Origin of the sequence: Chryseobacterium panacisoli, from assembly GCF_008274625.1 — a bacterium.
GTDB lineage: Bacteria > Bacteroidota > Bacteroidia > Flavobacteriales > Weeksellaceae > Chryseobacterium > Chryseobacterium panacisoli.
The window spans coordinates 1-57,671 of record NZ_VTRU01000002.1; the positions used below are offsets into that span (position 1 = coordinate 1).

The 57,671-nt window shown below is 37.7% G+C and carries 52 protein-coding genes and 1 tRNA gene; 29 read left to right on the top strand and 24 right to left on the bottom strand.

Going from position 1 to position 57,671, the window contains the following annotated elements:
* The 3 genes from FW781_RS10520 to FW781_RS10530 all read left to right on the top strand — a co-directional run.
* On the top strand, positions 1–12,753 hold a 12,753-nt coding region (locus tag FW781_RS10520), incomplete at its 5' end, for a non-ribosomal peptide synthetase (protein ID WP_149387403.1).
* Between the two features lie 19 nt (positions 12,754–12,772).
* The gene (locus FW781_RS10525; protein ID WP_149387404.1) at positions 12,773–13,495 is read left to right on the top strand and encodes a thioesterase II family protein; all 723 of its coding nucleotides are present in this window, start codon (positions 12,773–12,775) and stop codon (positions 13,493–13,495) included.
* Between the two features lie 38 nt (positions 13,496–13,533).
* Positions 13,534–14,748 (top strand): TCR/Tet family MFS transporter, encoded by a 1,215-nt coding sequence (locus FW781_RS10530; RefSeq protein WP_149387405.1) that lies wholly within the window; start codon positions 13,534–13,536, stop codon positions 14,746–14,748.
* Between the two features lie 195 nt (positions 14,749–14,943).
* On the opposite strand, the gene FW781_RS10535 is transcribed toward FW781_RS10530, so the two are convergent.
* Positions 14,944–15,159 (bottom strand): hypothetical protein, encoded by a 216-nt coding sequence (locus FW781_RS10535; RefSeq protein ID WP_149387406.1) that lies wholly within the window; start codon positions 15,157–15,159, stop codon positions 14,944–14,946.
* A 35-nt stretch (positions 15,160–15,194) separates the two neighbouring features.
* Here FW781_RS10535 and FW781_RS10540 point away from each other — a divergent pair, with 35 nt between their 5' ends.
* The 8 genes from FW781_RS10540 (at position 15,195) to FW781_RS10575 (ending at position 22,067) form a co-directional block, all read left to right on the top strand.
* The gene (locus FW781_RS10540) at positions 15,195–17,441 is read left to right on the top strand and encodes a TonB-dependent receptor (RefSeq protein WP_149387407.1); all 2,247 of its coding nucleotides are present in this window, start codon (positions 15,195–15,197) and stop codon (positions 17,439–17,441) included.
* 50 nt (positions 17,442–17,491) lie between these two features.
* Positions 17,492–18,151: a hypothetical protein gene (locus tag FW781_RS10545; RefSeq protein ID WP_149387408.1), complete on the top strand. Its 660-nt coding sequence runs from the start codon at positions 17,492–17,494 to the stop codon at positions 18,149–18,151.
* A 141-nt stretch (positions 18,152–18,292) separates the two neighbouring features.
* The gene (locus FW781_RS10550) at positions 18,293–19,606 is read left to right on the top strand and encodes a 2TM domain-containing protein (RefSeq protein ID WP_149387409.1); all 1,314 of its coding nucleotides are present in this window, start codon (positions 18,293–18,295) and stop codon (positions 19,604–19,606) included.
* A 4-nt stretch (positions 19,607–19,610) separates the two neighbouring features.
* Complete coding sequence (locus FW781_RS10555) at positions 19,611–19,916, top strand: 2TM domain-containing protein (protein ID WP_149387410.1); 306 nt, start codon at positions 19,611–19,613, stop codon at positions 19,914–19,916.
* Positions 19,917–19,966: 50 nt separating this feature from the next.
* On the top strand, positions 19,967–20,536 hold the full coding sequence (locus tag FW781_RS10560) for a methyltransferase family protein (protein ID WP_149387411.1): 570 nt from the start codon (positions 19,967–19,969) through the stop codon (positions 20,534–20,536).
* A gap of 123 nt (positions 20,537–20,659) precedes the next feature.
* The gene (locus FW781_RS10565; RefSeq protein WP_149387412.1) at positions 20,660–20,956 is read left to right on the top strand and encodes a 2TM domain-containing protein; all 297 of its coding nucleotides are present in this window, start codon (positions 20,660–20,662) and stop codon (positions 20,954–20,956) included.
* A gap of 31 nt (positions 20,957–20,987) precedes the next feature.
* The gene (locus FW781_RS10570; RefSeq protein WP_149387413.1) at positions 20,988–21,263 is read left to right on the top strand and encodes a 2TM domain-containing protein; all 276 of its coding nucleotides are present in this window, start codon (positions 20,988–20,990) and stop codon (positions 21,261–21,263) included.
* 60 nt (positions 21,264–21,323) lie between these two features.
* A complete protein-coding gene (locus FW781_RS10575) occupies positions 21,324–22,067 on the top strand; it encodes a LytR/AlgR family response regulator transcription factor (RefSeq protein WP_149387414.1) in 744 nt (247 codons plus the stop codon).
* Positions 22,068–22,180: 113 nt separating this feature from the next.
* Here the strand turns inward: FW781_RS10575 and FW781_RS10580 are convergent, their stop codons facing one another.
* The 3 genes from FW781_RS10580 to FW781_RS10590 all read right to left on the bottom strand — a co-directional run bounded on the left by FW781_RS10580 (position 22,181) and on the right by FW781_RS10590 (position 24,752).
* Positions 22,181–23,407 carry a DUF6051 family protein gene (locus tag FW781_RS10580; RefSeq protein ID WP_149387415.1) on the bottom strand — a complete coding sequence of 409 codons (1,227 nt, stop codon included), beginning with the start codon at positions 23,405–23,407 and terminating at the stop codon, positions 22,181–22,183.
* A gap of 160 nt (positions 23,408–23,567) precedes the next feature.
* A complete protein-coding gene (locus FW781_RS10585; protein WP_149387416.1) occupies positions 23,568–23,765 on the bottom strand; it encodes a hypothetical protein in 198 nt (65 codons plus the stop codon).
* 90 nt (positions 23,766–23,855) lie between these two features.
* A complete protein-coding gene (locus tag FW781_RS10590; RefSeq protein ID WP_149387417.1) occupies positions 23,856–24,752 on the bottom strand; it encodes a hypothetical protein in 897 nt (298 codons plus the stop codon).
* A gap of 139 nt (positions 24,753–24,891) precedes the next feature.
* On the opposite strand from FW781_RS10590, the gene FW781_RS10595 reads away from it, so the two are divergent.
* Together FW781_RS10595 and FW781_RS10600 are read left to right on the top strand one after the other, a co-directional pair.
* Complete coding sequence (locus FW781_RS10595; RefSeq protein ID WP_149387418.1) at positions 24,892–25,629, top strand: glycine-rich domain-containing protein; 738 nt, start codon at positions 24,892–24,894, stop codon at positions 25,627–25,629.
* A 13-nt stretch (positions 25,630–25,642) separates the two neighbouring features.
* Positions 25,643–25,993, top strand: a complete 351-nt coding sequence (locus tag FW781_RS10600; protein ID WP_149387419.1) for a hypothetical protein — start codon at positions 25,643–25,645, stop codon at positions 25,991–25,993.
* Positions 25,994–26,055: 62 nt separating this feature from the next.
* On the opposite strand, the gene FW781_RS10605 is transcribed toward FW781_RS10600, so the two are convergent.
* A complete protein-coding gene (locus FW781_RS10605; protein ID WP_149387420.1) occupies positions 26,056–26,265 on the bottom strand; it encodes a hypothetical protein in 210 nt (69 codons plus the stop codon).
* Positions 26,266–26,412: 147 nt separating this feature from the next.
* On the bottom strand, positions 26,413–27,600 hold the full coding sequence (gene mnmA, locus FW781_RS10610) for a tRNA 2-thiouridine(34) synthase MnmA (protein ID WP_149387421.1): 1,188 nt from the start codon (positions 27,598–27,600) through the stop codon (positions 26,413–26,415).
* Between the two features lie 191 nt (positions 27,601–27,791).
* Between mnmA and FW781_RS10615 the strand changes: the two genes are divergently transcribed.
* Positions 27,792–28,319 carry a hypothetical protein gene (locus tag FW781_RS10615; protein WP_149387422.1) on the top strand — a complete coding sequence of 176 codons (528 nt, stop codon included), beginning with the start codon at positions 27,792–27,794 and terminating at the stop codon, positions 28,317–28,319.
* A 169-nt stretch (positions 28,320–28,488) separates the two neighbouring features.
* Here FW781_RS10615 and FW781_RS10620 read toward each other — a convergent pair whose 3' ends face one another.
* Complete coding sequence (locus FW781_RS10620; protein ID WP_149387423.1) at positions 28,489–31,026, bottom strand: ATP-dependent Clp protease ATP-binding subunit; 2,538 nt, start codon at positions 31,024–31,026, stop codon at positions 28,489–28,491.
* Positions 31,027–31,178: 152 nt separating this feature from the next.
* On the opposite strand from FW781_RS10620, the gene FW781_RS22650 reads away from it, so the two are divergent.
* The 4 genes from FW781_RS22650 to FW781_RS10640 are packed head-to-tail and all read left to right on the top strand — an operon-like array spanning position 31,179 to position 33,938.
* Positions 31,179–31,406 carry a uroporphyrinogen decarboxylase gene (locus tag FW781_RS22650; RefSeq protein ID WP_081996710.1) on the top strand — a complete coding sequence of 76 codons (228 nt, stop codon included), beginning with the start codon at positions 31,179–31,181 and terminating at the stop codon, positions 31,404–31,406.
* On the top strand, positions 31,403–32,500 hold the full coding sequence (locus FW781_RS10630; protein ID WP_149387424.1) for a glycosyltransferase: 1,098 nt from the start codon (positions 31,403–31,405) through the stop codon (positions 32,498–32,500). Before FW781_RS22650 ends, FW781_RS10630 begins: the two co-directional genes overlap by 4 nt.
* Before the next feature lie 44 nt (positions 32,501–32,544).
* Positions 32,545–32,964, top strand: a complete 420-nt coding sequence (locus FW781_RS10635) for a SufE family protein (RefSeq protein ID WP_047380093.1) — start codon at positions 32,545–32,547, stop codon at positions 32,962–32,964.
* Positions 32,965–33,014: 50 nt separating this feature from the next.
* Positions 33,015–33,938, top strand: a complete 924-nt coding sequence (locus FW781_RS10640) for a glycosyltransferase family 9 protein (protein ID WP_149387813.1) — start codon at positions 33,015–33,017, stop codon at positions 33,936–33,938.
* Here FW781_RS10640 and FW781_RS10645 read toward each other — a convergent pair.
* The 3 genes from FW781_RS10645 to FW781_RS10655 form a co-directional block, all read right to left on the bottom strand.
* The gene (locus FW781_RS10645; protein ID WP_149387425.1) at positions 33,928–35,049 is read right to left on the bottom strand and encodes a glycosyltransferase; all 1,122 of its coding nucleotides are present in this window, start codon (positions 35,047–35,049) and stop codon (positions 33,928–33,930) included. The two genes, FW781_RS10640 and FW781_RS10645, sit on opposite strands and share 11 nt — an antisense overlap.
* A gap of 117 nt (positions 35,050–35,166) precedes the next feature.
* Positions 35,167–35,241 (bottom strand) — tRNA-Val (locus FW781_RS10650).
* 42 nt (positions 35,242–35,283) lie between these two features.
* On the bottom strand, positions 35,284–36,528 hold the full coding sequence (locus FW781_RS10655; protein ID WP_149387426.1) for a bifunctional folylpolyglutamate synthase/dihydrofolate synthase: 1,245 nt from the start codon (positions 36,526–36,528) through the stop codon (positions 35,284–35,286).
* 184 nt (positions 36,529–36,712) lie between these two features.
* On the opposite strand from FW781_RS10655, the gene FW781_RS10660 reads away from it, so the two are divergent.
* The 5 genes from FW781_RS10660 to FW781_RS10680 are packed head-to-tail and all read left to right on the top strand — an operon-like array spanning position 36,713 to position 40,911.
* Complete coding sequence (locus FW781_RS10660) at positions 36,713–38,035, top strand: TolC family protein (RefSeq protein ID WP_149387427.1); 1,323 nt, start codon at positions 36,713–36,715, stop codon at positions 38,033–38,035.
* 1 nt (position 38,036) lies between these two features.
* On the top strand, positions 38,037–38,627 hold the full coding sequence (locus FW781_RS10665; protein WP_149387428.1) for a SprT-like domain-containing protein: 591 nt from the start codon (positions 38,037–38,039) through the stop codon (positions 38,625–38,627).
* A gap of 2 nt (positions 38,628–38,629) precedes the next feature.
* Entirely contained in the window at positions 38,630–39,712 is a 1,083-nt protein-coding gene (locus FW781_RS10670; RefSeq protein WP_228720182.1) for a mannose-1-phosphate guanylyltransferase, read from the top strand.
* A 34-nt stretch (positions 39,713–39,746) separates the two neighbouring features.
* Complete coding sequence (locus FW781_RS10675) at positions 39,747–40,409, top strand: hypothetical protein (protein ID WP_149387429.1); 663 nt, start codon at positions 39,747–39,749, stop codon at positions 40,407–40,409.
* Entirely contained in the window at positions 40,378–40,911 is a 534-nt protein-coding gene (locus tag FW781_RS10680) for a GNAT family N-acetyltransferase (RefSeq protein WP_149387430.1), read from the top strand. Before FW781_RS10675 ends, FW781_RS10680 begins: the two co-directional genes overlap by 32 nt.
* A gap of 90 nt (positions 40,912–41,001) precedes the next feature.
* Here the strand turns inward: FW781_RS10680 and bcp are convergent, their stop codons facing one another.
* Positions 41,002–41,451, bottom strand: a complete 450-nt coding sequence (bcp, locus tag FW781_RS10685) for a thioredoxin-dependent thiol peroxidase (RefSeq protein WP_047422077.1) — start codon at positions 41,449–41,451, stop codon at positions 41,002–41,004.
* Between the two features lie 33 nt (positions 41,452–41,484).
* Between bcp and FW781_RS10690 the strand changes: the two genes are divergently transcribed.
* The gene (locus FW781_RS10690) at positions 41,485–42,105 is read left to right on the top strand and encodes an endonuclease III domain-containing protein (protein ID WP_149387431.1); all 621 of its coding nucleotides are present in this window, start codon (positions 41,485–41,487) and stop codon (positions 42,103–42,105) included.
* 182 nt (positions 42,106–42,287) lie between these two features.
* Here FW781_RS10690 and FW781_RS10695 read toward each other — a convergent pair whose 3' ends face one another.
* The gene (locus FW781_RS10695; RefSeq protein WP_149387432.1) at positions 42,288–42,734 is read right to left on the bottom strand and encodes a DinB family protein; all 447 of its coding nucleotides are present in this window, start codon (positions 42,732–42,734) and stop codon (positions 42,288–42,290) included.
* A gap of 572 nt (positions 42,735–43,306) precedes the next feature.
* Positions 43,307–45,103, bottom strand: coding sequence for a DUF885 domain-containing protein (locus FW781_RS10700; RefSeq protein WP_149387433.1), 1,797 nt, complete (start codon positions 45,101–45,103; stop codon positions 43,307–43,309).
* Between the two features lie 169 nt (positions 45,104–45,272).
* Between FW781_RS10700 and FW781_RS10705 the strand changes: the two genes are divergently transcribed.
* The 4 genes from FW781_RS10705 (at position 45,273) to FW781_RS10720 (ending at position 47,943) form a co-directional block, all read left to right on the top strand.
* The gene (locus tag FW781_RS10705; protein WP_142717430.1) at positions 45,273–45,734 is read left to right on the top strand and encodes a hypothetical protein; all 462 of its coding nucleotides are present in this window, start codon (positions 45,273–45,275) and stop codon (positions 45,732–45,734) included.
* Positions 45,735–45,907: 173 nt separating this feature from the next.
* Positions 45,908–46,612, top strand: a complete 705-nt coding sequence (locus FW781_RS10710; protein WP_077413278.1) for a MotA/TolQ/ExbB proton channel family protein — start codon at positions 45,908–45,910, stop codon at positions 46,610–46,612.
* 12 nt (positions 46,613–46,624) lie between these two features.
* Entirely contained in the window at positions 46,625–47,023 is a 399-nt protein-coding gene (locus FW781_RS10715; RefSeq protein ID WP_149387434.1) for an ExbD/TolR family protein, read from the top strand.
* A gap of 35 nt (positions 47,024–47,058) precedes the next feature.
* Positions 47,059–47,943, top strand: a complete 885-nt coding sequence (locus FW781_RS10720; protein ID WP_149387435.1) for an energy transducer TonB — start codon at positions 47,059–47,061, stop codon at positions 47,941–47,943.
* Between the two features lie 14 nt (positions 47,944–47,957).
* On the opposite strand, the gene FW781_RS10725 is transcribed toward FW781_RS10720, so the two are convergent.
* The 10 genes from FW781_RS10725 to FW781_RS10770 form a co-directional block, all read right to left on the bottom strand.
* Entirely contained in the window at positions 47,958–48,350 is a 393-nt protein-coding gene (locus tag FW781_RS10725; RefSeq protein ID WP_106917843.1) for a hypothetical protein, read from the bottom strand.
* Positions 48,351–48,476: 126 nt separating this feature from the next.
* Entirely contained in the window at positions 48,477–48,842 is a 366-nt protein-coding gene (locus tag FW781_RS10730) for a four helix bundle protein (RefSeq protein ID WP_047380109.1), read from the bottom strand.
* A 55-nt stretch (positions 48,843–48,897) separates the two neighbouring features.
* A complete protein-coding gene (locus FW781_RS10735; RefSeq protein ID WP_149387436.1) occupies positions 48,898–50,301 on the bottom strand; it encodes a nucleoside recognition domain-containing protein in 1,404 nt (467 codons plus the stop codon).
* A gap of 286 nt (positions 50,302–50,587) precedes the next feature.
* Positions 50,588–51,097, bottom strand: coding sequence for a DUF6973 domain-containing protein (locus FW781_RS10740; RefSeq protein ID WP_149387437.1), 510 nt, complete (start codon positions 51,095–51,097; stop codon positions 50,588–50,590).
* Between the two features lie 53 nt (positions 51,098–51,150).
* A complete protein-coding gene (accD, locus tag FW781_RS10745; RefSeq protein WP_149387438.1) occupies positions 51,151–52,005 on the bottom strand; it encodes an acetyl-CoA carboxylase, carboxyltransferase subunit beta in 855 nt (284 codons plus the stop codon).
* A gap of 90 nt (positions 52,006–52,095) precedes the next feature.
* Entirely contained in the window at positions 52,096–53,166 is a 1,071-nt protein-coding gene (gene fbaA, locus FW781_RS10750; protein ID WP_149387439.1) for a class II fructose-bisphosphate aldolase, read from the bottom strand.
* 70 nt (positions 53,167–53,236) lie between these two features.
* On the bottom strand, positions 53,237–54,103 hold the full coding sequence (locus FW781_RS10755) for an NAD kinase (protein WP_149387440.1): 867 nt from the start codon (positions 54,101–54,103) through the stop codon (positions 53,237–53,239).
* 1 nt (position 54,104) lies between these two features.
* Positions 54,105–54,758 carry a CBS domain-containing protein gene (locus tag FW781_RS10760; RefSeq protein WP_149387441.1) on the bottom strand — a complete coding sequence of 218 codons (654 nt, stop codon included), beginning with the start codon at positions 54,756–54,758 and terminating at the stop codon, positions 54,105–54,107.
* 187 nt (positions 54,759–54,945) lie between these two features.
* The gene (locus FW781_RS10765; protein WP_149387442.1) at positions 54,946–55,476 is read right to left on the bottom strand and encodes an RNA methyltransferase; all 531 of its coding nucleotides are present in this window, start codon (positions 55,474–55,476) and stop codon (positions 54,946–54,948) included.
* Between the two features lie 5 nt (positions 55,477–55,481).
* On the bottom strand, positions 55,482–56,093 hold the full coding sequence (locus tag FW781_RS10770) for a toxin-antitoxin system YwqK family antitoxin (protein ID WP_228720183.1): 612 nt from the start codon (positions 56,091–56,093) through the stop codon (positions 55,482–55,484).
* Positions 56,094–56,157: 64 nt separating this feature from the next.
* Between FW781_RS10770 and FW781_RS10775 the strand changes: the two genes are divergently transcribed.
* Positions 56,158–56,757: a hypothetical protein gene (locus FW781_RS10775; protein WP_228720184.1), complete on the top strand. Its 600-nt coding sequence runs from the start codon at positions 56,158–56,160 to the stop codon at positions 56,755–56,757.
* A gap of 12 nt (positions 56,758–56,769) precedes the next feature.
* Here the strand turns inward: FW781_RS10775 and FW781_RS10780 are convergent, their stop codons facing one another.
* Positions 56,770–57,648 (bottom strand): bestrophin family protein, encoded by an 879-nt coding sequence (locus tag FW781_RS10780; protein ID WP_149387815.1) that lies wholly within the window; start codon positions 57,646–57,648, stop codon positions 56,770–56,772.
* Between the last annotated feature and the right edge of the window lie 23 nt (positions 57,649–57,671).

Genomic DNA, 57,671 nt, shown 5'->3' on the forward strand with positions numbered 1-57,671 from the left:
TGGGAATTATATCCATCCATTACCCATGGACATGCTATCTATATCTTAGAAAAAGAACTTCAGACTGATCTGTTTTCTTTAAAAGATTACATAGAAGAGAATAGGATCAGCATTGCAACAATTCCGCCGGTATTGTTAATAAAAGAATATATCCTGCCATTAGAAAAACTTGTAGTAGCAGGAGACGTTACCAATCCGCAGGTAATGGCAGCATATAAAGAATATGGAGTAGATCTGATCAACGCTTATGGGCCGACAGAAACTACGGTATGTGCCACATTGCATCATTATAACGAAGATGAAAATCCCGTAAATATCGGAGGTCCGATTGGAAATATGACGGCTTACGTATTGGATAAATATCAACGTATTGTTCCTGTAGGAGCCATAGGAGAATTATACATAGGCGGAGCAGGAGTTGCCAGAGGATACCTGAACAGACCCGGTCTTACCGAAGAACGCTTTATCATCAATCCTTTCCAGAGGGAAGAACAGAAAGGAAAAGGAGAGAACGGACGTTTGTACAGAACCGGAGATTTAGTTCGCTGGTTGTCCAATGGCGGACTGGAGTACATCGGAAGAAATGACTTCCAGGTGAAAATCCGTGGATATAGAATAGAGCTGGGTGAGATTGAAAATAAATTGCTGGGCTACTCCGGAGTTAGTCAGGCAGCTGTTTTAGGCAAAAAAAATAAAGCCGGGTTACAATATCTTGTAGGGTACTATGTTTCTGAAACTGAAATAGATTCTTCTTTACTGTCAGAATACCTTTCAGAATCGTTACCTGAATATATGGTTCCGGGGGTATTCGTTCACTTAACCTCTTTACCGTTAACTATCAATGGTAAACTGGATAAAAAAGCTTTACCAGAAGCAGAGTTCACCGGAAGTAAAAATTATACAATACCTGAAACAGAACTTGAAAGACAGCTGGTTATAATCTACAGTGAAGTGCTGGGCATCAGCCCTGAAACCATCAGTATTCATGATGATTTCTTCAGATTAGGAGGAAACAGCATCATGGCTGTTAAACTAATCGGTAAAATCAGACAGAATCTGGATGTGCAGGTCAATGTAGGAATGGTGTTTAATCATAAAACCGTGGCCTCGCTCTCCAATGCTTTATCTCTTGAAAATCATAACGAAAATCAGATAAATATTGTTCCGGGCAAAGTTAATTCCCCTGAAGAACAACGGCTATCCTTTGCTCAGGAAAGACTTTGGTTTATAGAATCCTATGAAGGCGGAAGCAGTGCTTATAACATTCCGATCATTACAAGAATAGATGATAGTGTCCAGCTGAACCTTCTTGAGGAATCATTGAGAAGGGTGATAATGCGGCACGATGTACTTCGTTCAAAGATCTATACCACTGAGAATGGAGTAGGATATCAGTTGGTTACCGACCTTGTTCCTAACATTAAAACTTCGAAAATAAGCAATGAGAGACAACTGGAAAAGGCAATCAACAGATGTGTGAATAAAGTTTTCAGTCTGGATAAGGAGATTCCTGTAGAAATCAATATTTTCAAACTTGCAGGACACGCTTATCTGTCTATTGTTGTTCACCATATTGCCTTTGACGGATGGTCTGTAGATGTTTTCTTAAAAGAAACGGCCTCTGTTTATTATGCTCTTGCTGAAGGAAAAGAACCAGAACTTTCCCCTGTAAAAGTTCAGTATAAAGACTTTGCACTGTGGCAGCGTGAGTATCTTTCAGGAGAAAGGCTTGAAAATCAGATTACTTATTGGAAAAATAAACTGGAAGACTTCCATAATCTTGAATTACCTTCAGATTTCAAAAGACCAAATCAGATATCCTATGAAGGAGAAAACCTGTATTTCAACCTGAGTGCAGAGCAGGGACAAAAGCTCAGAGCCCTTTCCCAAAAGTTAGGAGTAAGTCTGTACAGTGTAATGCTTGGAGGCTATTATCTGATGCTGTCTGCCTATTCCGGTCAGGATGATATTGTGGTAGGAAGCCCCATTGCTAACCGGCACCATGCAGGCCTTGAGGAAATCATTGGATTCTTTGTCAATACATTAGCTTTAAGAGAAAAAGTAGATCCAGCACAGAATATCAGCGATTTTATTCTTCAGGTATCAAAATCAATAAATGAGGCTCAGTCTCATCAGGATCTTCCGTTTGAAAAACTGGTGGATGAATTGGGAGTAGAGCAGGATACTTCCAGACACCCGGTTTTCCAGGTGATGTTTGGGATTCAAAGTGTGGATGGAGACGTTAAAGCAGCTAAAAATAAGGCCCTATTTCATCCTTTTGCAGGAGAAGTAGACTATAAAGCAGCGAAATTTGATCTCACCACAATGATTGATGATGACGGAGAACACATCCGAATCATGTTCAATTATGCAAAAGCTTTGTTTAAAGAAGAAACCATTATGCGAATGGCTGGTTCTTATCAGCTTCTTTTGGATCAGATCATAGAAACCAATCCGGATAATACGCCAATCCGTAATCTTTCACTGATTTCGGAAGAGGAAACTCAGCAGATTATATTAGATTGGAATGCCACTCAGGAAGATTATCAGTCAGAAATAACCATTCACAAGCTATTTGAAAATCAGGCTGAAAAAAATCCTGATACCATTGCTTTGGTATACAATGATGTCAGACTTTCATATCGTGAGCTTAATGAGAGATCGAACCGCTTAGCGAATTATCTGATCCGTCAGTATCAGCTTCAGCCAGATGATCTGGTACCATTATGCCTTGAAAGATCTGAGAATATGATGATTGCGATCCTTGCCGTATTAAAGGCCGGTGCTGCTTACGTACCAATGGATCCGTCATATCCTGCAGACAGAATAGGACATATTCTGGAAGATACCCACGCAAAGCTGGTTATTGCTGAGGAAAATACCATAGAGAAGCTACAGAATATAGACGTCATTTCACTGGATGAAGCTATCTTTAAAGAAACCCTTGAAACGGAATTAACTGATAACCCTGTTACCAAAGTTCACTCAGGGAAGCTTGCTTACGTCATTTACACCAGCGGAACGACAGGACTTCCTAAAGGAGTAATGATTGAACACAAAGGAGTAATCAACCTCATCAGATCAATGATAAAGGCACACCGGCTTGAAGAGTATCAGGAAGTAGGCTGCTATTCCAATTATGTATTTGATGCTTTTGTTTATGAAGCGTTCCCGTCTTTATGTAACGGAAATACCCTATGGTTATACAGCAATGAACTTAGAACTTCAGTGAGTGAGCTTAATGATTATATTAAAACCAATGCCATAGAAGTTTCCTTTATTCCACCTGTCTTATTGAGAGAAATTGTGGAAAATGGAACCTGCTTGCAACTCATCTTCGCAGGAGGAGAAAGTTTCCCTGCTTTGGATAAAAATATTGAAAACATTACCCTTATCAATGAATATGGCCCCACAGAAGGAACTGTTTGTGTCACGCTTCATGAGTACAAAGAAGATAGAAATCCATTGAATATTGGCGGAGCTATTGCCAATACAACCTTATATGTTCTTGATGCTCAATATCGTCCGGTTCCCGCAGGAGCTGTAGGAGAGTTGTTTATAGGTGGAGCAGGTATTGCCAGAGGATATCTGAACAGACCTGAGCTTACAGAGGAACGTTTTATGGTAAACCCATTCCAGACCTCAGAACAGCAGGAAAAAAATGAAAACAGCCGTTTATACAGAACCGGCGACCTAGTTCGCTGGCTGCCTAACGGAGAATTGGAATACAGAGGAAGAAATGACTTCCAGGTGAAGATCCGTGGTCATAGAATTGAGCTGGGTGAGATTGAGAATACTTTACTTCAAATTGAAGGGATACGGCAGACAGCCGTTTTAGCAAGAGAAAATAAATCGGGCTTAAAATACCTGGCCGCTTACTACGTTTCCGATTCGCCGATTGAAGCCAGCATGCTTTCTGAATTTGTATCAGAATCTCTGCCGGAATATATGGTGCCAGGCGCTTTTGTTTACCTGACTGAGCTTCCGCTTACTATTAATGGGAAATTAGACAGAAGAGCATTGCCGGAACCTGATTTTACAGGAGGTAAAGACTATGTGGCTGCTGAAACAGAACTTCAGGCCACACTTTGTCAGATCTATGGAGATATACTTGGACTTGATCCTGATACGATCAGTATTCATGATGATTTCTTCAGGTTGGGGGGTGATAGTATTATCAGTATTCAGCTGGTAGGAAAGATCCGTCAGCAATTAGAAGTAAGAGTAAGCGTAAAAGAAGTCTTTACTGCCCGGACAGTGGCTTCATTATCCCAACTTATAAAAGATAAAAAAGATGGTAGTGAAGCTCATATTCTTACCGAGCAGGGAATCATTACCGGAGAAGTTCCGCTTCTTCCGGTACAGGAATGGTTCTTTGAACAAAAAGAATCCGGCTATCTCGCAGAATTCAATCACTGGAATCAGGCATTTATAATCAATGTTCCGGAGCTTGATAAGGTTCTTTTTGAACAGGCTTTAGAAATGTTACTGACGAAGCATGATGCCTTCAGACTGGGGTATACCGGACAGACTCAGGAATATAAACCAGGGAAAAATTCCCCTGACATCAATTATCTTGACGCTTCTGACCTGAAACCGGAAGAACTTGCCAATATATTCACAGGCTGGCAAACCCGTTTTGATATTGAAAACGGATCTCTGTATCAGATTGGATATATCAATGGCTATCAGGATGGAAGTGCAAGAATATTCTTTGCATTCCACCACCTTATTATTGATGCAGTAAGCTGGAGAATTCTTACCGAAGACCTGAAAAATATCTATCAGACCCTTGAAAAAGGAGAAAATTATCAGATTCAGAAAGGAAGCAGCTATCGTCAATGGGTACAAGCCATCAGAAATTATAAAAAAGAGAATCCGGAATCCAGAGAGCAGGAAACCTTATATTGGAATCATATTGCTGACACTGTTGAGGAAAGTAATTCTACATTATCTAAACTTATTACCAGAGAATATCATCATGGTCATCTTCAGCTGGATAAAGAATCCACGGGAACCCTGATTCGTGGTGTACATCATGTATATCACACTCAGATCAACGATTTGCTTTTATCCGCTTTATCACAGGCCCTTACGGAAATTACCGGAGATGAACGCCATGCTATTCTATTGGAAGGTCACGGGCGTGAAGAAGTATTCAGCCAGCTGGACATCACTGAAACGATGGGTTGGTTTACCACCATGTATCCGGTACAGCTGCAAACAGGAAAATCATCAAAAGACACGGTTGTCCTTACCAAAGAATCTCTTAGAAGCATTCCGAATAATGGAATCGGCTATGGCAGCCTGGTAGGATATACAATTCGGGAATTACCGAAGATCAGCTTCAACTACCTGGGGCAGCTTGACAAAGAGGATGTATCCGGTGAAAAAACATGGTTTATCGCAGCAGAAGATACCGGAGCGGGAGTGGGAGCTTCCAACCGTGACAGTCATTTTGTAAGCATTAACGGGGCCGTGGTTGACGGGCAGCTTAGATTCGGAATCTCAGGATATCTTTCTGATGAAAAGATTACCCTTTTAGCCCAAAGTTTTAAACTGAATCTGGAAGCTGTTGTTAAGGCGCTTTCAGAGGAAAATAGAAGCTATCTTACTGTATCTGATGTAGAATATGTAGTGGAAAATACCCAGCTTTCGGCCATTCAGGATAAAGGAGAGATAGAAGGAGTATACCTTGCGAACAGCTTACAGGAAGGATTCGTATATCATGCCCTTAATCAGGGAGAAACGGATGATGCCTACAGAGTACAGCTGATGTGGGAATATCGTGCTAAAATAAATACAGACAAACTTAGAAACTCGTGGAGTTTGATTCAGACTCAATATCCAGCCTTGAGAGTCAGGTTCGATTGGAATGGAGAGATTTTACAGATCATAGACAAAGAAGGAAAATTAGACTGGAGATATCAGGATATCAGCGCCCTGTCTGAAGAAGCACAGGAAAAACTGATTAAAGAAATTTCTCATAATGATCGTTTTGAAGGATATGACCTTACCAAAGGAAATTTATTCAGAGTTTACCTTTTCAAACGAAATGAGGAATATTATAGCTGTCTGTTCAGTAATCACCATGCAATACTGGATGGCTGGAGTATGCCTGTTATGATGAATGCTGTTCATGAAGCTTATCTGAGCCAGCTTAATAATGAAGAATATGTACTGTCAATAGATTATGCATATGCAGCCAGCCAGAAATATTTACAGGCCAACAAAAAAGCAGGGCGCAGCTTCTGGGATAAGTATATGACGCTGCTTGAAGATCAGGAAGATCTGAAAAGTCTTGTAAAAGAAGAACAAAGACACATTGACTTAGGAACTTACCGTCAGATAAGAGACCAGCAAAAAGTAACTCTATTAATAAAAGATGAGAGATACCATCATCTGAAACATTTTACAAAAGCTCATGGATTAACGGTGAATGCAGTATTGCAGTACTTATGGCACAGCCAGTTAAAACTGTACAGCGGATTGCAGACAACAGTAGTAGGAACCACTGTTTCAGGAAGAAGCTTACCTGTTGATGGGATAGAAACATCAGCCGGGTTGTATATCAATACCCTGCCGTTAATTGTTAATCATACAGAGGGTCGTATCATAGATCGTATCATGGAAATTCAGAACAGGATCAGTGATCTGAATACCCACAGTGATATCAATCTTGCGGAACTTCATCATGACGGACGCCGTATTTTCAGTAGTCTATTTGTGTATGAAAACTATCCGGTTCCCAAAGGAGAAGGAAGCAATGAACTTGGCTTTGTATTCAGGGATTCAGTAGAAAAACTGGATTATCCGTTAAGTATAATGGCTTCAGAACAGGGAGAAAGTGTACTGCTGAAACTGAATTATGAAGGAGTTCTTTTTGAAAACAAAACCATGAGACAGCTTATGGAAGGGATGGAAATTATCCTGAATCAGATTCTTGATAACCCGGAAATGAATTCTGATGCACTTTCCTACATCTCAGAAAGCCAATGGCAGCAGATATCTGAGTGGAATGATACCCAACTGGACTATCCGTCAGCGAAAACAATCCACAGTATATTTGAAGATCAGGTGCTGAAAACTCCTGATAATATTGCCTTAGTATATGAAGACATAAAACTTTCATATCGTGAATTGAATGAACGTGCCAACCAATTGTCAAATTACCTTATCAGAGTCTATGGCATTCAGCCGGATGATTTGGTGCCTTTATGTCTGGAACGTTCAGAAAATATGCTGACCGGAATTCTTGCCGTATTGAAGGCCGGAGCAGCTTATGTTCCAATGGATACTTCTTATCCGGCAGAGAGAATAGAATACATCCTGTCAGATACCAAAGCTAAAATTGTATTGGCTCAGGAAAGTACAGCTGTGAAATTACAGAATATGAATGTAGATGTTATTTCTTTAAATAATACTTCATTCAGGCAAGCCATTGAAAAAGAAAATACAGCTGATCCGGTTACAGAAGTTGCTCCTGATAACCTTGCCTATGTCATCTATACCAGTGGAACCACAGGACTTCCAAAAGGAGTAATGGTAGAACATACAAGTGTGGTAAACCGTATCGCCTGGATGAATGATACTTATCCTTTAGTGCCGGCAGATAACATCTTGCAGAAAACCCCTTACACATTTGATGTGTCCGTCTGGGAGTTATTCTGGGCTCATTTCTATGGTGCATGTATCGTATTTGCACGTCCGGAAGGACATAAAGATCCGGAATATTTAGCCGATATCATTCAAAAAGCTAATGTCAGCATTTTACACTTTGTACCTTCCATGTTGAGTGCTTTCGAAGAAGCATTAGACTCCAAAGAAGGCCTGCAGCACATGGTAAAAAGCCTGAGGTATATATTCTGCAGTGGAGAAGCTTTAACATTAAAACAGGTTCAGGATGCCCGAAGATTAATGAACCATGCAGAAATTCACAACCTTTACGGGCCGACTGAGGCTACCGTGGATGTTTTGTACTATGACTGTAATGCTCCGGATATTCAGAATGTATTGATTGGGCGGCCAATTGCCAATACAACAGTTTATGTACTGGATAAATCCTTACATCCGGTTCCTATTGGCGGTGTAGGAGAACTATATATCGGCGGTGTTGGAGTTGCAAGAGGATATTTAAACAGACCGGACTTGACGGAAGAACGCTTCATTGCGAATCCATTCCAGACAGATCAGGAGAAAAACCAAGATTATAACGGAACCCTATATAAAACAGGAGATGTAGTAAGATGCGTATCCGGTGGAAATATAGAATATCTGGGCAGAAATGACTTTCAGGTAAAAGTTCGTGGGTTCCGTATCGAGCTTGGAGAAATTGAAAATGCTCTGGTAAAACATGCTGAGATCCGCCAGGTAGCAGTATTGGCCAAAGAAAATAAGGCTGGAATAAAATATCTTGTAGCGTATTATGTTGCTGACAAAGAATTGGATGAAGGGATACTTTCAGAATTTCTGTCCGAAACATTACCTGAATATATGGTGCCGAATATTTTTGTTCACCTGCAAGTATTACCCGTTACCCTTAATGGAAAGCTGGACAGAAAACAGCTGCCGGAACCGGAAGTAAAAACAAATCGTGAATATATAGCATCAACAAATGTACTGCAGGAAAAGCTCTGTTTAATTTATGGTGAAGTACTGGGGATTAACCCTGAAAGCATCAGTATTCATGATGACTTCTTCAGACTGGGCGGAAACAGTATCATGGCTATAAAGCTTATCAGTAACATCAGGCTGACATTGAATATGCAGGCTACCGTTGCTATGATATTCAATCATAAAACCGTTGCATCTTTATCTGGAGCTTTGTCAGGAAATACCTTAGAGGATCAGATAACCATACCTCCTTCAAAAGCAGATAACCCGGAAGAGCAGAGACTGTCATTTGCTCAGGAAAGGCTTTGGTTTATAGAATCCTATGAAGGCGGAAGCAGTGCTTATAATATTCCAATGACGGTTACTCTGAGTATAAAAACTGATATTCCGGCCTTATGCAAAGCTTTGGAAACAGTAATACAGCGCCACGAAATACTTCGTACATTCATTCTGACCACAGAAAACGGGGTGGGTTATCAGGTAGTTACCGATCTTCTTCCGGAAATCAGAACTATAGAAGCGGGAAGCAGAGAAGAACTGGAGGAGCTGGTAAACAAAAGCGCTCATAAAATATTCCAGCTGGAAGAAGAGATTCCTGTTGCAATCAATATTTTCACCTTAGAAAAAATCAGTTATCTGTCAGTAGTTATTCATCACATTGCTTTTGATGGCTGGTCTACAGATATATTCCTGAAAGAAGTGGCAGACACCTATCATGCTATTGCCGCAGGTCAGCAGCCGGAGCTTCCTGAATTAAAAATCCAGTACAAGGATTTTGCATTATGGCAGCGAAACTACCTTACAGGAGAACGTCTTGATAATCAGATCGGTTATTGGAAAACAAAGCTTGATGACTATCAGAGCTTAAATCTTCCTGTAGATTTCCATAGGCCGGCTGAAATTTCCTATGAAGGAGATACCATCAGATTTAATATCCCTGAAGAAACAGCATCAGGACTTAAAGCAATTTCTAAAAATCTTGGAGTAAGCTTGTACAATGTAATGCTGAGTGGCTATTATCTCACCCTTTCTATCTACTCAGGCCAGGAAGATATTATAGTAGGAAGCCCTATTGCCAATCGTCATTATGCAGGCCTTGAAAACCTTATCGGATTCTTTGTGAATACATTGGCACTAAGAGAAAAAATTGATCCTAAACAAGAGATCAGAGACTTTATTCTGCAGGTGTCAAAATCAGTCACAGATGCCCAGGCACATCAGGATCTTCCGTTTGAAAAACTGGTAGAGGAACTAGGGGTAGAGCAGGACACTTCAAGGCATCCAGTGTTTCAGGTAATGTTTGGCCTTCAAACCAGCAATGGTGGAGATCCTGCAAATCAGGAAGAAGAGACTATTTTCCATCCTTTTGATGGTGATGTAGACTATCAGGCAGCGAAATTCGATCTTACAACCATGATTAATGAAAATCCTGAGGAAATTCACATGACCTTCAACTATGCAACGTCTTTATTTAAAAAAGAGACCATAAACCGTATAGCAGACACCTATCAATATCTGCTGGGTCAGATTGTGCAGGTTGGAAAAACCAATAATGAGTTGAAAATAGGAGAGATATCCCTTCTGTCTGAAACAGAAAACAAACAGATAACAGAAATATGGAATGATACCCGGAAAGCTTATCAGGATAAAAAGACTATTCATCAGCAATTTGAATCTCAGGTTGCCATAACACCTGATGCCATAGCTCTGGTATATCAGAATGTGAAATTATCCTATAGAGAATTGAATGAAAGAGCCAATCAGCTGTCAAATTACCTGATCAAAGAATATCAGCTTCAGCCTGATGATTTGGTGCCGTTATGCCTTGAACGTTCTGAAGAGATATTGGTGGCAATCCTTGCCGTATTAAAGGCCGGAGCAGCGTATGTTCCAATGGATCCCTCATATCCTGCGGAAAGAATCAACCATATTATAAAAGATACGGGGGCTCAGGTTATCATTATTCAGGAAGAAGTAAGAGACAAATTCAGCGGAATTTCTTTGGGACTGAACCTGGTTTCATTGAATGATAGAGGATTAATAAAGGAGCTGGCAACAGCAGAGACTCATAACCCCGCTACCCGGGTATCTTCAGACCATTTAGCCTATGTGATCTATACCAGCGGAACAACAGGGCTTCCAAAAGGTGTAATGATTGAGCATAAAGGAGTGATAAATCTTATTGATGCAATGACAGATGCTCACCAGCTTAGAAAATATCAGAATGTAGGAGTATACTCCAATTATGTATTTGATGCCTTTGTATATGAGACATTCCCGTCTTTATGCAATGGAAACACCCTTTGGCTATACAGCAATGAGCTTAGAACCTCAGTAAATGAGCTTAATGAATATATTAAAAACCATACTATAGAAGTTTCTTTTATTCCGCCAGTGTTGTTGAAGGAAGTTATAGATAATGGAACAGGTTTAAAACTGATCCATGCCGGAGGAGAAAGCTTCCCGGCCTTGGATAAAAATATTGAGAATGTTACCCTTATCAATGAATATGGGCCGACAGAAGGAACTGTATGCAGTACGCTTCATCATTACAAAGAAGATAAAAACCCATTGAATATTGGTAGAGCAATAGCTAATACAACATTATATGTGCTTGATAACCAACATCGTCCTGTTCCGGCAGGTGCCGTAGGAGAGCTGTATGTTGGGGGCGCAGGAATTGCCAGAGGTTATCTGAACAGACCTGAGCTTACTGATGAACGTTTTATGGTAAACCAATTTCAGACAGCAGACCAAAAGGAAAGAGGAGAAAACAGCCGTTTATACAGAACAGGAGACCTGGTTCGCAGATTAGCCAGCGGAGACCTGGAATATATGGGAAGAAATGACTTCCAGGTGAAGATCCGAGGCCATAGAATTGAGCTGGGCGAGATTGAAAATACCCTGCTTCAGTATGAAGACATTCGCCAGACTGCCGTTTTGGTGAAAGAAGGTAAAGGAAATATAAAATACCTCGTGGGATACTATGTTTCCGACCCCGTAATTGATCCGCACCAATTGTCAGAATTCTTGCTGAAATCATTGCCGGAATATATGGTGCCGAATGTTTTCGTTCATTTAGCAGCCTTACCGTTAACGATTAATGGCAAACTGGATAGAAAACAACTTCCAGAACCTGAATTTACAGGAATATCAGAATATGCTGCTCCGGAAAATGAATTTCAGAGACAGCTGGCAGCGATCTATGGTGAAGTTTTAGGTCTTGATCCGGAATCTATCGGTATCCATGATGATTTCTTCAGATTAGGAGGAAACAGTATTATGGCTATAAAGCTGATCAGCAAAATACAGATGGTATTGGACGTTAAAGTGAAGATTGTAGATATTTTCAAAGAAAAAACCATCAGTAAACTAACTGCCCTTATTGGGAAATATGGCAAAGAATACAGAGCAGTATCCATTCTGAATGCAGTCAATAACAATCCGAATATATTCCTTATTCACCCGGGGAATGGAGGAAGTGAAGTCTATCAACCCCTGGCGGAACAGCTGAAAACCAACTATAACTGCTATGGTGTAGATTCTTACAACCTGTATCATGAAGAAAAAATTGATAATTTGAATCAGCTTGCAGGGTATTATCTGAGCCATATTGAGCAAATACAGGAACAAACTCAGCAGGAAGAGTATATTTTACTGGGATGGTCTCTGGGAGGAAACATCGCTTTAGAAATGGCATCTCAGCTGGAAAAAAGAGGCTGTAAAAAGATCAAAGTGTATCTGTTGGATACCATTTTTTATGCTTCAGATCAGCAGTTGGTCAATTTCCTTTCATTTCCTTCAGATGAAGAATTGAGCAACGAGCTAGAAGTTTCCGTAGATCACAGCCGTTTTGTAGCGACTAAGAGTTTTATGTCAGCAGAATTTACCATTGCCGGACAGCCAATCTCTGATAACCTAAGATTTACAAAAGTGGTTTTACTAAAAGCCATGCTGGGTGGAGAGGGATTTGATGAATCGTTTAACAACTATGTGAAGGACTGTACATACAATAATGTAGACTCAATCATAGAAAATCAAAACCAGATATCTGTATATCCCATCGAAGCCGCTCACCAGTTTATGTTGGAAAAAGAAGAACAGATCATTGATATTATTAATAAAACCGGCTTCATGTAAAAATAGAAAAGGAAAACCTATGAACAGAATAGCATCATCAAAACCACAGATATTTTTACTGCACTATGCAGGCGGCGACAGAAATTCCTTTCGCCCGTTAATAGAAAACCTGCAATCTCATTTTCAGGTAGAAACCCCGGAGCTTCCGGGAAGAGGTAATCGGATGTCAGAATCTTTTTTAAAAAATAAAGAAGAAGCCGTAGCAGATCTATTGAAACAGATAAAAAGTACCCGGCAGAAAGACGTCCCTTACTTGATCTACGGTCACAGTATGGGTGCAATCCTAGGATTTGAAATCTGTCATGCGCTGGAAAAGTGTGATGACGCCCCAAGATATTTTGTGCCTACAGGCTATCCGGGCCCGGGAATAAAAACCCCGACTTCCATTGCGGAACTTCCGAGAGCAGAATTTTTCGCTGAAGTAAGAAAGCTCGGAGGCCTTTCAGATGAGGTGATGGAGTATGAAGAATTGCTGGATTTTTTTGAACCCATGCTTAGAGCAGATTTTGGCTTATTGGAAAACAAAAATAACCAAACTCCCGATATAAAAATACAGACTCCGGTATACGCCGTGATGGGAAAAAATGAAAAATATGCACTCAATATAAGAAACTGGGCAAACTATACCAGTGCAGGATGTGAATGTCAGATTGTCAACGGAAACCATTTCTTTATCAATCAGAATTTCAGTTACCTTTCGCAGGTGATCAGGAACCTTATGAATGCCGCAGCGGCCAAATGATCAAATAGAAAATTCACCCTTAAGCAAAAATTTTATTTATGCCTGGAAAAAAAGAACATACGTTAACCTTTATCTATATTACAGTCCTGATAGATATTATAGGAATAGGAATTATTGGCCCTGTATTACCAACCCTGATCACAAAGCTGTCAAATGCAGATAATATAAGTATTACTGCACAATATATCGGATGGTTTATTTCCGTATATGCGCTCATGCAGTTTTTATTTGCTCCTGTTTTGGGAGGTTTAAGCGACAGATATGGGCGAAGGCCGGTGCTTTTATGCTCATTGTTGGGACTTGGAATAGATTATCTCATTCTTGCATTGGCTCCCGATATTGCATGGCTGTTTGTGGGAAGAGTGATCAACGGAATTATGGGATCCAGTATGACAACCGCCGCCGCATATATTTCAGATGTCAGTACTCCTGAGAAAAGAGGACAGTATTTTGGCATTATGAGTGCCGTTGCCGGGGTGGGCATGATCATTGGGCCCGTTATTGGAGGTGTCCTTGGACAATATGGAGAACGATTTCCTTTCTATGCCGCCGCCGGATTGAGCTTACTTAATCTTGTATATGGATTTTTTGTACTCCCCGAATCGCTGTCAAAAAATAACCGCCGCCCATTTTCCTGGAAAACAGCCAATCCCATTGGGATCATGAAAAGCCTGAACAAAGAAATATTGGCTCCTGCATTTATTATCGCCTTCATCCTTATTGCTTTGGCTGGGCACTCTGTACAAAGTTCCTGGAGCGTATATGTGATGGATAAATTTAACTGGAAAGAAGATATGATAGGGTATTCAATGGGGTTTCTAGGGCTGTTGATGGTCATTTTCCAGGGAGGATTGATCGGTTTTTTTATTAATAAATTAGGACAGAAAAAATCAGTGATCATTTTCCTGGTGTTCTTTTGTATAAGTATGCTTCTGTTCGGAATTGCCAATAAAGGATGGATGATGTTTGTCGTCATAGCAATTTATGCCTTGGGAGGAATGGCATCTCCTATACTTCAGGCCATGATTTCCTCAAAAGTCCCAGATAATAAACAAGGTCTGCTGCAGGGAGGACTCACCAGTGTACTTAGCTTAACCTCTATTTTCGGACCATTGCTGATGACTTGGGTATTTGCTTATTTCACCTCTTCTCAGGCGCCGGTTCTCTTCAGTGGAGCACCCTTTATTTTAGGAGCTGTTTTAGCGGTCATTGGAAGTTTTTGCATATATCTGGCCATGAGAAAAGATAATTAACATTGTGTTTGTAAAATTATGAAGCAGCATTATTTAGCAATCATTGACCACTGAAATGGGTTTAGGATCGATCTGCACCTTTTATTTTGTAAGAATAAAAAAACGGATTGTAAGAACGACTCAATATATTGATAATCATATGGATTTGGATTTGTCTCTGGAGGAAACCCTTCAGAGAATCTCAGTGTCTCAAATTCAAGGTTTATTCCATGGGTGGATGACTTCGAGCAATGCTGATTTTTTTGTTTTTATAGATAAATGGGAATATCCTTTCCTTACGAAATCTGTTGTTCCAACTTCAAAGAACATCCTGAAGTAAAAATAATCGTTGATTTCTGTATTCGATTCATTAATTTCCCATTCGGTAGCAAAAGAATACCTTTCGGTAACAAATTTTTTACAGGAAGGCATTTCTCATACTATTTTTGATCCAGAAAACAATAAAAATGAAAACGCAAGCACAAAACATACTGCTTCTTATTTTCCTGTTCGCTTCCATAATGGGATATTCACAGGTAAAAATATCAGGAAAAGTATCCTTTAAAAACAAAGGCATAGGTGAAGTAAACGTCACCCTGAAAGATACCTATGACGGGTCAACCACAGACGCTCAGGGTAATTTTACATTTGAAACTTCAGAAAAAGGAGCTCATAAAATCACTTTTACCCATCCCAAATATCAGGATGTAGAAAGGGAGGTGTCTATTGAAAATCAGGATATCTCTTTGAATATCGATCTTAAAGAACAGATCAGTGAGATTGATGCAGTAGTCGTTTCTGCAGGATCCATTGAAGCAAGTGATAAGAAAAGAGCAACAGCACTGCTTACTCCAATAGATATTTACACTACAGCTGGTGCCGACGGACAGATTTCTTCCGCATTGACCTATCTTCCGGGAGTACAGAAAGTGGGAGGAACTGAAGGTCTTTTTATCAGAGGGGGTACAGGAACAGAATCTAAAATTTTTATGGACGGAAGCCTTATCAATAATTATTTTTCTAATTCTGTTCCGGGAATTGCAGGAAGAGATCAGTTTAATACCTCTCTTTTCAAAGGAAATATATTTTCAAGCGGAGGATATTCCGCACTGTACGGACAGGCTCTTTCGGGAGCTTTGATGCTGGAAAGTGTTGATCTTCCGGATGAAACATCCTATAATTTTGGGATTTCCCCTATTTTTCTGAGTGCCGGATTTCAAAAGCTGGGAGATAACAAAAACTATTCCTACGGTGCTACAGCAGGATATTCCCTTTTAAGCCTTATGCAGAAAGTCTTTAATTTTAATACAGATTTCGTTGAAGCGCCACAGGGTTTTAACGGAGATCTTAATTTCAGATTTAAAACAAAATCAGGAGGCTTTTTAAAATACTACGGGATGTTCAACTCCAATAAAATGGGGGTAAGATCAGAAAGTCTTGAACCGGGATATGATTTCAGTCTGGTAAAGCTTAATGGTAAAAATACTTTTCATAATCTCTCTTTTAAACAGAAATTTGGAAAATATCTTTTGAATGTAGGCGGTTCTTATTCTTACAACAGATCTGATCTTCATTTTTCTACAGAAACCAATGATGTTGAATCCAACAGGAATCAGCTTCTTACAGATGGAAATTATTTGAATTTCAAAGCAGTTCTTGAAAGAAAGATCAATAGAATCAGCGCGGTAAGAGGCGGATTTGAGTTGAATAATACGGATGAAAACCTGAGCTTTGAAGCGGTGCAGAAACATTATAAAGATTTGATTTCTTCCGTTTTTCTTGAAACAGATCTGGGATTCAGCAATGCATTATCTGCGAAAATAGGAGTGAGGGCAGAGCACTCTTCTTTTTTAGGAAAGAATAATATTGCCCCCCGTTTTGCGATTGCTTACCGTCTGGCAAAAGACTGGACCACTTCTTTGGCGTATGGTCTTTTTTATCAGAATCCGGAAAGTAAATATATCAATGGCCCTGCAAATCTTGGTTTTCAGAAGTCTCAGCATTATATTTTTCAGGTTCAGAGAGCTTCGGAAGGAAGAACATTACGCTTTGAAGCATTTTATAAAAAATATGATCAGCTGATTAAAACATTTAATGTTAATCAGGATAAAGAGCAAAATCAGCAGACTCAAAGTGCAGTAAACAACAATGGATATGGCTATGCAAAAGGAGTGGAGTTTTTCTGGAGAGACAATAAAAAAACATTTGAAAATATTGATTACTGGATCAGCTACTCATACCTGGATTCCAAAAGGGATTTCCTTAATTATCCGGTCAGCCTGCAGCCAAGTTTTGCCGCTGAACACACCCTTTCTGCAGTGGCAAAAAGATTTATTCCGGAATGGAAACTTGGAGTAAACTTATCGTATACCTATGCCAAAGGACGTCCTTATTATGATATTGCCTCTACGTTTGAGAATGGGAAAGCAATTAATTATACCAGAAATGAAGGAAGGTTAAAAGATTATAATGCGTTGAATTTCAGTATTAATTATCTGCCCAATATCGGTAAAAAAGATGCGAAAGCTTTTCCGGTGTTTGTATTGAGTGTAAGCAATATTTTAGGATCAAAGAATGTATACGGATATAATTTCTCTGCAGACGGATCCAGAAGTTCTGCAATCGTCCCGCCAGTCAATACTTTTGTGTTTATTGGAGCATTTATAAGTTTCGGAGTCGATAAAACAGATGATGCGATCAATAATAATTTATAAAAAACATACCTTAGGGCAAACAAATAAACTAACTTTTAAAATTTGATATCATGAAAAAATACCTTTTAAGCTTCGCTTTAGCTTTTGTAAGTTTAACAGCTTTCGCACAGGCAGATTACGACAAAATAATGACTGAAAAAATCGGAAGAATTGAAGCCTGTAAAACATCAGAAGATTTCCAGACCCTGGCCAATGATTTCCAGAGAATAGGAAGTAAAGAAAGCACAAAATGGCTTCCGGCGTACTATTCGGCATTTTCTTATATCCAGAAAGGAAGAACCTTGATGAGAGACGGGAAAATGCAGGAACTGGATGCTATTGCAGATCAGGCCGAGAAACAGTTGTCAATGGCACAGAACCTTGCGGGAGCAGATAATGCAGAGATTCACTTGCTGAGAAAAATGTCCTATTCCCTGAGAATGATGGTAAATCCTGCACAGCGTTATATGACAGACGGGGCCAGAGCTGCTGAGGAACTTAATATTGCAGAAAAATTAGACCCTGCAAATCCAAGAATTGCTCTTATCAAAGCAGAAGATGTTTATTTTACTCCTGAGCAGTACGGAGGGAGCAAAACCAAAGGACTGGAAATGTTCAAAGATGCACAGGCAAAATTTAAGACCTACAAACCTAAAACAGGGTTAGATCCTAATTGGGGAAGAGCAGAAGCTGATTATTTTCTAAGCCTTCCGGCAGAAAAAGCGAAATAATACATTCTTTGCTTTACTTATAAATTAACCTTCATTCGTGAAGGTTTTTTTATACCGTTCAGGGAAGAAAATCAGCCCTTCGGTAAGAATTAATTTTTGATACCTTTAATAAAAACTAATTTTGAGTCAAGAAAACAGATCATGAAGCGTAAATACTTTAAAATATTACTTTGGACGTCATTAGGAACCACCTTGTTTTTCTTTTTGTTTTTTAATGATGAAAAGACTTTGAGTTCTTTTCTGATCACGCTGCTTCTTTCAGCCATGTATTCTTTTGTACTGGGATTTGGAAACGGATTTATCAATGAATTTCTTAACAGAAAATTTCCATGGTCGGAAGCCACCCGGACGAGAGCTGTTTTAAGTATTATTTCCATCATCATCGGGAACTTTATTCTGGTCTATTTCTGTAATTATATGAACTATGTGGTGATTCAGAAAACGGCAACCATAGAAGAGTTTTTCTCTTCAAAGTACGGAGTAACCAATTGGTTTATGATCAATATTGCTCTTTTGATCTCTGCTTTTCTTCATGCTAAAAGCTTTATGGAAGAGCTGAAAAAGACATCCAGAAAAGAAGTAGTAGAGCAGAAGCTTATCGCCAAATCAGCAAATGCTCAGTTTGAAAGTTTAAAAAATCAGCTTGATCCTCATTTTCTTTTCAATTCTCTGAATGTTTTAAGTTCACTGATTGATGAAAATCCACGCCAGGCTCAGAAGTTTACTGCTTCAATGTCAAAGATTTACCGTTATGTACTTGAACAGAAAGATAAAGAGCTTGTAACGGTGGAAGATGAAATAGAATTCGCCAGAACCTATTGTGATCTTTTGAAAACAAGATTTGAAGACAGTGTAGATTTTACTTTTGATGTTGCCCGGGAAGATTACCAGAAATATGTTGTTCCGCTTTCTCTACAGCTGCTGCTGGAAAACTGTATCAAACATAATTTCGCTACATCATCAAAACCTTTGGTGATAAGAATTTTTTCAGCGGGAAATATACTTTGTATTGAAAATAATTTACAGGTAAGAGAGCAGATCAAAGAAAGTTCGGGAATTGGTCTTTCAAATATTGTACAGCGCTATTCATTGCTTACTGATCGGAATGTCTTCATAGAAAAGTCAGAAGATCATTTTAAAGTAAAACTTCCGATGCTTTTGGATAAACCGCAAGTTTCCAGTGTGAAACCTGAAGATGATTCTGCTGCGTATAAGCGTGCACAGAAACGAGTAAAAGAAATGAAAAGCTTTTATATGAATCTTATTTCTTACTGCACTGTATGCTCCTTTTTAATCTTTATCAATCTTTACACCAGCAGCAGAAATCAATGGTTTTGGTTTCCGGTACTGGGATGGGGAATTGGGGTTGCTTCCCATGCCTTCCAGGTGTTTGGAGTAGGAGATTCATGGCAGGAAAAGAAGATTCGTGAAATTATGAACAAACAAAAAAAATAAAACGATGGAAAGATTTGACGAAAATGATATTGAATACCAACGTGCCAGAAGACAGGTAGAAAGGTTGCGGGGGTTTTACGGACATTTATTCGCTTATATCGCAGTGAATGCCATGATCGTTGTCTATAACTGTATGAACCTGAAACCCGGTGAAAGTTATTTTCAGTTTAAAAACTTTTTTACAGCCACTTTCTGGGGAATAGGACTTGCAGCACACGCTGTTACGGTTTTTTTACCCCGTATTAATTTTATCAGGAAATGGGAAGATCATAAGATTAAAGAACTGATGGATAAGCAGAAAAACCACTAAAGGGATTTCCTTTTTTATTAAAACACTTTTAACTTTAAAACTCATTAAAGATGAATACTTTGTCAACGCTATTCTATATTTCAATGGCTGCCTGGTTTCTCACAGAATTTCTTTACAAAAACATACTGAAATCCGGTAAAGAAGATCAAAAAAACAAAGATAAATCAACCTTGAATATTCTGTGGCTGGCCATTCCTTTTTCTATAATGAGTTCGATATTCATATCTTATAACACTCATTTTACGATTGCCGCCGGAATCTGGATTCTTTATCTGGGAGAACTCCTCATCCTTACCGGAATTATTTTCAGATACATGATCATCAGATCTCTGGGAAAGTACTTTACCGTAGATGTTACCATCAGACAGGATCATAAAATCAAAAAAGAAGGGTTTTATAAATATCTGAGACATCCTTCTTATGCTTTTTCTCTGCTGACCTCTCTTGGTCTTGGTTTGTATTTGAATAACTGGTTGTCTTTAATCTTTGCTTTTGTACCTCCGTTTTTGGCTTTTGCCTATAGGATTAAAATCGAAGAGCAGGCTTTGGTAGAACAGTTCGGTGATGAGTATCTTGAATATAGAAAAAGCACAAAGAAACTGATTCCGTTTATCTATTAATTACCCGTTTTTACGATTCGGATAGCATAATCTACCATTCGGTAATATAAAATTGATTGGAGCCCTTTTCCTGAGCTACCTTTGATTCAGGAAAAAACAAATTAACCTTTTAAAACAAACATTATGGAAATTTTACCAAATAAAGAGACAATTGCTTACAGAAAAGCATCCAGAAGAGTAAAAGAATTAAAAGAGTTTTATGGAAATCTTACTTCTTATTGTATTGTAATTCCATTTCTGGCAATACTGAATCTTATGACCGCTCCAGGATACTTATGGTTTTTATGGCCGGCGCTGGGCTGGGGAATAGGAATTGCGTTTCATGCAATAAACGTATTCGGAATTGGAAAAAGCTGGGAAGAAAAAAAGATAAAAGAACTGATGGAGAAAGAGGAAAAAGGAAAAATAAAAACATTCTAAACAATAATCATAACTAAAAACTTACACGATCATGGATTACGAAACTGCAGGCACAAGAACGAACAGCATCAGAAAATTTTATAAAAGCATTTTTATATTTGCCATCTTTGCTGTTCTTATCATTCCTGATGATATTTTTGGTGAAAAAATAATTAATTTTCGATTATTTGACAGGTACACTATCCTTGGGATCTGGGGATTTATTATTCTTATTAAAGCCGTAAAACTGTTTCTCTTTGATTCTGAATGGGAAAGAAATATGATTGAAAAAGAACTTGAAAAGGAGAAAAATCCAATAAAATATTAAAATATGCCCGCTTTTATCTAACTTTATTTCCTAAAATCTAAAAACCAAAATTAAAGCTCAATGATCAAAACTGTCATTATAGAAGATGAAAAACCTGCTTCAAGAAAGTTAGAACGTATGTTGAGTAATTTCCCTGAAATTGAGATCGTTGCGAAAATAGAATCAGTAGAAGAAGGTGTTGCCTGGTTTTCTGAAAACGAACATCCGCAGCTGATCTTTTCGGATATTGTTTTAGGTGACGGGCTGTCCTTCGATATCTTTGAAAAAATTCCCACGAAAGGATTCATCATCTATACCACGGCTTTTGATCAGTATACCCTGAAAGCCTTTAAGCTGAACAGCATCGATTACCTTTTAAAACCCATTCTTGATGAAGATCTCGAAGGAGCGGTAGAGAAGTTTAAATCCTTTATTCCTGCCAAGAATACGGATGGTTCCCAGGATATCAAACAGTTGATCAGAAAAGAGAAATCTACGCTGTCCAGAGTTCTGGTTAAAATCGGGTATAACCTTAAAATTATCCAGACTCAGGAAATAAGCTGTTTTTTCAGTGAGAATAAAATCGTTTATCTTCAGACAGAAGACCGTACCTATCCGTCAGACTTTACGCTGGATGAGCTGGAAGACGTATTGGATGAGAAAAAGTTTTTCCGGGTAAACAGACAGTTTATTGTCAGTTCAGATTATATTAAAAATATCCATACATCACCTTACTATAAAGTGGATATGAAGTTTCAGCCTGAAGAAGAGATTACGGTAAGCAGAGACCGCGTCAAAGACTTCAAAGATTGGCTGGTCAGTTGATAAAAAAGGAAGAATTTTAACTTCCTCATCATACAAAAATAAATACCATGGATCTTATATTGTTGATTTTTAAACTGTTCCTTTCCCTTTTCTATGCCTGAAAGCAGGGGTAATCAAGAGCTATAAAAGTTACTTGCTGATTGTACAAACTGGTGAAAGGCTTCCGTAACTTCTTTCTTATGCTTATGAGCAAGGGGGAACGGAACCATATGGGAATATTCATACGGGAAATCTTTGATTTCTACCTCTACATTGATGTTTCTGTAGCCTCCGCGTAAAGTATTCAACGCTTCTATTGGAGGGGCAACACTGTCTTTTTCCAGTACATACGCTTTTATCTGGGACTGAATTTCATGAATTCTTTCTTCCCTTTCCCTTTGAAAATAATTGTAGCGAAGCATTTTTTTGAACCAGCTTTCCTGCGGGTGCAAAGCTTCATTCTGATAATGTTTTAAACGGGTATCTGATTTAAAATCAGAACTCAAAAGCTCTGTGAAGACAGACTGCATTTTAATGGTAGCCTGAGTGTCCATGATGTATTTGGATATCGGAAACATCCTGTCAATAGTCATTCCTCCACAAAAACAGAAAACTTTAGACCGGGTAAAGTAATGGTTAGGATCTGCCATTTTAATGATCATTGAAAGAAAGGAACCAATAGAATATCCAAATAAATCAAGGTCTGCTTCCGGGGAAATCCCTTTTATTTTATTGTTTTTAATGTCTTTTACTACCTCAGTAATATCAGAATAGGTCTGCAGCCCGGACCAGAATATCCTTTGAGGATGCGCTTCAAGTCTTGAGCTTATTGCGGCATTCACATAAGAGAAATTCATGTTTTCCGGATATTTTTTCTTCCTGAAACGAACTACTTCCATCATGTGATGGCGGTCGCTCCAGATAGGTTCTGCACGATCCATATGAAAAGCAATAGGAAACAGAATAACAGCTTTCTGTGTTCTTTGGGCCAGTTCATAGGCCCATGGCAGATATTTGTCCCATTTTTTTTCATTCAGGCCATGAAAGAAAAAAATACATCCTTTGGCGGTTTCTATATCTGCTCTCTTCAGAATATAATATGTAAACCTTTTATTGCATTCAATATCAAAATCCTTGATGTCTACTGCAGGCTGGCCGTAAAACAGATGCCCTTTTTCGTTGATTTCCAGTGATTGCTGATGTTTGCTGCAGTGTTGATGTTCCGAACCATACAGCAGATCAGAAGCCTTCGATTCAAAAGGAACAGCTTCAATAGTTACATTCAATTCCTTGAGTTCAACCCTGTCTTTTCCGGAATCAAAATGACTTTTCAAAACTTCATACAATTCATAATATTCCATAGTAAGACAATTGAAGGGTTCATATTTAGAACCATTAATTTAGAAAATTATTGCTGTAATATGTTGATTTTTAAGAGTTAAATGTATTCTAGGCATAAGAGAAAAATAACCCCGGAACAGTCTTATTCCGGGGTTGCAGATATATAATTGATAAGGATGTTTATTCTTTGGCTTCAGCTTTTTTTCTGTATTTCTGAATGGTAGCAGCTGTAAGGACTATCATGACAATACATAAGATAAGATCTGCTTTTTCAGGGTGAAAGATCTCCTGGTAGATATTATACCCTATAAGCATTGAGACAAAAAAGATAAGAGCGCTGTTAGCGGATGCATATTGGTTTTTAATTGTTGTTTTCATAATGATGTTTTTATTGTTATTTATCCAGTAAGTAGGGCAATTAAGAATACGTTACAACAATTTTCAAAATAATAATCAATAATTACATAACTATCTGTAATCAATTCTGTTAGATTCAGTGTCTTCAAGCTGTTTAAGGATAGATTCGGGAATTTCATCGCTGTCAATGGGAAAGCTGATGGAGTCGGAAATAAAGTTCTTTCGGTCTGCTTTTCTGAAGATTTCAAACAAAGCTATCGGCTCTTGGTTAAAACTGATGCAGGTACTTATGAAGTGGATTTCATGGAGTTTATAGTCAGGATTCTTAAGCTTTTCTTTAATATCTTTAATTCTTGAAATAAAATGTCTTTGACGGATAAAAGTATTGCTGTTCATGATGATAAAAACATAGTCGGAATAAGCTGTTACCTTACCAAAATATTTATGCTGGTCGCCACCGCTTCGTTCAATAAAATATTCTCCGGTGGTTTCTGATTTATAAATTTCCATTGCAGAGCGCCATATACGGTCTTCTTTTGCCATTAAAGGATTGTCAGGAAGGTTTCTGTTATAAGAATACCAGCAGCCCACCAGTCGGTCTAAAAGAGTCGTATTCAGATTTACATTATTCATCTCGATCCTGAGGTCATTAAAATTAAAAGAATCCGTTGTGGAATTGATGAAATCTATATAATTGGAATAGCCCAGTACTTTGACAATAAGACTCAGTTTTGCGAGGTTCGGTTTGCTCAGAACGGCATTTTCATTCTGTCTGAATTTTTTCAGTTTATTGATGATCAGATGTTCATACAGGTAATTGGTTCCCAGAAGATCCGGATCTTTTTTAATTTCCTTCTCTGAATGATCGCTGATAATGAGTTCGTTGAGTTCTGCGCTGATGTAAGACCATTCGGTTTTGGTAACATCTTCCCAATGATTTTTCTTTAAAAAGTGACGGCTTAAGAAATTCATCAGCTTTTCAAGATGCAGTATATCTTCCTTTTTCATCTGTTTATTTTTTATGGTCAGATTAATTTTAGTTTTATAAGACTAATTTAAGATTTTTATCAAACCAAAAAAGACTTTTGAGGGACTTTTATATTTTAAAATCCATTGATATTTGAGTAGAAAAACAAAATTTAAAACAATGGAAACAAGAATGTTATTAAAAGATGAATCCCTTTGGAACCGGATACAGGGATTTTCTCTGGATGCTCCCGGCGTTGATTTCCCTTTTTCGAAAAAACTGGCAAAAGAAGAAAGCTGGAGTCTTGATTTCGCAAAAAAAGCGATTGAAGAATATAAAAGGTTTGTCTATCTCTGCTGTATCCTTCCCAATGGAGCTTCTCCCAGTGAAATAGTGGATAAAGTATGGCATATGCACCTGATCTATACCCAGAATTATTGGGAAGAATTCTGTCCGAATATTTTAAAAAGACCGCTTCACCATCATCCTTCTAAAGGAGGAAGCACAGAAAGAGTGAAACATGAGAATTGGTTTGAAGACACAATGTCTGGCTACAGGAACATATTTCAGCAGGAAGCACCTGAAGAAATCTGGAAAGTGAAAAAGAAAGAATCTAAAGCAAGACGCTGGATGAAAAAGATGGCCTTTTTTGCTCCGATCTTTATTTTACTGCTGCTGTTTTCCTGTACAGAAGGAGGCAGCTTCACCGGATTGCTGGTCACCGCAGTGGTTTTTGCCATTATTTTTATTCTGGGAACAATAAGCTCAATCATAGGAGACAATGAAATCTCGGATCCTAATAGAAAGGACAAGCAAAGCAATGATGGAGGAGGTGGAGGAAGCTGTGGAGGATCGAGCTGCAGCGGAGGAGGTGGTTGTGGCGGAGGCTGCGGCGGTTGTGGGGGCTGTGGCGGATAAAAAAATGATCATTATGAAAAAACTAATCATTCACTCAGTTCCTGTTGCAGTAAGCTTTATGTGGCTTATGACAGCATGTCAGACATTGAATCCCATCCTTATTAAAGGGCCGGACTTTCTGAAATTTTATCTCATTCTGGTTCTCGGATTTTATGCTTCTGTTTTTATTTTAAATTCCTTGAGAGAAGCCATTTCTGCGACTGCATTTTATTTCACAGGCTTTATATTTTTACTGGGAATTATAAAACTGATAAGGGGAATCATGATAGGAAAACCTGTTGGATTTCTCGTTATGATTTTAATCCTGGAATGTATTGTGGCAGTGTTTCTTATCATGAGCCATGTCAATAAGAAAACGAAGTAATTGTTTTACAAAAACAAACCCGAAACAAGACTGTTCCGGGCTTTATTATAAATTATTGATATTTAAATATCTTTCTTTTTTTCCTTCACTGGTTGATGGCCATACTTTCGAACCATAACAGAAGTCAGAACGACCAGAATAAGAGAGATTGCGATATTCGAGTTTTCCGGATGTACAATTGCCTGATAAAGATTATAGCCAAAAACCGCAGACACAACTGCGATCAGGATATTGTTTACATAAGCATACTGGTTTCTTGTAGTTGTTTTCATAGTAATTTTTTATTGTTATTTACTCAGTAAGTAAGACAACCTAAAAAACGTTACAGAAAATTTTTAAAAGAATATTTTCTTTAAACAAACTCCAGCACCTTCAAATCCATAATCCTGTAATCCCGAAACACGGGAACCTCACATTCCTTACGCAATCACACCGCTTCCGATAAGTTCATCACCCATATACCATGAAGCAAACTGTCCTTCCGCAATCGCAGACTGAAGTTCGTCAAACTCAATATATAATGCATTTTCAAACTGATACAACGTTGCTTTCTGCAAAGCCTGTCTGTATCGGAATCGGGCCATTACTTCCATAGATTCTCCATTCTGAAGCTTCATGTCTTCACGTACCCAGTGCAGTTCAGAATTATCTATTTTCAGAGCTTTTTTATGAAGACCAGGGAAATGGCTTCCTTCTCCCACAAAAATGATATTGTTTTCCATCTCTCTGGAGATAATAAAACAACTTTCCTTGTGCCCGCCTATTCCAAGGCCCCGGCTTTGTCCGATGGTGAAAAACTGGGCTCCCTGATGTTTCCCGATTACTTTTCCGTCAGACTTTTTATAGTTGATTTTTCTGGATAAAAACTCAAGTTCTTCTTCTTTAGAAGCGAATTCTGGTTTTTCTTCCGAAAATAAAGGTGAATCTTTGAAAATTTCTACGATTTCTCCTTCTTTGGGTTTCAATTGCTGCTGTAAAAACTGTGGCAGGCTCACTTTCCCGATAAAACATAATCCCTGGGAATCCTTTTTATCTGCAGTTACCAATCCGATCTCTTTTGCGATTTCCCTTACCTGAGGTTTTGTAAGTTCTCCGATAGGGAATAGCGCTTTTGAAAGCTGATCCTGGCTCAGCTGACAAAGGAAATAAGACTGATCTTTATTGTTGTCTTTTCCGGCAAAAAGGTGGAAAATTTCTTTTCCGTTTTCGTCAAAAGTAGAATTTACTCTTGCATAATGTCCTGTGGCCACCTTATCTGCTCCCAATGACATGGCAGTCTTCATGAAAACATCAAATTTTACTTCTCTGTTACATAATACATCCGGATTGGGAGTTCTTCCTTTTTCATATTCTGCAAACATATAGTCAACGATACGCTCCTTGTAAAGTTCACTCATATCTATCACCTGGAAAGGAATTCCAAGCTTTTGTGCCACCATAAGGGCATCATTACTGTCCTCAATCCAGGGACATTCATCTTCCAGAGTTACGGAAGCATCGTTCCAGTTTCTCATGAATAAAGCCACTACTTCATGGCCTTGCTGTTGCAGCAAATACGCTGTAACACTAGAATCTACACCTCCTGAGAGGCCTACTACTATTTTCATTGTATTTCAATTTTACGAAACTCTTAACGGGAGTTCTTAGTTTGATGCGGCAAAAATACAACTAAATAAATTCGTAAAAAAACCATAATTTTAAACATTGATAAAAACGATAGTAATCGTAAACCCCATCATAAGGCACTCTATCAAGTGATGAAAGTGTACAATATTATCAAAACAAAATATATCTACATATGAAAAAAGTTATTATTTCTATGATGCTGATCATTTCAGGCTCGGTATTTTCCCAGATTTCAGTGGGCACCCAGCCACAGGAAAGCAGCAAATGGACGTTTGGAGGAGGAATCGGATTAGGATTCGGGAGTAACAGCGCTTTTAATCTGTCTGCTTCACCACGGGTAGGATACAGGCTTACTGATGATCTCGAAGCCGGAGTGGTGGGAAGTGTATCGTGGCAGACTTCCGACTATTATAAATCTACAATGTTTGGAGTAGGACCATTTGTCAATTACTATTTTGCCAGATCATTTTATGTGGGAGCAAACTATCAGCATTATTTTGTTGATTATAAGGATAAATATTATGATTATAAATATAATACAGAAGAAAACGCATTATATCTTGGAGGAGGGTATATGCAGAGAATCGGGAATAATTCTTTTATGCAGCTTGGATTAATGTATAATGTGCTCTGGAAGCAGAATTCCAGCGTGTTTTCAAGCGGCCTGATCCCGAACATCGGATTTGTGGTGGGGCTTTAATCTTATGTGTTTATTGACAATGAAAAAATAGATTTCTTGATCAATAGGAATGGGCTTTAGCCCGTTCAATAGAATACTCAAAATGCCACTGGCTTCAGCCGAAAAATATAAAACAAAAATCCGGAGGAAATTTCCCCCGGATTTTCTATTTAAAATTAAATTATTTATTTTATGATTGAGAAGACTTCTCAGCCGCTGATTTTTTCGCTTTCTGCGTTTTTCCAATCAGTCCGTCTTTAGCCTCATTAAGGTCAAGAACTATGGTTTCTCCTTCATTCAATTGCTTGTTTACCAGCATTTCTGCCAATAAGTCTTCAATATATTTCTGGATTGCTCGCTTCAATGGTCTTGCACCGAAATCTTTATCCCATCCTTTTTCAGAAATGAAGTTTTTAGCATCTTCAGTTAAATCAACTTTATATCCTAATTTTTCAAGTCTGCCATACAATTTGTTCAATTCAATATCAATGATTTTTTTGATATCATCCTGAACAAGAGAGTTGAAGATCACAATGTCATCAATTCTGTTTAGGAATTCAGGAGCAAATGCTTTCTTAAGGGCACTTTCAATGGTGCTTCTTGCTCTTGTATCTGAGCTTGTCTTTTTAGCAGAAGTTCCGAATCCTACACCATCTCCAAAGTCTTTAAGATCTCTGGTTCCGATATTGGAAGTAAGAATGATAATCGTATTTCTAAAGTCGATTTTTCTGCCTAAGCTGTCTGTAACGTGACCTTCATCAAGGATCTGTAACAGAATATTGAATACATCCGGGTGAGCTTTTTCAATCTCATCCAAAAGCACCACCGCATAAGGTTTTCTTCTTACCGCTTCAGTCAGCTGGCCACCTTCTTCATATCCTACGTATCCCGGAGGCGCACCCACCAATCTTGAAACTGCGAATTTCTCCATGTATTCACTCATGTCAATTCTGATCAAAGACTCATCGGATTCAAACAGCTCTCTTGCCATTACTTTAGCCAGCTCGGTTTTACCAACCCCGGTTGTACCAAGGAAGATAAAGGTACCGATAGGGCGGTTTGGATCTTTAAGACCAGCTCTGTTTCTTTGAATTGCTTTCACAACTTTTTTCACAGCATCTTCCTGACCGATTACTTTTCCGTTCAGTTTTTCATCCATCTGGGCAAGCTTATCAAGCTCGTTCTTACCAACTTTCGTTACAGGAACTCCACTCATCATAGAAACCACTTCTGCTACATTCTCTTCTGTTACGGTTTCTTTTTTCTCTTTTACATCTTTATCCCATTTTTCCTGGGCTGCATTCAGTTCCATCTGAAGACGTTCCTCTTCATCTTTAAGCTTTCTTGCCTCAAGGTAATCCTGAGCTTTTACAGCTTTCTGCTTCAGTTCTTTGATATCTTCAATTTTCTTTTCAAAATCAATGATTTCAGTAGGAACTTTCATATTCTTGATATAAACACGAGATCCTGCTTCATCCATGGCATCAATAGCTTTGTCCGGTAAGAAACGGTCTGTAATATATCTTGAAGTCAAATTGACACAGGCCAAAATAGCTTCAGGAGTATAGATTACATTGTGATGTTCTTCATATTTATCTTTGATCTGGTTCAGAATCTGAATGGTTTCATCAATAGAAGTAGGCTCCACCATTACTTTCTGAAATCTTCTTTCTAAAGCACCGTCTTTTTCAATATACTGGCGGTATTCATCCAGAGTCGTAGCCCCGATGCATTGAATTTCTCCTCTTGCCAAAGCAGGCTTGAACATATTGGAAGCATCTAAACTTCCTGTTGAACTTCCCGCTCCTACAATCGTATGAAGCTCATCAATAAATAAGATGACATCTCTGTTTTTTTCCAGCTCCGTCATGATGGCCTTCATTCTTTCTTCAAACTGACCACGGTATTTAGTTCCGGCAACTAAACTTGCCAGGTCTAAAGTGATCACACGTTTTCCGTAAAGAACTCTCGACACTTTTTTCTGTTGAATTCTTAATGCTAACCCTTCAGCAATGGCAGATTTACCAACACCCGGCTCTCCGATAAGAAGAGGGTTGTTTTTCTTTCTGCGGGATAAGATCTGAGAAACTCTCTCAATTTCTTTTTCACGGCCGATTACCGGGTCCAGTTTTCCGTCCCTGGCCAAAGAAGTAAGGTCTCTACCAAAGTTATCCAAAGTAGGCGTTTTACTTTTTGCAGAACCTAGATTTCCTGTAGGCTTTCTCATTTGCTCAAATTCTTCTCTCTCATCATCATCGTCATAAGCACTCATCTGTGGAGATTGGCCTGAATTTTTAAGCATGGTCTGGTATTCTCTTGAAACTCCTTCATAGTCGATGTCATAAGCTCCCAGAATATTTGAAGTAGGGTCCTCATATTTATAGAGAATACCTAAAAGCAGGTGAACGGTATTAATCTCATTGCTTTTATATTGTCGGCATTCTAGCTCCGCACGTTTAATGGCATGGTCTGCCATCTTAGTGAAAGAAATATTGGTAACCTCTTCAGAAATAGGATTTAGACTTGCTGTATTTAAAGTTTCAATTTTTCTTCTGATTTGTGTTAAATCCGCATTAAGGTTTTGAAGGATTTCTTTTGCAGAGTTTTCCGTTTTTATAATACCTAAAAGTAGATGTTCTGTATTAAGAAATTCACTTTTCAGCCTTTTAGCTTCGCTTTTGCTTTGTTTGAACACCTGGCTCAAACCTTGTGAAAACTTATAATCCATAATATATCTCATTAGAACAAAGGCAACATTACCTTTTATTCATTATCTAAATTACAAATATTTTACCAAAAATCAATTAATGACTTTATGGCAGTAAAAAATTTTATTATCTTATTGAAAATGATTAAGTTTGTTATCCTTAAAAATCTCTCATGACCCCTGAAATTACTACTTACATCGGATATTCCGCTTCAGTTTTTATCGTGCTGAGTTTCATACTGAAAGATGTAAGAAAAATTAGAATTGTCAACATGATTGGCTGTTTTTGTTTTGTCATTTATGGCTTTTTTAGTGGGCCTTTATGGCCGGTTATCATTCCAAATGGGTTGATTTGTTTCATTCAGATCTATCATTTAATACTAGGCAAGAAAAAGGGATGAGGAAAAAAATAATTACTTCAGCTTTTAGCAGCCTGTATACCGATCAGCGAATAGAAAAGGTATGCAAAACCCTTTTTGATAACGGATATTCCATTGAACTGATCGGAAATGACTGGGAAGGAAATGAGACAATGGAACGTCCTTATCCTGTTTCAAGAATAGGATTGAAGTCAAAAAGTCTAAAAACTGCTTATTTTGAATTTAACTGGAAGCTGTATAAGGAATTAAAGAAAAAAGCGGACAAAGATACTATCCTTCATGCCAATGATATAGATGCACTTCTGCCAAATTATCTCATTGCCAAAAAACTCAACATTCCATTGGTCTTTGACAGTCATGAAATTTTCACGGAAATGCCATCGGTACAAAACAGATTTTCACAAAAATTCTGGAGGGTTCTGGAAAGAAAGCTGCTTCCTCATGTAAAATTTATGATGACAGAAAGTGAAAGTTACGCTGAGTGGTTTCACGAAAAATATAATGTCAATCCTGTAGTTGTAAGAAATATCCCGAGAAAAATTCTTTCTGCCCCTGAAATTCCTGAAAATCATCCTAAAATTATTCTTTATCAGGGAGCGATCAACCAATCCAGAGGAATTGAAAAAATGATTGCCGCTATGCACCATATTAAAGATGCAGTTCTGAAAATTGCTGGTGACGGACCGAAGAAAAAAATATATGAAGAGCTTGTTGTTCAGGAAAAACTGCAGGACAAAGTCTTTTTTCTGGGTAAACTGAAACCGGAAAATCTCAGAGAAATAACGAAAACAGCAGATGTTGGATTTAGTCTTGAAGAAAACAATGGAGTAAGCTATTATTATTCACTTCCCAATAAGGTTTGTGATTATATCCAGTCCAGAGTACCGCTTGTTATGATTAATTTCCCGGAAATGCAGCGTATAAAAAATCAGTTTAACGTAGGAGAGATCATTACAGATCATCAGCCTGAAACGATTGAAAAAGCAATTAATCTGGTTCTTGAAAGAGGAAGACTGTATTATCAGAGCGAATTGAACAAAGCTGCGGATGTATTTTGCTGGGAGAACGAAGAAACAAAAATCCTTCAGCTTTTTGAAAATGCATCACAATCATAAATTTTACAAAATTGGTTATCTTTGCAAAAGAAATTTGATTTAAAATGACCATTAAAGAAAAACAGCAGGAAATAATCGACGAATTTGCTTTTCTTGACGATTGGGAGCAAAAGTACGAGTACATCATTGATCTCGGAAAAGAACTGAAAGGCTTGCCGGAAGAAAGAAAAACAGAAGAGAATCTGATAAAAGGCTGCCAGAGCAAGGTTTGGATTGATGCTGAATTCAAAGATGGGAAACTTTTCTTTAATGCAGATTCTGACGGTATTTTACCTAAAGGAATCGTTTCTCTTTTAGTAAGTATTTATAGCGGGCATTCCACTCAGGAAATTCTGGATTCTGATTTTGATTTTATTGGGGAGATAGGGTTACAGGAATTTCTTTCGCCATCCAGAGCTAACGGATTGATGGCAATGACCAAACAGATCAAGTTTTATGCAGTTGCCTATCAACTGAAATCATAACCGTGACAAAAATTTTAGCATATCGTTTTTCCGCATTCGGAGATGTTGCGATGACTGTGCCTGTTTTCAGAGAGTTTCTGGAGCAGAACCCCGGTGTGGAAATTATTATGGTGTCCAGAAAGAATTTCGAAGCCCTGTTTGCGGGAGTTCCTAATGTGACTTTTAAAGGAATTGATCTTGATGATTATAAAGGTCTCTTTGGATTGAGGAAACTGAGCAATGAACTGATCCGGGAATTTAATCCAGACTGTATTGCCAATCTTCACGACGTAATACGGACCAAAGTTTTAGATAGAATTTACAGAAGAAAAGGACTCAAAGTTTTCAAAATAGATAAGGGTAAAGAGGAGAAAGAACACCTTACAGATGTATGGAACCTTGAGAAAGTACAGCTGAAGAAAACCGTGGAGCGTTATGCAGACGTATTTCGTAAAATGGGATTCAAGGTTGAGCTTTCGCATCAGCTCAGACCTACTTCGGAGCATCAGTCAGGGATTGGTTTTGCTCCTTTTGCCCAACACAAAGGAAAGATGCTTCCTCTGGAAAAATCCTATGAACTGGTCAGAATTCTTGCTCAGAGACATACGGTATATTTCTTTGGTGGAGGTAAAAAAGAAACCGAAACCCTTGACAGATGGGAAAGTGAGATTCCTAATACCAAAAATCTTTCCGGAAAATTAAACCTTACCGAAGAACTCAATTATATTGCCGGGCTGGAACTGATGATATCCATGGATTCTGCGAATATGCACCTTGCAAGTCTTGTAGGAACGAGATGTGTTTCTATTTGGGGTGCCACTCATCCTTATGCTGGGTTTTTGGGATTCGGGCAGAGTGAAGAAGATGTTGTTCAGGTAAAAGATCTTACCTGCAGGCCGTGTTCTGTTTTTGGAGATAAGGAGTGCTACAGAGGAGACTGGGCTTGTCTTGAGGAATTCAATATCCAGAAAGTGATAGACAGGGTTAATTTTTAAAAATAATCTTTATGATCTCTTCAGCTTTAGCGTGATCCGAGTGCTTTTTTTCTAAGATTTGTTTTCTTTTTTCAGTATCATCATAGTCTTTTTCAGCAGAGCTGATAATCTGTTGGCGAATTTCAGTCCTATCAGTTCCATACAGACATAAACCTGTCAAAGCAGGATCGTCTGTAATATTTCCGTTAATAATCACAAACCGACTGTTATAAAGAGTGTTGAAAAGCTTCACTTTGGTTCCTGAATTCTGGTAAGAAATAAGAATGTTGGCATGAGCATTCTCCAGAAGATGATGAAGGTTTTCTGTAGTTCCGATAGGAGCGAGGGTGATATTTTCAATCACTGAAATCCTCCTTTTAATATCTTCGCTGGCACGATCGGAGGCGACAATCAGTTTATACTGTGGAAGAGTTTTGAATAAATCAAGAGCCTCAATGAGTGCTTTTTTATTATCAGCCGTGGTGAGATCTCCATGAAAAAGAAAATAATTCCCTTTTTTATCCAGCTGTTTTACCGACTGATTCCCATGGAAAATATGAATCAACCGTGCGTTTCCCGAATAAGTATCCACTTCATTATATTCCTTTTCAGACAGGCAGAATATAGTTTCAAACTCCTTTAAAAGCGTTTTCTGGTATCCTTTATATTTTAAAGCTTCAATGCCATACACCATCTTTTTGAAAATGTTTTTTTCTGATAATGAAAGCCCTTTATAATACTCTGTTTCGTTGTTGTGATAGCGGAGATATAATTTGTGTCTGCTCTCTTTCAGAAACCTGATGATATGAGTTGTCTGCAGGCCTTCAAACAATATTGGAGCATTGATCTTTTCCAGATTTTTAAGAAGCAGATCAGAATCTCTTATTACAGCAGCGAAAGGTATTTTTGAGAAATAGAGGAGCGGATTCTTTTTCTTTTCATAAAAAAAGACATTTTCAGTACTTTCTTCAACTTCCGGATCAATCTTTACAGGAATTTTGTCTACAAAACAATGAAGGTGGATTTTTATTCCCAGATCAGATAGAGCCTTGATCTTATAATACACATCAATGATCCCACCATAAGAAGGAGGGTAGGGATAGTTGAATGATATGATATGGAGTTCCTTCACGTCAGGCAGATTCAAGTGCAGACAAAGGTAAATAAATATAAGGAAAGGTGAAGAGCTGCTTTATATTGCTTAAAGATAAAAATAAAAAAATCTCCCAATTTCTTGAGAGATTTTTTGTGGGTCCTGAGGGATTCGAACCCCCGACCCTCTGGGTGTAAACCAGATGCTCTGAACCAACTGAGCTAAGAACCCTCTAGACTTGTTCTCTTGTTTAGAGTGGTGCAAATATACGACTTATTCTTTAATCTCCAAATTTTTTTCTAAAAAATCTCCCACTACAAAGTTGCTTCCGCCGATAAAAATCATTTCTTCATTTGTACATTGTTCTTTTGCAGACAGATACGCTTCCTGTACGGAATCAAAAATTTTATAAAAAATTTTTGATTCCTTAAGCAGGTTTTCGTAATCTTCCGGATGTCTTCCCCTGTTGACAGATGGTTTTGCAAAATAGAACTCAGAATTTTCAGGAAGTAATTTCATCACATCATCTATTTTTTTGTCATTCACAAACCCCAAAATGACATGCTTGTGCCTGTCAATTGAATTTAGTTGTGAAAAAACGTACTCCAAACCTGCCTGGTTGTGTCCCGTATCACAAACCGTAAGCGGATTTTTTGAAAATTCAAACCAGCGGCCAATGAATCCGGTATTCTGATGAACATGGAGTAGTCCGTTTTCAAGATCTTTATCGGAAATATGTACCTGTAGTTTTCTTAATTCCTCTACTGCAGCCAATACCACTCTGAGATTTTTCTTCTGATAATTTCCCTTCAGATCAGAGGTAAGGGTTGTCTCAATAAAAGTTGCATCTATAAATGGAGCATTTTCTTTTGTTGCTTTCTCTCGGATGATATTTTTGACAGCTTCATTTTCGTCACCGGAAATAACAGGGATGTTACTTTTAACAATTCCTGCTTTCTCAGTGGCAATTTCTTCAATGGTATCTCCCAGTATATTTTGATGATCCAATTGAACATTTGTAATCGCAGAGATCAATGGCTTAATAATGTTTGTTGAATCCAGTCTTCCTCCCAATCCAACTTCAATAATGGCAAAATCCACCTGTTGCTGATAAAAATATTCAAAAGCCATGATTGTGGTAAATTCAAAGAAAGAGGGGCGGATATCGTCCGGAAGTGTTCTTAGTTTTTGAATAAACTCAAAGACAAATTCTTTATTACAGTTTTTTCCGTTAACCTTGATACGTTCTGTAAAGTCTATCAGGTGCGGAGAATTGTATAATCCTGTTTTGTAACCTGCTTCCTGAAGAACGGATGCCAGCATATTGCTTGAAGAACCTTTTCCGTTGGTACCGCCAATATGGATGCACTTGATCTTATCCTGAGGATTTCCAAAGAAAGCACAAAGCTTTGTAATATTGTCAAGTCCGGGTTTATAAGCCTTCTGCCCATCTATCTGATAGTTGGGCATCTGCACGAAAAGCCAGTCGATAGCTTCCTGATATTGTTCATTTGTCATGGTACAAAATTCCCAAAAGTTTTTTTAAAAAAAAATATAATTTTTCAATCTGTAACTTTTTTATATTTAATTCGTCTAATATTGAAAAATCTTAATATGAAATCGCTGTGATTTACAAATTACTATGCAGATAAAGATGACACGATTCCATATGCCATTAAAAACAAATAAACATCTACATAATATGAAAAAAGTTTGGATCATCGTTTTTGGATTAGGTTATCTGGGTTTAAGCGCTCAGAAGAAATGGTCCTTAAAAGAATGCGTAAGCTATGCAGTGGAGCATAATCTTCAGGTTATCCAAAATCAGTATACCAAAGAAAATCAGCAATATAACCTCCAAGCGGCTAAAAAAGACTATTTGCCTTCCGTATCGGGGAGTGTTACGACTGGGGTGAGTTTTGGACAAGGATCATTAGGAGCAGGAAGCTATAGAAACGATAGATTCAATAACAGTGTTGGCGTAGGTGCCGAGATTTTGGTCTATAATAATGGGAGATTGGAGAAGAATGTAAGAAAACTCCAGTTTGATGTAGAAGCCAGCCAGTATGATATTGAGGCCATCAAAAATGATATTTCGGTACAAATTGCACAACAATATTTAACCGCTTTATTGAACAAAGAAATTGTTAAGATTTCTCAAAGCGCTGTAGAAAATGCTAAAAAACAGCATGACAGAGCAAAGATAACCACTCAGGTTGGGACTACTGCACAGACTGTTTTAGCGGAAGCAGATGCAGCCTGGGCGAGAGAAAAACAAAATCTTAAGACAGCTGAGGTCAATGTAGGAAGAGCTCTGTTTGCGATCGCTCAGCTTTTGCAGCTTTCAGATTATAAAGATTTTGATGTGGAAAATGTAGATATTCCTGAAACATTAGATTCGCAGCTGGTAACTGCAGATGAAGTTCTTACAAAGGCCTATGATGTGCAACCTCAGATAAAAGCAGCGGAAAGCAGGATAAGATCTGCCGAAGCACAAACAGAGGTAAGCAGAACAGCATTCTGGCCTACACTAACAGCTAGTGCCGGTCTTAATACTTTCTATAACAAGCAATTTAATGTTATGCCAGGGGTCGTGCAGGGAACTTTCTTTGAACAATATAAAGATCAGTTTGGACAAAACGTAGGGCTGTCACTTAATATTCCTATCTTCAATAAAGGGAAAACAAAATTACAGGTTGAGCAGTCCAAATTAAATGAAAGTGTAAGCAAAATTACCCTTGAACAGCAGAAACAAACGGTAAGACAAAATATACAGAAAGCTCAGTTTGATGCAGATGCCAATTATGAAAACTATCTTGCCGCTGTGGAAGCCGAAAAAAGCTCCAAACTGGCTCTTGATTTTGCCGACAAAAGTTATGCTGCAGGAAGAACGACCATTTATGACGTCAATGTGGCGAGAAATAATTATGCAAATGCACAGGGATCAGTAGCGCAGGCAAAATATAATTATCTTTTTAGTCTTAAACTATTGAATTTCTATGCCGGAATTCCATTAAGTTTGTAAAATGTCTATTCAATCATTAGAAAAATATTTACCTCAAAATACACTCAGTTATTTAAGGGTATGGTTTTCAGATTACTATATCCATATAAAAGTTACACGAAACAGGAATTCAAAACTGGGAGATTACAGAAAACTTCCGGACAATTCCCATGAAATAACGGTAAACTCAACGCTTACCCCGCAGCTTTTTTTCTTTGTACTGACCCACGAGCTCGCTCATCTTATTGCGTTTGAAAAATATGGACGGAAAATTTCTCCTCACGGCAATGAATGGAAAGAAACTTTCAGAAATATGCTCCTCGAAAGCCTTGAAATTTATGATGAGGAACTAAAACCCATCATTATAAAATTTTCAAAATCACCAAAGGCCAATTTCATGGCCAGCCCGGATCTGGTGAGATATTTTCATACTGAAAAACAAGATGATACTCTTCAATTTATTGAACAACTTCAGAAAGGCGAATTTTTTATATACCGCAACGAAAAGTATTTATTAGAAGGTCTAGTTAAAAAAAACTATCTTTGTAAGAACCTGGCTACTGGAAGAAAGTATTCTTTCAAGCCATTAGCGAGGGTAGAAAAATGTAGCTAATAATGTTAAAATCAGATAGATACTGCGTTATAATGGCGGGAGGAATCGGAAGCCGGTTCTGGCCAATGAGTACGCAGAAATTTCCAAAACAGTTTCAGGATATTTTAGGAACCGGACGTACAATGATTCAGCAGACCTATGACAGAATCAGTAAGGTAATTCCTAAAGAGCAAATATTCGTGATTACGAATAAAGAGTATGTGGCTCTTTCCCATCAGCAGCTTCCGGAGATTCCTGAAGAAAACATTGTGGGTGAACCACTTATGAAGAATACGGCTGCATGTAACCTGTATATGGCCAACAAGATTGCTGAGATCAATCCGGATGCAACAATGATTGTGCTTCCGGCGGATCATCTGATCCTTAAAGAGGATATATTTCTGGAAAAAGTGGAGCTGGCTTTTGAAGTAGCTTCAAAACACGATTATCTGGTAACATTAGGGATTACTCCAACAAGACCTGATACGGGATACGGTTACATTCAATTTGTAGAAAAGAAGGGTTCTGATTATTTTAAAGTCAAAACATTCACAGAGAAACCGATCCTTGAAATTGCCCAAAGCTTTTTAGAGAGCGGTGATTTCCTTTGGAATGCAGGTATTTTTATATGGAACGTAAAAAGTATTCACAATGCTTTTGATCTTTATCTTCCTGAGATGATGCAGCATTTTATGGCTTGTGAATACAATTCAGAAAAGGAAAACAGCTGTATTGAAACCATTTATCCAAAAGTTCAAAAGATATCGATTGATAACGGAATTTTAGAAAAAGCAAAGAATGTATATGTGATTCCATCAGATTTAGGATGGAGCGATCTGGGAACATGGACGTCTGTATACGAAAATACAGAAAAAGATAAAGAAGGAAATGCTGTGAAATTAAAGCATTTACTCTCCTATAACTCAAAAGGAAACATTATCCGTCTGAGAAATAATAACAAGGCGGTCATCATTGACGGTCTTGAAAACTACATTGTTGTAGATACCGATAAAGCCCTTCTTATCTGCCCGCGAGATAATGACCAGCTTATAAAAGATTATGTCCTCGACTTAAAAAACTTTAAGAAAGGAGATAAGTTTATGTAATATTTGGTATATTTTCTGCTGATTTTTTTAAATTATGATTAAAACTGCAACCCGATTTACAATTCTTATATTTTTACTTTTGGGAATCTTAGGATTTTCTCAGGAGAAGAAAAAATTTTCGAGCATTCCGAATATTTTACAGCAGATCAACCCAGGAAATAGGGTAGACTCATGGGTATTGGTATACAACAGCTATGGAAAAGGTGAGGAAATAAAAACTTCGGGTAAAGTGAATTATACGCCTCAGTTCTCCGGGTTTAATCTTTTTCCCAGTGAAGACAGCTTTTATTATATTGCTTATTCAGAAGGCGGAAAAATCAATTATGTTACCGATGTTGAGGGGCTTAGGAAATTCACAGACCGTATTGATAATGCCCAGGAAGCTGCTGTAATGCTGGCTGCCGAAGGATATATGGTGGATGAGGAATTTAAGGATCTTGCGGGTAATTATCATGAAGACCAGTCGAATTATTATCTGGATCTTGGCAAGCTGACTTCCAAGGAGTGCCCTTATCAGAAAACACATTATACGGTGACTGTAAATAAATCCACAGGAGCAGTAAGCAATGTAAAGGACAATGGAACTTATATTGAGCTTTACAATAAAAAGTGTGCTAATAACCCGAGACTTTTAAAAATCGAAAAAAAAGAAGAACCAAAGAAAGATGAGCCTAGAAAAACACCCAAACGCAGATAATACCTATGAGACGGAACGATTAATACTTCGCCCGATGTCTCGTGAAGACCGTGATTTTGTCTTCGAGCTTTATAACAGACCAAAATTTATTCAACATATTGGCAACCGTAATGTTAATAGCATTGAGGATGCTGAGAATTATATCCTGAACAGATTTGTTCCACAGATTGAAAGATTGGGATTCGGAAATTATCTTTTAGTAACTAAAGAAGGAAAAGAAAAAGTAGGAGCAGTAGGCATCTTTGAGAGAGAAGGTCTGGATATTGTGGATATAGGATATTCTCTACTGGAAGAGTTTGAAGGCAAAGGGTATGCATTTGAAGCGGCTCAGAAGGTCAAATCCATTGGGATGGATGAGTTTGGATTATCAAAAATATCGGCTATTATTTCAAAAGATAACATCTCTTCCCAAAAGCTGATTGAAAAGCTGGGATTAAGATTTAAAAAATATGTAACGCTTCCCGGAGAAACCGAAGAATTAAACTATTACGAAACCGAATAATAAATCCATAAAAAATATTTTCACAAATAACACAACAATGTATCTGTGCTATTTGTGAAAATATTTGTGATTTGAGTTTAAAAAAAGAAATTATCCCTCCAGAATCTGTTCAGCGGCAGTCTTTGAAGTTACTTTTTCAATGACTCTTGTACAAATGCCATTTTCATCAAAAATAAAAGTGGTTCTTACAATTCCCATATAGGTTTTTCCAAATGTTTTTTTCTCTTGCCATACCCCGAATTTTTCAATGATATTACGGTTTTCATCTGCAATAAGATCATAAGGAAAGGCAAATTTGCTGTGAAAGTTCTTCTGCTTTTTTACAGAATCACCACTTATTCCCAATAATTGAAATCCCGCTTTTTTAAGCTTAGTATAGTTATCACTAAGATTACAGGCTTCCACAGTACAAGTGGGCGTATTCGCTTGTGGATAAAAGAAAACCACTAGTTTTTTTCCAATTAATTTTGACGAAGTTACTGTTTCTCCGTCTTGGTTGAGTTCTTCAAATTCAGGTAATTTATCTCCAACTTTCAGCATAATGATTTAATTTTGTTCAAATTTAAGGGTTACATGACAAAAAAGCAAAGAGCAGAGCTCGTTCAGATAGAACTGGAGAAATTATATCCTACAACACCTATTCCGTTAGATCACACCGATCCGTATACATTGATGGTTGCTGTAGCACTTTCCGCACAAACCACAGATAAAAAAGTAAACCAGGTTACGCCTGACCTTTTTGCGGTAGCAGGAACACCACAAAGAATGGCTAAGCTGGAAGAATTTGAAATCAAAGAACTGATCAAAGAAATAGGGCTATCCAATACAAAGGCCAAAAACCTGAAAAGAATGGCCGAACTTCTGTTGGAAAGACATAATGGTATCGTTCCCCAGACTTATGAAGAATTGGAAGCTCTTCCGGGAGTGGGACACAAAACGGCTTCAGTCGTAATGAGCCAGGGATTCGGGTTTCCCGCTTTTCCTGTAGATACACACATTCATCGTCTGATGACACAATGGAAACTTACTTCAGGAAAAAATGTAGTGGAAACAGAGCGTGATGCCAAGAGTTTATTCCCGGAAGAAGTATGGAATAAGCTTCACCTTCAGATCATTTTTTATGGAAGAGAATATTCTCCGGCAAGAGGAAAAGGAGAGAAGGATTTTATTACGAAAATGATGTTTGAGAAATAACTCATTAATTTTAGCGCTATGCTCGCAAGGATTTTATAAAAAATTACGTTGAAATAGCTCGCAAAGGCACTTCGTTTAGCAAAGGCAATATTCCCTAGCTGAGTGAAAAGTCCTTGCGAACGAAAAAGAAAACGCAACAATTACTTTGTGATCGTTGCGTTATTTTAATTTTTATTGATGGATTAAATGTCCAATAATCTTCTGTGGTAATTGATCTGTCCCAAATGATAATCCAGATGAGCAATCAGATGAATCAGAAAATAATCTGTGGTCATAGCACTTTCAAAAACAACCAGAGGATATTCTTTTTTCAGGTCGTCTTCTGATAATTGAGAAAGAGTAGAATCTATCATTGTTGTAGTTGCCTCTATTTTTTCAATAAGTTCGGCTCTTGGAACATCTTTTAAGGAAAACTCCAGGTCACGTTGTCTTATATACCCTGTGTTTCCAAGGTGTGTTCCTATAAAATGGTTGAGATTTCCAACTAAATGAAGCACCAAATTGCCCGCAGAATTGGCTATGTTTTTATCAATCCTCCAAATATTTTCTTCATTTTGATAGGCTTCTATCTCTGATTTTAGTTTGTTTAAATCTCTGTTGTAAAGAGACCTAAGGCTTTCTGTGATCATATCAATTTTGTTGTATTGTTGTTTTAAAATATCCTCTGAAGTGTTTATAAACCAAACTGTCAACCCTGCATTTATAATCTATGAAACCATAAATGCTGTCATTTTTTTTGAATCTGTTGGTGTTTAGAATCAGTTTCTGTTCCGAAACTTTTGATTTTATGTATTTTTTTCCCCTTTTAAAGTTTTAGGATCAATATCTTTTATATAAAATCGATTGTTGAAAACCTTTACCAAAACACCGTTTCCAAAATAGCCATTATTATTGTTCAGCAGAATATTCAAAGTATCATTCTAATATTGGGCCTTACATTTATAGTCATCAAACAAAAAATGATCCTTTAAGAAGGCCGTCGTAATAAAATGCTTTCTGAACAATATAAGCTGTTCTTGTCTTGCCTTCAACAATTTCACTATTGTAAAGTTTCAACTCTGGATATTTAGAGAGAAGTTGGATAGTATCATTGCTAGATAGGCTCTCGTCAATCGTAAACTTTTCAAAATTTTGATCCTTTTGATAGCTCAGAGCAATCAATAAAATACCTGAAAAAAACAAAAATAGTCTTATAAAGAAACTATTTTTGTTTTTGAGCCCAAAGCTCCATTTTTCTGTTCAGAACATCCAAAGGAAGGCATCCCTGGCTTAATACTTCATCATGGAAGCTTGCCAGATTGAATTTATTTCCAAGTTCTTTCTGATACTTTTCTCTCAGCTCGCGGATTCTTAAAGAGCCTATTTTGTAGCCTAAAGCCTGTCCCGGCATTGCCATATATCTTTCTACTTCTGCCGTGGCAGCTCCTTCGTCATAAGAAATGTTGCTTAAGAAATATTTGATGGCTTCTTCTCTTGACATTTTTCCGGTATGAAGTCCTGTGTCTACCACAAGTCGTACAGCTCTCAGCATCTGATCGCTCAGGTATCCCATTTTCTGGTAAGGATCCGTATATAAGCCGAATTCAGGACCTAAAGTTTCACAATAATGTGCCCATCCTTCACCATATGCTCCAAACCAACCGAACCTCATGAATTTTGGAAGCTTAGTGTTTTCCTGTTGTAAAGAAACCTGGTAATGATGTCCCGGAATCGCTTCATGAAGGAAAAGAGACTCCATTCCTGAAGTAACATTGAATTTGGTAGGGTCAGGCAGAGGAACATAAAATATACCTGCTCTTTTACCATCCGGAGTTCCCGGAATGTATTCTGCACTAGCACTTGCCTCTCTGAATTTTTCCGTCTGTCTGATTTCAAATTTTGTTTTTGGAGTTACATTGAACATCGTTTTCAGTTTCGGAGTAATCTTCGTAAGAATACCGTTGAAGGCATTTAAAACTTCTTTAGAGGTTTTATAAGGCATTGCCTTTGGATCTGTTTTCACAAAAGTAATAAACTCTTCCAGGCTGCCGGTAAAACCTACCTGCTGCTTTACTTTTTCCATTTCTGCACGAAGCATAGCTACCTGCTGTAGTCCGATTTTATTGATCTCATCAGGAGACTTTTTAGTAGTGGTCCAGCTTTTTACATAATAGCTGTAGATTTCATTTCCGTTAGGAAGGCTGTTGTATCCGTCTGTATCTCTTGCTTTTGGAAGATAGTCTTTTTCTAAAAATACTCCCATTTTAGTATAAGCCGGAATAATTTTTTTCGTGATAGCGTCTTTATAAAGTGCTGAAAATTTATCTTTCTGATCCTGAGTGAAGTTTTTAGGAAAGTTTTTAACCGGTCCGTAGAAAATGTTTTTTTCCATATCAGATGTGGTGATTTCCTCGGCCTTCATCTGGGGAATCATTTTGATAACCAGTTTTTTAGGAAGTACTACCTTATTGTTGATTCCCTCACGGAAGTTATCTGTTGCGGCATCCATCCATTCCGGGAATTTTTCCATTCTTTTCAGCCAGTCGCTGTAGTCTTTTTCAGTTTTGAAAGGCTGGCTGCCCTGTCCGCTTCCATACAAGGGAAAAGTAAGCGGGAGCCCCCCAAATTGGGTAAAAGGAATATATTCCGGGTGATAGGCATAGGCCTCAATTTTGTCTTTTAAAGTATAATCCAGTACATCATACACCACCTTATCTTCATCAGAAAGGGATTTGTAATCTACATGCTCCAGTTGTTTCTGTACAGAATTGTAGAAAGCGATTTCTCCTGAGATAAAATCTTTATCAATATTGATAGGAAGCTGGTCGTTGTATCTTGTATCTCCCTGAGAGGTAGCGTCTAAAGGATAGAGTTTAAGATATTGCTCATAATAGTTGGAAGCAATAGAATCCAGGTTGCTGGGGGTCACTTTGGTAAGGGGAGAATCTGTCTTTTTGCATGAAGCAAGCCCGATCATCAATCCTAATCCAAGTATACCTTTTGATAAAATGTTTTTCATTTTCAGAATCTTTATGAAAACAAAAGTAAGTATTATTGGGATATTCAGACTTATGGTATGAGTTGATTTTAAAAAATTATTTTCAAAATCCTTTCAACTTTGAATCAATTTTTTATCTTTGTCTAAAACGTTTAACAATCATATTATTACAGTTCTTTTTTAAGAAAAAATGAAAGGGATTTTAAAAATTTACCATCCGGAGGAGACGCTAAAATACAATATCAGAAATACTTATTGTAAGGCAGTTTACAGCAACCAACAACATTTTTTAGAGGTTGAAGTTATTACGGATGACAGTTTGGATCACGTAGACGATGATTCACTACAGTACAACTTTCCGCAGCTTTCACTTGAAGTTTTTGATTTTCCTATCGAATCAGCGGAAATAGAAGGAAAAACTATCACAATCAATGATTCCGATGAAGAAACCTACACGGAAGTAGACCTTTTCGATGACGAAGATGCCTATATCTATGACAATGAGCTTCTTTTTGAAAAAAATGAAGAAGGAGAGCTTCAGGTCATCTGGAAGGGCACTATTGATGATTTCTACACAGGATCAGATACACCGATTCCTTTTAGATTAAAATGCGAGTTCAAGCAGGATGATATTGAGGTAGACGAGGATTAACGATCGTTTTCATCCTTTTTTAATACCGGATTTCTTTTCAAATTTATTTTTGGAAAGAAATTTGCTGTTGGTAAATCATAACAAATTTTAAGTTGTTTTTAAGCAATTTTTAAGAGTTCAATTCATAATATTCTACTACATTTGTCGTTGAAATTTAATAAAATTTACATTTAATGCTGTTAACGGAACTTTCTCAGATTTTATTTGCACAAATCGCTACACCTGCAGTTGCTGCAGACAACTTAGAGTTCTCATTCTGGAAAATTATGTTCCACGGAGGTGCATTCGCTAAAATAGTGATGGTCACGGTATTGCTGTTGGGAATATTTTCTCTGTATCTGTTTTTTGAAAGGTTTTTCTTTATCAAAAGACTGACTTCAAAAACGGATTCCAACTTCATGAATAATATTGAAGACTTTATCAAAGCTGGAAAAATAGAGGCAGCAGCGGATTATTGCAAAACGCAAAATTCCCCGGAAGGAAGGATTTTAGAAAAAGGCATTTCAAGACTTGGGCGCCCTGTTTCCGATATCGTAAGTGCTATGGAAGCGCAGGCTCAGGTAGAGGTTGCTAATATGGAGAAAAACCTGAACCTTTTGGCTGTAGTACCGAGTATTGCACCGATGTTAGGGCTTTTAGGTACCGTAATAGGGATGATTATTGCTTTCTTTAATTTATCCCATGCCACAGGATCTTTCTCACCGAAAACGCTTTCGGAAGGTATTTATACCGCTTTGGGACAGACCGCTGTAGGTTTGGCCGTAGCAATTCCTGCTAACTTCTGTTACAATATTCTATTGACAAGGATTGATAAATTTGTACTGAAGGCTCAGAATATGTCAGGAGAATTTTTGGATCTTATCAACAAACCTTTATAAATCTTCCTTACGATGAAAATTCAGAGAAGAAATAAAGCAAACCCGGAATTCAGTTTAGCAGCGATGACAGACGTTATCCTGTTGATGCTGATTTTCTTTATGATCACATCTTCAGCAGCCAATCAAAGTGCTATTGATGTGAATCTGCCGAAAGCCGGAGCAGTTGAAGACAATATACCTAATCCTTTGACGGTAAGTATTAAGCCGGATGGTTCGTTTTTTGTAGATGACAATCCAGCAAATAAAGGAGAATTGGAGAAGATTATTGTAGATAAATTAGCGAACCAGACTAATAAATCATTTACGATAAGAGCTGACGAAAATACATTACATAAAGATGTTGTTTTTGTGATGGAAATTGCTGAAAAATATAAATTTAACATCGCTATTGCAACCGTTAAAGACAAATAATAAATCCGAAGATTCGGAAAGAATTACTTTTTAAGATGAGAAGCTATACAGCCAACAGAAACGAAGAAAATAAAGATAGGATAAAGAGCGCCCTGCTTTCTGTTCTTATCTGGGCTGCTATTTTGCTTTTTGTTTTTTTGTATAAATTAAAACCTGAGCTGGATAAAGAACCCGAAATGGTAACGACTATGCTGGTCAATTTCGGCGATAACAGAAATGGAAAAGGAATTGAAGAGCCCGCGGAACAGCCTGGAAGTCTTGCTGCAGCCACAGAAGAAGTGACACCTGAGCCTGCAGAAACACCTGTGCCGGAAACAAAGACTGTTGTAAAGCCGGAACCAACTCCTGAGCCCAAGAAAGCAGACATTAAGGAGAAGGTTATCACAGGAAATAATTTAAAAACAACAGTTCCTAAGAAAGAGGAATCAAAAAAAGCTGTAAAAAAAGAGGCAACAAGTACCAGTGCTTCTAAAAATACTAAGAAATCCGGGGCTGCAACAGCCAATTCAAAAACAGGAAATGGAGACGGAAAAGGGAATGCCGCTATTGGAAACCTGATTAAAGGAAGAGGAACAAAAGCAGGAAGCCAGGGAACAGGCGAGGGAATAGGAAATGCAGGAGATCCTTTAGGAGGTGACGGAAACGGAGACAGTAAAGTAGGAATCGACAGAAAACTTGTTGGATATATTCCGGGAACAATGGGCAGAGGAGGTGCACAGCCATCTCACAGCTGTACCGCAAGCGGATCAATTACCGTTGCCTACACTGTAGATAAAGCAGGAAATGTAGTATCTGCAAGAAGATTGGGAGGAGTTTCTGATCCTTGTGTATCATCCACATCGGTAGCCTGGGTAAAGAAATATGTAAAAGCAGAGAAAGCCAGTACTTCTTCCACCGGAACTTATAAAATTACATTCTAAAATACAAAAGCACTTTATTCAAGTGCTTTTTTTAATTCGTTTATTCTGTTGATTATTGGAAGCGCAAAAATTCCGCTGGTCTGAAGATACAACTCGTAGAATGTTTTTGCCTTATCCTGAAAATCTTTGTTGTGATCATGTCTGCTGTTGAAGTAGAAAAGATTTCCCAGCATTTCGTAATAATCTTTGTGATCTCTTTCCTGTCTTTCATTGACAATGGCAATTATTTCTTCCTTCGTTTTAGAAGAAACTTCCGTGAAGCTCATCTTAAAAATATCTCGCATGAGTGTATCAAAATCCAGTTCTTTCTGCATTAAACTTTCTTCAGGTTTATCGAGAATAAGTTTTTCCAACGCCTGGGTCAACTGGCGGATAAGTCTTAGGGTAAATTCTTTATCTGTAATCATAAATAGGTAGTTTTGTTGCTAGTTGCTAGTTGCTAGTTGCTAGTTGCTAGTTGCTAGTTGCTAGTTGCTAGTTGCTAGTTGCTAGTTGCTAGTTGCTAGTTGCTAGTTGCTAGTTGCTAGTTTGGATTATGTTCGCCAGTTTAATTGGACGTATTTTATAAAGTTATTGATTTTTCCTCCCAGAAGTTTGTATTGTTCTGATTTTTCTTTAAAGTCTAAGCTTAATTCTGGGTAGAGGAGGTTGATTTTTGATAAATGACAAACGGTTTCGTCACAACTTGCCTGAGAGTAAGTAAGGAATCTAATAAAATCACCTTTGTAATTGTTTCTTCCATAACCTTCTGCAATGTTTGTAACAACAGAATCGGCAGATCGCCTCAATTGGCTACCCAGTTCATATAATTCATAGTTGGGTAGTTTGAGTGAGAGTTTATGTGTTTCAATAAACAATTCAAAAGCAATATTATAAATGTCAAGTTTTTCGTAACTCATTAATATCTTTTTTAACGATTAAAAAAAACAGTAACTGCCAACCAGCAACTTTTGATTAAGCAAAGAACAGATAAGCCAGCGCAATTGCAGTGATAACCCCCACCAAATCGGCCAGAAGCATAGCAATTACCGTGTATCTTGTATTCTTAACGGCTACGGCACCAAAATAGACTGCGATCACATAAAAAGTAGTATCTGAACTTCCCTGAAGTACTGCGGCTAATTTGCCCTGAAAACTGTCAGCTCCGAATGTTGCCATTGTATCCACCATCATTCCTCTGGCTCCTGAACCTGATAAAGGCTTGATTAAAGCTGTCGGAAGCCCGTCCACGAATCTTGGATCCATATTGGCCACGTTCGCTACCCATTTCATTCCGTCAATGATCACATCAAAAACACCGGAAGTTCTTAATAATGAAATGGCAATCAGCATCCCAACCAGGTAAGGAATAATCTTGACACAGGTATTGAATCCTTCTTTTGCTCCTTCAATAAAGGCATCAAAAACGTTTATTTTCTTGTAAACGGCTCCAAGTACAATAGCAAGAAATATGAACAGAATCAAACCATTGCTTAATACTTTGCTGAAGTCGTCCAGTTCATCCTTACTCAATTGTACAAGGTATACTACTAATAAAGCGATAATGGCTGAAATTCCTCCTACATAAGCAATCACTACCGGACGAAGAAGATTGATCTTCTGATAGAGAGAAACGATAATCATTGCTGCCAAAGTAGCCGCGAAAGTAGCAATCATACAAGGAAGGAAAATGTCTGTAGGTGTTTTGGAGCCCATGGATGCCCTGATCGCAATAATGGATACAGGAATCAGAGTCATACCTCCGGCATGGAGACACAGGAACATGATTTGAGAATTACTGGCTGTATCTTTATTAGGATTTAAAGTCTGGAGGCTTTCCATGGCTTTTAACCCAAAAGGAGTCGCTGCATTATCCAGTCCCAGAAGATTGGCGCTGAAATTCATCAGCATGTGCCCGAATGCGGGGTGGTTTTTCGGAATCTCAGGAAATAACTTAGAGAAAAATGGTTGAATCAGTCGGCTTAAAAGATTGATTCCGCCTGCTTTTTCAGCAATACTCATGAATCCCATGAATAAGGTCATAATCCCGATAAGGCCAAGACAGATCTTCACTGCAGTTTCTGAAGTGCCAATCACTCCATCAGCTTCCTGAACACGGTAAACGTTTACATTTTGCTTTAAAGAGTCCGTTTTATAGTGAATTCTGCTGTCTGCAAAATCATTCTTTTTCATCAGGCTGTCTCTGACAATAGGAGAGAGACTGGTTATTGGCTGTGAAGCAATCTTCACGGTATCACCTCCTTTTCCAACTACCATATCATTGAAAATGGTCTTATAATGACCTGACGACACGTATTTTATACTGGCAATGGCAATGGCAATGATAATAAAAGCCGACCAAATTCTGCTGAGAACCATCTGATTGATTTAATTGTTTAAACTTATCAAAAATACTTTAAACCACAAAAATAACTAAAGTCTTTTGTTATTCTGATGCGAAAGAGTACTAATGATGGTTGTCTGATTTTAAAGATTATTTTAACGCAGTAAAGGTTTCTAATAATGAAGTGTGATTTTTTAGTTCGCAAAGGCGTTAGCGTTAAGCATAGAAATAGATACGTTGCAGAATGAAATGCCCCTGCGAACGAAAATATGCATGAAGCTTTATGTTTTCTTTGCGAATCGTGGCGTTTAAATAAAGGAATTATTCTTCCAAATAAACAAGATGCCCTTCAAAATCATCATCCAGATTTTTCAGCACTTTGGCATCATCCATTTTTTTGATTAATGCCTCTACAAAAAAGCTTTTTTCAAAAAACTGGCGGTGAATTCCCGGTAAAAGTTCCATGAAATAATCCATTCCGATTTTGTTGTTATGAAGATCCATTTTGGTTTCCAAAGGCTCATTCGGGAATAGCTCTTCATGCATGTCTGTAATTCTTTTGCAGAAATCAAGCGCTTTTTTGGGAGAAGAGATCTTACAGCAGTACATCATAATGAAGCAGCACCACAAAGCGTGTCTGAAAGCATTTCCAATTCCATTATTGGAGGCTGTTTCAGGGAATTTTTTCTGAGCTATGGTAAATGCTTTTATGGTAGCATGAAAACTCAGCAAGGCAAAAAGAGGATGAGGAAGGATAAGTGATAAAAGACGGATAATCTTTTTGAAACTCATACTTCTGATAGTATTGAAAAATATCTTGAAAGTTCTCATAAATAAAAATCTCTCCCTAATTAGAGAGAGATTGTATTGTTTTGTTACAGATACTATACTTTTACAGCTAATAAATTCACTGTTTTTGCAACAGTATCCTGAATTTCGGTTCTTTTTACGATGAAATCTACAAATCCTTTTTCCTGTAAGAATTCTGATGTCTGGAATCCTTCCGGTAAGTCTCTACCGATTGTTTCACGGATTACTCTTGGTCCTGCGAAGCCAATCAAAGCTCCCGGTTCTGCCATAATGATATCAGCAGTCATTGCGAAAGAAGCTGTGATTCCTCCGAATGTAGGGTCACAAAGATAAGCAATGTATAAAAGTCCTGCTTCAGAAAGCTGAGCTAATTTAGCCTGAACTTTTGCCAGCTGCATCAAAGAGTAAGTGGCTTCCTGCATTCTTGCGCCTCCGGACTGACAGATAATCATATACGGAAGTTTGTGCTTGATACAGTAATCAACTGCTCTTCTGATCTTTTCTCCCATTACAGAACCCAAAGATCCACCGATGAAAGCAAAATCCATACAAGAAACTACCATTTCAGTTCCTTTTACAGTTCCTACAGCATTTCTGATAGAATCAGTAAGCTTGGTCTTTGCTTTTACTTCTTTCAAACGGTCTTTATAAGGCTTTGTATCTTTGAAGTTTAAGATATCAATACTTTCAACATTGGCATCCAGTTCGGTAAATTTACCACCGTCAAAAAGGATGTCAAAAAATTCCGCACTTCCTATTCTTACATGAAACCCGTCTTCAGGAGAAACATAGTTATTTCTCTTTAGTTCATCATGTTCCACAACTTTTCCGGATGGAGTCTGATGCCAAAGGCCTTTGGGAACGTCCTTTTTTTCATCAGTAGAAGTGGTAATGTTTTTTGCTTTTCTTTTAAACCAGTCGAATGCCATTTTTGCTTGTATTAATGTATAAATGTAAAATGTACCAATGCAAATGTATTTCTTATGAATCCCTTTTACATTGGTACAAATGTACAGTTCTTATTTTAAAGTATTTACGTTATTTAAATCTTCAAATGCTTTCACCAATCTTGTAGAGAATGTATCCTCACCTTTTCTTACCCAAACTCTTGGGTCATAGAATTTCTTGTTTGGTTTTTCTTCTCCTTCAGGGTTTCCGATTTGAGTTCTTAAATACTCAATATTGTTTACCATATAATCTCTAACGCCTTCTGTATATGCAAACTGAAGGTCAGTATCGATATTCATTTTGATTACTCCGTAGTCGATAGCTTCTCTGATTTCCTCTAAAGTAGATCCTGAACCTCCGTGGAATACAAAGTTGATAGGTTTAGCAGCAGTTCCGAATTTCTCCTGAACATATTTCTGAGAATTGTCAAGGATTTTCGGTGTAAGAACTACGTTTCCTGGCTTGTAAACTCCGTGTACGTTACCGAAAGCAGCAGCAATGGTAAAGTTGTCAGAAATAGCTTTTAATTTTTCATAAGTGTAAGCTATATCTTCAGGCTGAGTATATAATTTAGAGTTATCAACGTCTGAGTTGTCAACACCATCTTCTTCACCTCCTGTAACTCCAATTTCTACTTCAAGAGTCATCTGAAGCTTAGCCATTCTTTCGAAATACTGAGCTGAAATCTCAAGATTTTCTTCTAAAGATTCTTCAGAAAGGTCTAACATGTGAGAAGAGTAAAGAGATTTTCCTGTCTGCTTGAAGAATTCTTCGTTAGCATCCATCAATCCGTCAATCCAAGGAAGTAATTTCTTTGCACAGTGGTCTGTGTGTAGAATTACTGTTGCTCCGTAAGCTTCAGCAAGCGTGTGGATATGTTTTGCTCCAGCGATAGATCCTAAGATTGCAGCCTTTTGTCCGTCGTTGCTTAATCCTTTTCCTGCGTTGAATGCAGCTCCACCATTTGAAAACTGAATAATTACAGGAGAGTTCAATTTCGCTGCAGTTTCCATCACAGCGTTTACATTGCTTGATCCAATTACGTTTACTGCAGGTAATGCAAACTTGTTTTCTTTAGCATACTGAAAGATATCAGTAACTAACTGACCTGTGGCAACTCCTGCCGGAAAAATTCTGCTCATGTTTTACTTTTTATTATAAATTTATTAGGTGTTTTAATTTCGTGTAAAGGTAATCATTTTTAAGAAATTACTAATTTCTTTTATCTCTTCCCCAAAGTAGCTTCTGGCGGATCGTCTCATAGAAACTTAAACTGTTGGGCTGTACCAGAAGAAGCTGGAATGCTGCCTTCTTGATGATAATTTCCTTGTCGGTTTCTATATGTATCAGCCGGGAGTCCAGAGAAAGGGAGTATTGAGGTACACGGCTTTCCACCCTGAATTTTATTTCTACTTTGTCATTCACTACTAAAGGTCTCACATTCAGATTGTGAGGCGCGATTGGAGTGATGACGAAATTTTCGTTGTTGGGAGAAATGATAGGTCCGCCACAACTCAAAGAGTAAGCAGTAGAACCAGTAGGAGTGGAGATGATAACACCATCACCCCAGAATACATTCAGAAACTCATCATTGATGTAAGAATCAACCGTAATCATTGATGTGGTTTCTTTTCTTGAGACGGTAACATCATTCAGGGCATATGGGAAAAATCCTTCCAGATTGGGAGAAACAACTTCAATGACTGAACGACGGCTCGTCTTTACATCTCCTTTTAAAATGGAATCAAGTTCTTTAAAAGCTTCTTCCTTTGTGAAAAAGGCTAAAAATCCAAGTCTTCCGGTATTAACCCCTACAACAGGTATTTCAAGATCTTCAATGAACGTTAAAGAATTCACAATCGTTCCGTCTCCACCGAAAGTGAAAAACAAATCTACTTCCTTATCCAGAAGATCCTGCTTGCAGTTGAAGGTTTCGAAAATTTTTGAGAACTGAAGTGCTTCAGCCATTTCATCATACAGAACAGATTTTACATCTCTGGCTTCAAGTTCAGAGATAAACTTGCTTAAATATAAAAAAGTATCAAGATCTTTTTTCTGAGAATATATGGCTGCCTTCATGTTATATTTCTATGAATTTTTGTAAAAAACCAAATCGGTCTTTAAACAGATCGGATTTCTCATCAGAATAGTATTTTTCAACAATTCTGTAGTCGTACCGGTCAAATGTAGAGTCTATCGAGGCCAGGTTTTCATTGCTGATCTTTATTGTAATCTGGACCACTTCTTCAGACATAAAGCTTATAAACCCTCCATAAAACTTCGAGTTGTTGCTTTCTACGATATTGGTGATTTCCGTCATAGAATATTTTCTGGCAGGAGTTTCTACCGTAAGAATGGCTCCTGTTTCTGAAAATAAAGGATAACGGGAAAGGTCCTGGAAAACATCCTCACAGGTAATATACCCCAGATATTTTTCATTTTTATTAATCACCGGGATTATATTGCTGCTGAAAGTATAAAACAGACGGATACTGTCCATAATATTGCTGTCCTCCAGGATAGCAAACCGTTCAATCTGGTGTTCAAGATCCTTCAAGGTTCCACCATCTTCTTCATACAGAAAGTCCATTGCAAGAGCTCCGTAGAAGTGGTGGGATTTTTTGATAAAAACATGGGAATATCCAAAATCCTCCAATACATTTCTGGCCGACTCTATGGAGTCAGACAGGCTAAAACATGGAAAGTCTTTTGAGATATAGTCCTTGATAAACATTGTGCTAATTTATAAAAAATTAAATGAAACTTTTTCTGAAAACCCGACTTTTTTTAAGCTGAAACGAAAAAAATGCCATCAAAATTTGTTTGTAAAGAAAAAAAAAGTACCTTTGTCGCCTTTCATTTTTACTTTTTATTAGATTTATTTCAAACTGCACTGTCTACTAAGGACATATGCAGTTTTTTTATTTTAACGCTTTTGCAAATTCCCACATCACAATTCCGGCACATACACTTACATTCAGAGAATGCTTTGTTCCAAGTTGTGGAATTTCTAAAAATACATCAATATTAGGGAGAACTTCATCGCTTATTCCTTCCACCTCGTTGCCTAAAATCAATGCATATTTTTTCGATCTGTCAATCGTAAAATCAGTAATCAGTCGGCTGCCGGTAGTCTGCTCAATCCCGATGATTTCGTAGCCTTTGCTTTTCAGATCAGAAATCGCTGTATTGGTTTCTGCTTCATGAGACCAGTCTACACTTTCTGTTGCTCCCAATGCCGCCTTATGGATCTCGCGGTGGGGTGGTTGCGGTGTAATTCCGCAAAGAATGATTTTTTCAATTAAAAAGGCATCTGCCGTTCTGAAAGCTGCACCTACATTGTGCATACTTCTGATATTATCTAAAATGATGACCAACGGAATTTTTTCAACCTTCTTAAATGTTTCTACATCTATTCTGTTAAGTTCTTCCAGTTTTAGTTTCTGTACCAATTGTATTATTTTGTTGAGATTAATTTTCCGTCCTTATAGACCTCTGTTTTTTCTATGCTTCCGTCTTCACGGTAATGAACCCTGTTGCCGTTTCTCTTGTCGTTGGCAAGTTCAGTTTCACGCTGTAATTTTCCTGACGGATAAAACACTTTCCATTTTCCGGTCGCGAGGCCATTGTCATACTGGCCAATGTCTTTCACAGATTTTCCGTCTTCATGGAAAGTTTTGCTTTCACCCTGTAATTTATTGAATTTATAATTTGAAATTTCAGTTATTTTGCCGGCTGGAGAATAAAAGGTAGCCGTAAGACTGTTGTCATAAATATTTTTTTCTCCGTTTCTGAAAGCCTCTTTTGAAGTAAGTACTCCGTTCTTATCAAAATAAGACCATTCTTTTACTTTGAATCCTTTTTTATATTCTCCTTTAGACTGTATTTTTCCGTTATCATGGTAAAAAACAGCATCTCCGTCCAGCTTTCCTTTTTCCCATTCTACAGTATTTTTTACCTGTCCGTTGTCATAGAATTCTTTACAGGACCCTTCCTGCAATCCGTTTTTATATCCACAAGGTTTCTGTGCCGTAATCATGGCAGAAGTGGAAAAAAACAATAGAAACATGTACTTCATAGCTATTTTTATTTCAAAAATAGTAAAATACTTATATTTGACTCAAAAATATACTATGAAAAAATTATTCACATTATTCATACTGATGTTGGGATTTATGTGCCTGGAAGCACAAAATACGTATTATCCTCAAGCTTTTTTCGATAAAAAATTAGCCAGAGACATGCTGGGATTCGGAAATTCTACCATTGAAGGGGTTGCTTCCACAAAACAAAAAAACAACTGGGGAATCAAGCCTTTGCTTGGAGAAAAACATTATGCACCCAAAGGAACTGTTATCATGCTTTTTCCTGTAACGCCTTATTTCGAGGAATTTTATGACATGAGAAGGAAATATGAAAACAAAAAGACAACGGTGTATATGTCTGAAGAAGCTTTTAAATACAGAGTGGAAGCTTTAACGGATGATCACGGCAGATTTAAATTCGAAAAACTGAAACCGGGCAAATACTATCTTGAAACGATTGTAAACTTTACGGCGACAGCAAGTTATCAGCAGCAGACGGGAACTTCAAATGCTTATAACGGGTATGGAGCTTATCTGTATTCAACCCCGATATACAGTACGTTTTTCTATGGATATTCTGCCGCCAACAGGGAAAGCAAGTTTGTAGAGATAAAACAGGACGGTGAACTCAAAGAAATCAAGCTTTAAAAGCTTGATTTTTTATTTTCTGATCATAATCTGATGTACATTTTTCTCTATATTCTGCGCTAAGGTCTCCATAGGAATGTCATTTTCATCATTGTTGAAAGGATCTTCAATTTCTTCCGCAATCAGCTCAAGGCTCATTAAAACATAATAGACAAAAACGGTAAGCGGAATCATAAAAAGACCAATAGTGATCACATAAGCAATAGGCAGTGCAAAAACATATAGAATAATAAATTTCTTGATGAAAGAAGAATAGGAATAGGGGATTGGTGTGTTTTTAATTCTCTCACAGCCTCCGCATACATCCAGAAATCCTGAAAGTTGTGTATCTAAATACAGCATTTCAACTTCTGAAATTTTTCCTTCTTTTTTTAATTGATTCAGTTTATGGCTTAGCAGGATAATGATTTCACTTGGACCATGGTTTTTTAAAGAATTTTCAATTTCAGAATAATCTTCATCCAAAGCCAGCCTTGTAGATTCCTTAGAAAGGTGTTTGGCTAAAAAGTGAGGAAAATATTTTAAATATCTTGCAATCTGTTCAGCATCCTGTCGGTTGTCACCAAGAATAGTATTGATTTTTATCGCGAAATTTCTGGTGTCATTCACCAATTTTCCCCAAAGCTTCCGGCCTTCCCACCATCTATCGTAGGCCGTATTGGTCCTGAAAACCAATAAAAGAGAAAGAACGAAACCTAACAACGAGTGAATCATTCCCACATTACTGATTCCTGATTTTGAGGTAAGGTGCAGGTATTCCACTTCCAGATACTGAATTCCCCAGGAGTACAGCCCTATAAGAAGCATACTTGGAAAAAGTATTTTCAGCGTATCACTTTTGTGTAAACTGAAAAGTATTTTAAGGAAATGTTTGGTATTGTAGACTCTCATAAATTCGCTTATTATCACAAATA

Coding starts and splice junctions, on each gene's coding strand:
- FW781_RS10560 (WP_149387411.1), top strand. CDS start 19,967: ATGAATACTTTGTCAACGCTATTCTATATTTCAATGGCTGCCTGGTTT.
- FW781_RS10680 (WP_149387430.1), top strand. CDS start 40,378: ATGAGCCTAGAAAAACACCCAAACGCAGATAATACCTATGAGACGGAA.
- FW781_RS10575 (WP_149387414.1), top strand. CDS start 21,324: ATGATCAAAACTGTCATTATAGAAGATGAAAAACCTGCTTCAAGAAAG.
- FW781_RS10735 (WP_149387436.1), bottom strand. CDS start 50,301: ATGGTTCTCAGCAGAATTTGGTCGGCTTTTATTATCATTGCCATTGCC.
- FW781_RS10665 (WP_149387428.1), top strand. CDS start 38,037: ATGTCTATTCAATCATTAGAAAAATATTTACCTCAAAATACACTCAGT.
- FW781_RS10710 (WP_077413278.1), top strand. CDS start 45,908: ATGCTGTTAACGGAACTTTCTCAGATTTTATTTGCACAAATCGCTACA.
- FW781_RS10620 (WP_149387423.1), bottom strand. CDS start 31,026: ATGGATTATAAGTTTTCACAAGGTTTGAGCCAGGTGTTCAAACAAAGC.
- mnmA (WP_149387421.1), bottom strand. CDS start 27,600: ATGAAAATAGTAGTAGGCCTCTCAGGAGGTGTAGATTCTAGTGTTACA.
- FW781_RS10530 (WP_149387405.1), top strand. CDS start 13,534: ATGCCTGGAAAAAAAGAACATACGTTAACCTTTATCTATATTACAGTC.
- FW781_RS10690 (WP_149387431.1), top strand. CDS start 41,485: ATGACAAAAAAGCAAAGAGCAGAGCTCGTTCAGATAGAACTGGAGAAA.
- FW781_RS10565 (WP_149387412.1), top strand. CDS start 20,660: ATGGAAATTTTACCAAATAAAGAGACAATTGCTTACAGAAAAGCATCC.
- FW781_RS10640 (WP_149387813.1), top strand. CDS start 33,015: ATGACTGTGCCTGTTTTCAGAGAGTTTCTGGAGCAGAACCCCGGTGTG.
- FW781_RS10705 (WP_142717430.1), top strand. CDS start 45,273: ATGAAAGGGATTTTAAAAATTTACCATCCGGAGGAGACGCTAAAATAC.
- FW781_RS10725 (WP_106917843.1), bottom strand. CDS start 48,350: ATGATTACAGATAAAGAATTTACCCTAAGACTTATCCGCCAGTTGACC.
- FW781_RS22650 (WP_081996710.1), top strand. CDS start 31,179: ATGACCCCTGAAATTACTACTTACATCGGATATTCCGCTTCAGTTTTT.
- FW781_RS10570 (WP_149387413.1), top strand. CDS start 20,988: ATGGATTACGAAACTGCAGGCACAAGAACGAACAGCATCAGAAAATTT.
- FW781_RS10605 (WP_149387420.1), bottom strand. CDS start 26,265: ATGAAAACAACTACAAGAAACCAGTATGCTTATGTAAACAATATCCTG.
- FW781_RS10780 (WP_149387815.1), bottom strand. CDS start 57,648: ATGAGAGTCTACAATACCAAACATTTCCTTAAAATACTTTTCAGTTTA.
- FW781_RS10630 (WP_149387424.1), top strand. CDS start 31,403: ATGAGGAAAAAAATAATTACTTCAGCTTTTAGCAGCCTGTATACCGAT.
- FW781_RS10540 (WP_149387407.1), top strand. CDS start 15,195: ATGAAAACGCAAGCACAAAACATACTGCTTCTTATTTTCCTGTTCGCT.
- FW781_RS10580 (WP_149387415.1), bottom strand. CDS start 23,407: ATGGAATATTATGAATTGTATGAAGTTTTGAAAAGTCATTTTGATTCC.
- FW781_RS10670 (WP_228720182.1), top strand. CDS start 38,630: ATGTTAAAATCAGATAGATACTGCGTTATAATGGCGGGAGGAATCGGA.
- FW781_RS10760 (WP_149387441.1), bottom strand. CDS start 54,758: ATGTTTATCAAGGACTATATCTCAAAAGACTTTCCATGTTTTAGCCTG.
- FW781_RS10590 (WP_149387417.1), bottom strand. CDS start 24,752: ATGAAAAAGGAAGATATACTGCATCTTGAAAAGCTGATGAATTTCTTA.
- FW781_RS10655 (WP_149387426.1), bottom strand. CDS start 36,528: ATGACAAATGAACAATATCAGGAAGCTATCGACTGGCTTTTCGTGCAG.
- FW781_RS10635 (WP_047380093.1), top strand. CDS start 32,545: ATGACCATTAAAGAAAAACAGCAGGAAATAATCGACGAATTTGCTTTT.
- FW781_RS10545 (WP_149387408.1), top strand. CDS start 17,492: ATGAAAAAATACCTTTTAAGCTTCGCTTTAGCTTTTGTAAGTTTAACA.
- FW781_RS10675 (WP_149387429.1), top strand. CDS start 39,747: ATGATTAAAACTGCAACCCGATTTACAATTCTTATATTTTTACTTTTG.
- bcp (WP_047422077.1), bottom strand. CDS start 41,451: ATGCTGAAAGTTGGAGATAAATTACCTGAATTTGAAGAACTCAACCAA.
- FW781_RS10525 (WP_149387404.1), top strand. CDS start 12,773: ATGAACAGAATAGCATCATCAAAACCACAGATATTTTTACTGCACTAT.
- FW781_RS10600 (WP_149387419.1), top strand. CDS start 25,643: ATGAAAAAACTAATCATTCACTCAGTTCCTGTTGCAGTAAGCTTTATG.
- FW781_RS10700 (WP_149387433.1), bottom strand. CDS start 45,103: ATGAAAAACATTTTATCAAAAGGTATACTTGGATTAGGATTGATGATC.
- FW781_RS10555 (WP_149387410.1), top strand. CDS start 19,611: ATGGAAAGATTTGACGAAAATGATATTGAATACCAACGTGCCAGAAGA.
- FW781_RS10755 (WP_149387440.1), bottom strand. CDS start 54,103: ATGAAGGCAGCCATATATTCTCAGAAAAAAGATCTTGATACTTTTTTA.
- FW781_RS10730 (WP_047380109.1), bottom strand. CDS start 48,842: ATGAGTTACGAAAAACTTGACATTTATAATATTGCTTTTGAATTGTTT.
- FW781_RS10550 (WP_149387409.1), top strand. CDS start 18,293: ATGAAGCGTAAATACTTTAAAATATTACTTTGGACGTCATTAGGAACC.
- FW781_RS10715 (WP_149387434.1), top strand. CDS start 46,625: ATGAAAATTCAGAGAAGAAATAAAGCAAACCCGGAATTCAGTTTAGCA.
- FW781_RS10595 (WP_149387418.1), top strand. CDS start 24,892: ATGGAAACAAGAATGTTATTAAAAGATGAATCCCTTTGGAACCGGATA.
- FW781_RS10770 (WP_228720183.1), bottom strand. CDS start 56,093: ATGTTTCTATTGTTTTTTTCCACTTCTGCCATGATTACGGCACAGAAA.
- FW781_RS10615 (WP_149387422.1), top strand. CDS start 27,792: ATGAAAAAAGTTATTATTTCTATGATGCTGATCATTTCAGGCTCGGTA.
- FW781_RS10695 (WP_149387432.1), bottom strand. CDS start 42,734: ATGATCACAGAAAGCCTTAGGTCTCTTTACAACAGAGATTTAAACAAA.
- accD (WP_149387438.1), bottom strand. CDS start 52,005: ATGGCATTCGACTGGTTTAAAAGAAAAGCAAAAAACATTACCACTTCT.
- FW781_RS10740 (WP_149387437.1), bottom strand. CDS start 51,097: ATGAGAACTTTCAAGATATTTTTCAATACTATCAGAAGTATGAGTTTC.
- FW781_RS10535 (WP_149387406.1), bottom strand. CDS start 15,159: ATGCCTTCCTGTAAAAAATTTGTTACCGAAAGGTATTCTTTTGCTACC.
- FW781_RS10720 (WP_149387435.1), top strand. CDS start 47,059: ATGAGAAGCTATACAGCCAACAGAAACGAAGAAAATAAAGATAGGATA.
- FW781_RS10585 (WP_149387416.1), bottom strand. CDS start 23,765: ATGAAAACAACAATTAAAAACCAATATGCATCCGCTAACAGCGCTCTT.
- FW781_RS10775 (WP_228720184.1), top strand. CDS start 56,158: ATGAAAAAATTATTCACATTATTCATACTGATGTTGGGATTTATGTGC.
- FW781_RS10660 (WP_149387427.1), top strand. CDS start 36,713: ATGAAAAAAGTTTGGATCATCGTTTTTGGATTAGGTTATCTGGGTTTA.
- fbaA (WP_149387439.1), bottom strand. CDS start 53,166: ATGAGCAGAATTTTTCCGGCAGGAGTTGCCACAGGTCAGTTAGTTACT.